Origin of the sequence: Paenibacillus sp. SSG-1 (assembly GCF_002224835.1) — a bacterium.
Lineage (GTDB): Bacteria > Bacillota > Bacilli > Paenibacillales > Paenibacillaceae > Paenibacillus_AQ > Paenibacillus_AQ favisporus.
In genome coordinates this window covers 5,055,676-5,113,346 of the sequence record NZ_MBRK01000001.1, presented here as the reverse complement: position 1 = coordinate 5,113,346, position 57,671 = coordinate 5,055,676, and the positions used below count along the sequence as shown (strand labels likewise).

The window sequence follows — 57,671 nt, the reverse complement described above, 5'->3', positions numbered from 1 at the left end:
GCATAGGCGTTGTTGTGAATCGCGTCGAGGAAACCTCCCTGCGCTTTGCTCAGGCCCTCGCTGCTGTCATAGTTCACGCCTTTCAGCTTAGCGTAAGCGTCGGTGCGGGTCGGGTCGCCGGTAGTGAATTTAAACCAGTTCAGGTTGAACAGGTATTGGTCTTTCGTTTTGGTGAAAACGAGATAGACGTCATGCGTGCCGGTAATGGTAACCGGATTGCCCTGGTCATCCTTCAGCACGGTGACGGCATCGATGTAGTTGTTCCACCCGCCGGTGCCTTCGACGTTCAGCGTTCCGACTTTCGGCCCGTCAAGCGAATCCAGGTGGACTTCGATGTTGCCGCCGCCGGTTCCGCTGGCCGCTCTCGCGATCAATCCTTTGGCGCCGGATGTGCCGAAGTTGACGTTTTTATAGGCCGCAAAGTCACCGGCCTCGATGCCGCCCAGCTGCAGCGTTCCTTCCAGCGCACCCTCGAGGATAAAGCCTTGACCGATGTTGTAACGCTCGGCTTCGATTTTGCTGTACGGGTCCTTTTCCGGATAATGAATCTCGGCATCCTGAGGCTTCAGCGCATTCAGCGCTTCCACGGCTGCGGCGGACGACCAGGACTCGTACGTGCCGGAGAGCAGCTGTCCCGCCCAGTTGCCGTCGACGATATTGTCGGCGTTCCGGTGCGTCCAGGCGAGCTCGGCATTGAAGGAGACCCAGGCGTCAAACTGCGCGCCGAAGTCCTTGTATTTGCTTTCGGTCCGCTCGTCCAGCGCCTTCTGCAGGAAGGACAGGTTGCGGAGCAGGATCGTTTTGCCGCCCTTCAGGTCACCGTTCGGTCCTTCGAAGTTCAGCACGCCGCCGTTATCGACCAAATGGTCTTTGGTAAAAGCCGCCGCCTTGACCGCTTCGTCCAGATAGGAGGTGTCCCCGGTAATACGGTACAAGCCTACGGCCGCCCCGATGTATGTACCCTGATTGTAGTGCGTGGCGTCCGGGATCGGCCCTTTTTCCGTTTCGATCCGGTCAAACACTTTGCCGTTGCCGTCGGTCAGCATCGTTTTGCCCCATTTGAAAATTTGCTTCGCGGCGTCCAGATAATGCTGATCCTTGGTGACGTTGTACATATAGACCGCCGCCTCAGCCGCCGGGAAGTTGATGCAGGCATTTTTGGTGTTATGCTCGCTGTTCAGCCACCAGATGCCGCCGCCGGCGAAGTCTTCGTCCCACTGCGTATTGAATACCCAGTCAAAATGGTACTTTGCCGCGTCCAAATACTTCTGGTCACCCGTAATTTGGTACGCCCGCGCACTGCCCATCGCCCACCACATAATGTCGTCGTTGAAGGGGTTGTTCGTCCAGTTGCTGCCGTATTTGGCTACCGTGCCGGTATACACGTCGTCGATCTGCTTGCGCAGCTGCGCCTTCAGCTCGGGATCCGACGTATGGAGATACGAGTCCATCACCAATTCCCACAGCTCGGCTTCCACCCAGAACCCCTGGTGATCCTTGTGATCGGTGCTGCTCCAGAACATATTGGCCGCCGGATCCCAGAACTTGGCGTTAAACGCTTCGATGGCCGTGTCGCCGTCCTCGGCGCTGAACGCATAGGTTGTGCCCGGCCCCCAGACGGTGACGGAGCCGAGGGTGAGGGCGGCCGCCAGCGGCACGCTCAACAGCCGGTTCATGCGGCGATTGCTCTTAGTCATTAAAGTCTCCTCCTTTATGGTGGTTGTGGAACGCTGTAACGATGGATTATATGAACGGTCCCCGCCTGCATCCGGCGTCCGGATTCATAAAAGGCAGGAGTTTTGCAGGAGTATACACGCCTGAAGGGCAGAGGGGACCGTTAATCCCGCGACTTGTTACTTGGCTTCCGAAATGACCTTGTTGATCTTATCCGCCATCGTGTTCAGCTCGCTGATCGGCGCTTTGCCCATCAGGACGTTCTTCCAGGAAGCTTCGATGAACGGATTCGCTTTGCCTGCCCAGGACGAGAGGAAGCGGACTGGCTGCGTATCAGGCGATTTCAAAATGTGGTCGATACCTTCCCCGACATCGGCATGGCCAGCCGTCTTCAGCGCTTCAAAGTAAGCGGAAGAGGATGCCTGGTACGCTGCAGGAGCGACCGGCGTTTGCGGAAGCACTTCTTCGTACATTTTGGAGTCCAGGAATTTCAGCACTTTCCAGACGGCTTCCGGATTTTTGACCGTTGTCGGGCTGCACCAGCCCACCGCGTCGTAAATCTCGGATTGGGTGTTCACGACCGGCATCGGCACGAAGCCCCACTGCAGATCTTTCGGCGCCGTACGGATCAAATCGTCCGCAACCCACTGGCCTTGAAGCGTCATCGGCACCTTGCCCTGCTTAAAGGAGCTCATGACGTTGGTCAAATCAAAGGTCGGCGGATTCATGTAACCGTTTGCAATAGCGGTTTTGTATTTCTCCACGCCTTCCACGAACTTGTCGCTGATCTCCACTTTGGTCGGATTGAGGATGGAGTCGGCGAACGGAGCGGCGCCCGAGGAGACCGAATAGAGCGACAGATAGAACGGATCAAGCGGAGCGTAATAGCCGAACTGCTGCACACCGCCCTGCTTGCTGGACAGCTTCTCCATAGCTGTGAACAGATCGCTATAAGTCCAGCCGATTTTCGGCTCGGTCAGACCAGCGTCCTGGAACGCTTTTTTATTATAGAAAATGCCATACGTATTCAGCAGGCCGGGCAGACCGACGAGCTTGCCGTCATAATGCCAGCTGTCCACGACGCCTTTGTAGAAGCCGTCCATGAATTCCTTATCCTGCTCCGCCTGGGACGTCCAGTCATACAGCAGTCCCTTGGATGCGTTGTCCAGCAGCATGTCGTTGCCTGTCATAAAAATGTCCGGGGCCTTCTTGGCGGTCAGCATCCCGTTGACCTTGACGCCGTAATTGTCGAGTGGGGTAGGGATGAGTTTCACCGTAATGTCGGGGTTTTCCTGCTCAAACTGCTTCATGGCCGCCATGATTTTATCGTTCATTTCTTTCGATTCCCAGGTGATCATCGTCACTTCGACTTTCTTGCCGGACGATTTCGAACCGGAAGTACCGCCCGAATCGGACGTGCCTGCCGAACCGGCGGAATCGGATGACCCGCCACCGCCGCACGCGGCGAGCAGGCTGGAGAACAGGAGTAACGTGAGCATGCCGCTAAACCACTTTTTTGCACCCTTTGTCATAGAAAGACCTCCCTGATATCTCATTTCGAATACATTTGTCACCTGTACCTGATATATCATTTCCTAGATCCCACCGCCGGCAGGCACCACCTCCTATCCGCCCGGGGCGGCCGATTTATTTTAATGAAGCGGAATTGACGGAGCCAAGCCCCTGCATGAAGAACTTCTGGCCGAAGAAAAAGATGAGCAGCATCGGCAGAATGTAGATGAGATCCGCGGCCATGAACAGGTTCCAGGCGGTCGCATAGGTGCCTTTGTAGGAAGCCATCGCCAGGGACAGCGTCCATTTGCTCGGGTCGATAATATAAATCAGCGGCTCGAGATACTGGTTCCATGCTCCCTGGAAGGAGAAGATGACCATCGTCATGATGACCGGCGTTGTCATGGGTACGAGCACTTTCATCAGAATGTAGAAGTCGGATGCACCGTCGATTTTGGCCGCCTCGTCAAAGGAAACGGAAATTGTCTTCAAATACTGGACGTACAGGAATGAAAATGTGGCGTTCCCGAAAAAAGCAGGCACGATGATCGGCAGCCAGGAGTCGTACCAGCCCAGGCTCGTGTAGAGGTTAAAGAGCGGGATCATGCCGACAAAGCCCGGCAGCATCAGACTGCCCACGAACAACGAGAACCACAGCTTCCGGCCGGGAAAGCTTAATCGGGCAAGCCCGTAGCCGACCAGCACGGAGCTGGCGACCTGGCCGATCGTGCACACCACCGCGATGAACATCGAGTTGCCGAATGTCTGCCAGAAGTTGATCTCCCGCGTTCCGGTTACGAAGTTGGACCAGTGCAGCTCCCGGGGAAACCACTCGGGCGGGATTTTAAACACGTCGTTGTTGCCCTTCAGGGCAATGGTCACCATCCACAGCAGCGGAAACAGCATGGCGATGGCACCGATGGTCAGGATAATAAACCGGATGGTGTCCAGGATGCTGAATTTCCGTCTGGGTTTGCGTGTTGTTGTCCGTACTTCCGTTTGCATCACCATCAGCAGGGAACCTCCTTATTTCGAATTGTCGCTTTCGTAATACACGAACCGGTTCGAGTACCGGTAAGTCAGCGCGGTGAAGATCATGATGATGACGAACAGCACCCAGACCTCCGCGATCGAATAGCCGAACATGCGGCCGTTAAAGGCGTCGTTGTAAATTTTGAAGTTGAGCAGGGATGTGGAGAAGTTCGGGCCGCCGCCGGTCAGAACCTGTACCTGGTTGAAGGCCTGGAAGGCGCCGATGATGCCGAGTATAAGCTGAAGGAACAGGATAGGAGTAATCATGGGAATCGTAATGTGTAGGGCCATCCGCCAGCGGACGGCTCCGTCGACTTCGGCCGCCTCGTACAGCTCCTGGGGAACAGACTGCAGACCGCTCAGGAAAATAATGACGCCGGATCCGACCTGCCACAGGCCGATCAGCACGATGGAGGGAAGCGCGGTCGTTTCGCTCGTCAGCCAGGTGCCTTCGGGCAGTCCGAGCAGCCTGAGCAGCGAGTTGGCGAGCCCGTATTGGGGCTGATAGATAAACAGCCACAGCGTGAGTGTCGCGATGGACGGCACGACGGTCGGCAGGTAATAAATCGTGCGGAACCATTTGATGCCGGGCAGGCTTTTGTTCAGCAGCATGGCCAGCAAAAGGCCCAGAATCAGCGATAAAGGAACGCTCATGATGACAAAATACAGCGTCGCCCGGACCGAAGGCCAGAAGGCCGGGTCCTCCGTGAACATGTATTTAAAGTTGTCGAATCCGACAAAACGGGGCTTATCGTAGCCGCTCCATTCCGTTAAGGCGTAATAAATGGACGACAACAGCGGATAGGCGACAAACACGCTGAAGCCAATAATGGAAGGCAGAATAAACAGATAGCCTTTGGCCCAGCCGCGAAGCTTCTTTTTGCTTACCGTCATTTTTCATATACCTCCCTCATTCAGCATCCGGACAGGAACGGTGCGTGTACCCGCCGTTATGTCCCGGCCCCGTGCGTAAAAGTAAAGTACGGTGTAAACTGCATTCGGACTGCAGGCGGTCCGTGGATCGGTTCGTGGATTAGTCCGTTGATTGGTCCGTCCTGACTGCACTACGGCCCCCTGTTTTTTTCTCCTTTCATCAATTTCATCTGCTTCTTTAGAGCAAGATCACGCAAATAAACCGCTTACATTTCTCAATATAATGACATAACAGTATAGTGTCAATATACTAAATTAAGTTTTTTATAATTGTTGTTATATTATTTGTAGATTGAATGTGCATATCATATGAGGCGAATGGGGAGGAGGCTGCGTGGATACCGGATCTGTTTTTATAATCTAGTCCGGAGAGGAGGAAGCTGCGGTAGAAAAGATATGATATATCATGCTATGTAAAAGACAATGCTGCTCTTGCGCTTATGCGTAAGGGCTTTCGTTTTGTTCGCGGGGCGCCGCGCCTGCCGGATTCATGTTCACTGTCGAAATTTGCTGCTAAAACAGGGCTTCAAACCTCTGGTTTTGTCTCGATCTTAGTTACAAAGCTCCTATCCAATCGTGAAATATAATTTTATATTGTTAGTGAATATTTAATTTTATTTTACATTAATCTGACAAAATTTTACGAAGAGAGGGGAGATGGCTTTACACGCTACCGCTATACTTTGCTGTCGAGGCGTTCTATGAAGGACCCGAATTCTGTCAGATCGAATGGGAGGCAAGGATGGAATGATAAGAAAACGGACGAGGAGCCTATGGGCGTCGCTGCTGGCCGGCACGCTGGTTCTGACCCTGGCTCTGCCCGGCGGGCGGCCCGTACTGGCGGCGGAAGCCGGCGCACAGGCTGCGGCAGCCGGAAGCATCGTCGACGAGCGGCAGGTCCAGATCGGACCGGGCGCGGTCTATACCTGGAAGGACATGAAGCTGGACCGAGGGTTGGAGAAGCTGCACATGGTGGAGTTCGATCCGTCCAATCCGGCTCTGGTGCTTGAGCCCGGCATGACGGACGGCAAAGTATACGGCATGCAGCCGGTCAGCAAAATGGCTGCGGATATCGACAGAGCGGGGAATCGGGTGATCGCCGGGATCAACGGAGACTTTTATGATATGTCCTCCGGCGTCCCGCTCGGTTACTTCATGGGCAGCGGAAAAATACTGACGAGTCCGCCAAATGACTGGTACGCGTTTGGCATCAAGGAGGATGGCACGACGATGTACGGGCCGAGCCCGAAGCTTGCGCGGACGCTGGAGATCGGCGGACAGAAGACCGAGCTGACGTCCATCAACCGGACGCGTGGCAATAACGATCTCGTTTTGTACACGAACGACTTCTACGGCTCGACCATGACCAATGATTTAGGAGACGAAGTCGTTCTTGACGTCGTGAAGGGAGAGGTCAAAAGCGGGGAGACACTGGAGCTGAAGGTAGCCGACGTCCATAAAGACAAAGGCAGCACGCCGCTAGCCCCGGGGCAGGTCATCCTGTCGGCTTCCGGCAGCCAGCGCGCGGTGCTCGCCGGCCTTAAGGCAGGCGATACGGCATCGGTCACCTTCGGCCTTGAGCCGGCCTGGAGCGGCGTGACGATGGCCATCGGCGGCTCCGCGCTGCTCGTCAAGGACGGGGCGGCGCAGCCGAACAGCGACCCGGCGGCCCATCCGCGCACGGCGATCGGGACGAAAGCGGACGGCTCCGTCGTCATGCTGGAAATCGACGGGCGCCAGCCGGGCTTCAGCGAAGGCGTGACGCTGGCCGAGCTGGGGCAGATCATGGCGGAGATCGGCGTCGTGAACGCCATCAACCTGGACGGCGGCGGCTCGTCGACATTTATCGCCCGCATGCCGGGCGAAACCAGCCGAACGCTGCTGAACTCTCCCTCTGACGGCGGGGAGCGCAAGACGGCCAACGGGCTGCTGCTTGTGAACAAGGCGGCGGAAGGGCCGGTGGACAAGCTGGTCGTCCAGCCGCAGCTGGCGAGGGTGCTGGCCGGCTCCACGGCGGCCTTTAAGGCGGCCGGCGTGGATGCCAACCTGCATCCGGCCGCGATGGACGGCACGCCGGAGTGGAACGTCAACCCGGCGATCGGAACGATCGACGGCAGCGGCGTCTTTACGGCCGGTTCCACGCCAGGACAGGCGGATATCGCCGTCACGTCCGGCGGCGCAAGCGGAGCCGGCAAAGTCGAGGTCGTCGATACGCTGACCGAGCTGAAATTTGGCGATCAGCTGCGCAGCTTCCCGCCGGGCCAGTCGGAGACGCTGAAGGTGACGGCGCTCCGCGACGGCCAGGTGGTGCAGGCCGACAACCGCCTGCTGACATGGCGCGTCGAGGGGCCGATCGGCTCGATCGACGCAGCCGGCGTCTTTACTGCGGCGGAAGGCAATGAGCTGAGCGGCAAAATTGTGGTGAGCTACAAGGGGGTGGAAGCTTAGATGGATGTGACCATCGGCCAGCCTCCGGTGGTGCTGGAGGATTTCGAAAACGGCCTGGACAAGTATCTGCCGTCGGCCGGCGCGCAGTTTAAGACGTCCAAGGTGAGCATCGAGACGAATGAAGATTTGGTCCGTTTCGGCAGCGGTTCGCTGAAGCTGGAGTATGATTTTACCGGCACACCGGGAACTTCGGGCGCCTATCTGCAGAGCAAGACGCAGGCGGAGGCCATTCAAATTCCGGGTTATCCGGAGAAGATCAGCATGTGGGTGTACGGGGACGGAAAAACCCACTGGCTGCGTGCGCAGCTGCGCGACAGCAAGGGAACGATACCACTCGATTTGACCGACCAGAATATCGGCATTGACTGGACCGGGTGGAAGTACCTGGAGGCGGAAGTGCCCAAAGGCCGGACGCTTCCGCTAATCATGGATATGCCGGTGCGCTATATGGAGACTTCATCCGCCAAGAAGGATGCCGGGGCGATCTACGTCGATCAGATCCGGGCCCTGTACGGTCCGAATCAGGACGACATGGAGCCGCCGGTCCTGAAGGACTTCTCGCCGGCGGACGGGGAGACGATCCGCAGCAACCAGCCGGTGATCAAGGTGTACGGCGAAGACGCGGGATATGATCCGGCGCAGCATCCGGGCACGACGCTGATTGATCCGGACTCGATCCGGTTCGACCTGGACGGCCAGCGTGTGCAGCACACGCTGTATCCTCCGGAAGGCCGGATTTATTACACCCCGGCGACGCCGCTGGCGGACGGGCTGCATCAGGCCAAGGTGTCGGTGACGGACCTGGCCGGCAACCGGACGACCGAGGCGTGGACCTTCAACGTGGACACGGGCGGCTCGAAGCTGACGTATGACACGCCGAAGGAATTGTACGGGGGCCGTACCTACACGGTCGACATCAAAGGGGTGAAGGCCGCCGGCTTGCAGGGAGGACAGCTTCGGCTTGCTTTTGACCTGAGCAAGGTGGAGAATCTCAAGTTTATTCCGGGCGGCAAGCTGGATGCGACCCAGGCAAGCGCAGTTATCGGCGAGGACGGCACGGCCGCGCTGACCTTCAGCCAATTGGACCAAGCGGGGCTGACCGACAGCGATTTGATCGGACAAATCAGCTTTGACGTGAAAAAGGACGCCGCCGGAACGAATGAAATCCGGTTTGAGTCCGGTAACGTTACTTTTGCCGGCACAGGCAGCGTGGTGTACCCCTTCTTCGGGCTGCCGCTGAAGTCCGATATCAAGAGCGCCCTGTCGCTGTCCTGGAACGAGAACGGCAACATCCAGGGCTACGAAACGGTCTTTTCGGTCAAAGACGAGTCGGGGGAGCCGGTAGAAGGCGCGCAGATTACCGCGGACGGCAGCCTGGTCGGAACGACCGATGCACAGGGCGAGCTGAGCACCAAGCAGCTGACGGCTGAGGTTAAGACGTATCAGATGCAGGCGGTGAAGGGAGACCAGTACAGTCCGGTGGCGGAGTTTAAGGTGTCGCCGCTGTCCGGTACCGAAACGCCGTACAACATCAACGTCGGCATGGGCGAGGATCCGGCTGCATCCCGCGGTTTCATCTGGCATACGAGCCCGGCTGTGGAGCAGACCGTGGTAGAAGTGGTGAAAAAAGCGGATTTTACCGGGTTTGACGAGCCGAATGCGTTGAAAACGGAAGGAACAAGCTATCTGTACCAGACGTTCGATCTGGGTGCGGTCCGGGTGCACAAGGCGACGGTGAACGGCTTGGAGCCGGGCACCGAATACGTGTACCGCGTCGGTGACGGAAGCGGCCATTACAGCCCGCAGGGCACGTTCAGGACCGCTGAGGCTGACGGCGATCATACCAAGTTCCTGTATTTCGCCGACTCCCAGGCGGGAGACTTGGCAGGGTTCAAGCTGTGGGGCAGCACGGTGAAGAAGGCGGTGGAAGATTCACCGGACGCCGAGTTTATGGTCCACGTCGGCGACATGGTCGACAAAGGCTTCAACGAGCAGGAATGGAAGTGGTGGTTCAGCGAAGCGCAGGAGGCGTTCCTGAACACGACGCTGGTCGGCGCGATCGGCAACCATGAGGTGATGGGAACGAAGGAAAGCAACGATTTCCTGGCCCATTTCAACCAGCCGGGCAACGGTGTGCCAAGCCTGGCGGGAAGCAATTTTTCCTTTGATTACAAGGACATTCATTTTGTCGTTTTGAACAGCGAATACCAGTACGAGGAGCAGAAGGAGTGGCTCGACCAGGACCTGTCCAGGACGGATAAAAAATGGAAGATCGCCATCTTCCACCGCGGCCCGTACGGCAGCATTTACGATACGGCCGACATCCGGCGGCTGTGGGCGCCGGTGCTCGAGCGGCATCGGGTCGATCTCGTCCTGAACGGGCATGATCATATTTACCTGCGGACCTTCCCGATGATGAACAACGAGATCGTTCCGGACGGGCAGGGGACGACTTATGTCGTGGCCGGCTCGACAGGACCGAAGTTTTACTCACTGACCAAACGGGACTGGCAGCGGATTACCGATGATGAAGCGACGCAAATGTACGCTTCGGTCGAGGTGGACGGCGACAGCCTGCACTTTGTGACCAAGACGGTCGGCGGACGAACCGTCGACGAGTTTACGCTGTCGAAGCAGACCGAGGCTCCGGCTCCGGAGTCAGTCGAGATCGAGCAGCAGGACGTGAAGCTGGCCGTCGGCGAAACCAGGCAGCTGACCGCCAAGGTGAAGCCGGATGGAGCGGACCCCGGCGTCACGTGGTCCGTCTACAGCGCCGAGCCGACCGGGGAGGGCGGCGAAGTGGTGACGGTATCGCCGGAAGGCCGGTTGACGGCGGCCGGCACGGGAACGGCCGTCATCCGGGCGGCATGCACGGTGAACCCGGATCTGTTCGCGGAGACGATCGTCACCGTGAATCCGGCGCCGGAAGACCAGCCCGAATCGTTGGAGCTGAAGGGCAAAGAAGTGCTGAAGGAAGGGGAGACCGATCAGACGGTAACGGAAGCGGTCTACGCGGACGGCACGCGCATTCAGGTGCTGGAAGGTGTAACCTTCAGCAGCAGTCATGAGGACGTCGCTTCGGTGAGCGAACAGGGCGTAGTGACTGCGCTGGCCGAAGGGAAAACGGTGATATCGGCCGCTTACGGATCGTTGTCGGCCGAATATGAACTTACCGTTCAAGCGCCGGAGCAGCCGGGAGGGGGAGATGGTGACAACCCTGGCGGAGGCGACCCGGGTAACGGCGGGGGAGATCACCCTGGCGGAGGTGACCCGGGTAATGGCGGAGGAAATAATGGTGGGAATTCAGGCAACAGTGGAGGGAACTCTTCTGCACCGGTGCAGCCGCCGGTGACTCCACCCGCCCAGCCGGATCCGAAGCCGGGCCAAGGCGGCAAGTGGAAGCTGAACGCCGCGCAGCTGACGGCGATTCTGGCGAAAGGCGGAGCCGTATTGGACACAGATCAGCCGTTCGATGAGCTGATTCTGCCGGGCAGCGCCGCCTCGCTGCTCCAGGGACAGCCGCTGACGGTGAACGCGGCTGACCTGAAGCTGACGCTGCCCGCAGGCATCCTGCAGGCGGTCAGCGGCAAGGTGCCCGCCGATCAGCTCGAAGGAAGCACGATTCGGCTGGCGGCATCCCGCGCCTCGGAGACAGAGGCCGCAGAGCGGGTGGCGAAGGCCGGGCAGGCGGAAGGCGCGGTGCTCCGCGCAGGAAGCAGCCTCTTTACCCTCAACCTGAGCCTCATATCGAAGGATGGCCAGGTTCACCCGATCACGGCGCTGCAGCAGCCGATAACGCTGGAGCTCCCCGTCGCCTCGGGGCTGGATGCCAAGCTGACCGGGCTGTATGGCCTGAGTAGCCAAGGCGAGCTCACGTATATCGGCGGAACGGCCGCAGGCGGCAAGCTGAAAGCCGAAGTGAGCTCGCTGGATGCCGCTTACGCCGTTCTGGAGTACACCAAAAGCTTCGCCGATACGAGCGGGCACTGGGCTTCCGGCGTGATCCGGGAGCTGGCGGCGAAGCATCTCATCGACGGCGTCGGTGGCGGCATCTTCGCGCCGGATCAGCCGGTGACCCGCGCCGAAATGGCGGCGATGCTGGTCCGCCTGCTGCACCTGAAGGGCGACGGCAGCGCGCCCTTCAGCGACGTGCCTTCCGCGGCATGGTACGCGGAAGCCGTATCCGCCGCCGCCAAGGCGGGCATCGTCCAAGGCGTCAGCGGCGCAAGCTTTGCGCCGGACGCCTTGATCAAGCGCCAGGAAGCGGCGGCCATGATCGTCCGCGCCTACCGGGCCGCGGGCGGAACCGCCGCAGCCGGCGGGGAAACGGCGCCGTTCACGGACGTCGCCGGTTCGCCGGCCTGGGCGCAGGAAGCCGTCCGGTCTGCGTACGCCGCCGGACTGATTCAAGGGCAGGGGCCTAGCCGGTTTCATCCGGACGGCCAGGCCACCCGGGCCGAAACGGCCCAGATCTTGTACAACGTTCTGACCAAGCTGGGGCAAGCGGGGAAATAAACGAAGGTAACGATCTGGTAATTTACGATCCACCCAGTTAGAAGACCAATAACAAGAAGACCGGCGGGGAACAGCTTGGTGAGCTGACCCTTCCGGTCTCTTTTGCCATCATCCGTATGATATGCTGAAGGAACACTTTCATTGCGAATTCATTCCCTTGATCCGTGCTCAGTTCCGTGGAGCTTATTGCCATTTTAGTCCATATACATCATTTTTTAAGGAAGCGGAGAAAGATTCCGCTTCTTTTTTGGTGTCCAGATGTGGTATCGTTATGTATTACGACGTAAAAGAACGGCTTGTGGTGACTTGGATGAAAAGTACACAGGTTTCGTGATTAAAGAATACAGGTTTAAAGTAAAAGGAGCATATATGAACTTTAAAGATTTGAAGCTTGACCCGAATATTTTAAAAGCGCTGGCCAAACAGAACTATACCGAGCCGACGCCGATTCAGGCACAATCCATTCCGGCCGTGCTGGCCGGACGGGATCTCTTGGGCTGCGCCCAGACGGGAACCGGCAAGACCGCCGCATTTTCCCTGCCCATCATACAGTTATTGAGCCGGGAGCCCCGCAAACCGGGGACGGGCCGCAGGGTCCGCGCGCTTATTTTGACGCCGACGAGAGAGCTGGCCATTCAAATTATGGATAACGTGAAGGCGTACAGCCAGTATACCGATTTGCGTGCGGTGGTCATTGTCGGCGGCGTTCCGCAAAAGCCGCAGGAACGGGCGCTGCAGCAGGGCGCGGATATCGTGATCGCCACGCCAGGCCGGCTCATCGACCTGATCCATCAGAAGCACATCGATCTGCAGCATATTCAAATGCTCGTGCTGGATGAAGCCGACCGGATGCTGGACATGGGCTTTATCCATGATGTGAAGCGGATTATCGCCGTCATGCCGAAGCGGAAGCAGACGCTGTTCTTTTCGGCGACGATGCCTCCAGAAATTAGCGGCTTGATCCAAACGCTGCTCGTCAACCCGGTAAAAGTGGAAGTGACGCCGGTCTCCTCAACCGCCGAACGGATCGAGCAGTCGGTTTATTTGCTGGCGGCAGGAAGCAAGCTGCAGATGCTCAACCAGCTGCTGCAGGACCCGTCGATCGAGTCGGCCCTGGTGTTTACCCGTACCAAACGGGGAGCCGACCGGGTGGCGCGTGCGCTGAAGAAGGCGAACATTACGGCGGAGGCGATCCATGGCGACAAATCGCAAAACAGCCGGCAGAACGCCCTGAACCATTTCAAAAACGGGACGACGCGCATTTTGGTGGCGACCGACATTGCCGCCAGGGGGATCGATATTGACGAGCTTCCGTATGTCATTAACTTTAATCTGCCGAATATCCCGGAGACGTACGTTCACCGTATCGGCCGCACGGGCAGGGCGGGGATGAGCGGGTCTGCAATCTCTTTCTGCGAAGCGGACGAGCTGCCGTACCTGAAGGACATCGAAAAGCTGATCGGCAAGGCCATTCCCGAAGTGAAGGGGCATGACTATCCGATGGAGCCCCAAGCGGCAGCGGCAAACCGCCCATTAGGGAATTCCACGGCAAACCGGCCGGGTAAGACGCAAGCTGGCCATTCCCGCAAGCCGCAGGCTGGAGATGCCCGTAAAGGGCGGACGGACGATGGGCAGCAGCGGGGCAAACCGAAGCAGGATCGTGCCCCAAAGGCGGCGGTGAGCGGTGCCCGCAAACCTGATCGGAACGCGAACAGCAGCTTGAAGCGTGATGCGGGAGGCCATTCGAAGGGAAATGCGAACGACAAGTCCAAGGGGCATGGAAATGGAAATTCCAACGGACGCACGAACCGCAGACCGAAACCAAGCGGGGCGGACCCTAGAAATAAGGTAAGTTCGTCTCATTAATATGGAGTTTAGACGTTTTACGTGTTGACCACAGATGATCTGTGATCTGTGACCCACAGGAAGGACACTTTGCCCGTGACCCTCCTGTGGGTCATTTTGTATTTTCCATAAAAGAAGGAGTCTGGGGGAGGGGGCAGCGGACGGGGCGCTACAGCTGCTCTTAATGGTGGATGATTGGAGGATAACAGCAGTGTGGCTTTAAGTTTGATCTATCATGGCTGCTCCTGTAAATGAGCGTAATACTGCTGCTCGGTGCCGACATAAAACGCATTGATCGTTTTTTCTTCTTTCGTACCGTCCGGACGCGGGATCGTATCCGTGCCCATGTGCTGGCCTTGAATCATTCCCATCCCCACTTCAGTCCGTTGACCTTGATCATCTGCATAAAAAAATGTCATCCCGCCGGCTGTCGGTGCGCTCGACGTCTTCAAAACTCCGTTTTTCGGAATCCGGTTTACAATGGCGTCTCCCTCTTTCGGGAGCTCGGGATAACCCTTTTGATTGTAAATGACCGCTACCCATCCTGTGTACCCGGCCGGTAGCACATAAATATGATTTTCCTGCCCACTCAGCCCCCTTGTCCCAATCACAACGGCAGCAACCACAATGACGGCAAACACGGCAATGAATACCTTATATGCTCTGATTAGACCTTTCAAAATCTTCACCGCCTTTGATTCGTTCATTAAGGTACTTACATTATATTACAACAGCTTTCCATAATGATCGACGGAAAAATCGGATATTACTTTCATCAAAAAGAGAATGCCAAGGATCAACCTCCCACATTTTGTGCTGACCAAATCATGCAGTTTATCTATCGATTTCCTCTAAAAATTCCTCTAAAAACATTATAATGATGCTAAGAGAACATTTTGGAGGATACCCGGCTATCTTTTCCTGAGAGGACGAAGAACATGATGCTGCTGGAAGCGGCGAATTTGACAGCCGGAGGAAATAAGACCAGATTAGCGGATATCGAAAGGGTGAAGGGACGATGATGAACCAAGAGGATTTGCTTGCCCGCCAAAAGCAGCTGCAGGTTGAAGCGGGTTCGGTTGCTGAAGAAATGAACCTGATGCCATTGCTGGCAGCAGCCGGTAAGCCCGTAATCGTAGGGAGCGCTGCGCTAGGTTTAATGGCTTGGAGGGACCTGGATGTGACGGTGGTCTGCTCCAAACTGGATATGGCTGCGGTCTCTGGAATTGCTTTGCAGCTGATGTCCAATCCGGGAGTGCGGGAGATGAAATTTATTAACGATACGGGCCAATGGAACACCGATCCGGCTTACCCAGACGGTTATTTTCTTGGATTGACCTACGGGTCCGCAAACGGCCACCGGTGGGAGCTGGATATCTGGTTTGTAGACGAGCCTGACAAACAGCCCGATTTGCTGCATATTCAAACGATGCCCGCACGCCTTACTCCTGCCAAGACCGCTGCTATTTTAAGCATCAAAACCGAATGGGCAAAGCGGGCCGAATATGGAAATCAAGTGAAAAGCTTTGATATTTATTCGGCCGTATTGGATGATGATGTGAGTACACCCGCTGAATTCCAGCAATGGCTGCAGAGCCGCAGCGATGATCTTCATTAGAAAACTGAGAGCTCATGCACACATTGGATCCGTTGGGAATCGGCAGTTAGCGTGCATCAGCCCGGTGTGTTCCACAGGTCAGCCTGCAAGGACGGCTTTCAAGCGGGCGGCATGGATCCGTCGTTTGGGCCGACTTAGCGGCAAAGTTGTAGGAGCGCTGTATATCGGACTAGGTTTCAAGGTCGCATTCCGAAGGCGGTAACGAACCTATCGCCCTATAACTGCATACACTATAGATGGGGGATATGGCGGCAGGTGGCTTCTCATCCATGTAATCGGTCGTTTGCGAAATGGTCGTTGGCGGATTTGACATTCCCAACTGTGTTTAGTATCATTACAGTATATTCATTTTGTGATTTTTCTGGTTACAGTTTGTATATACTTAAAGATGGGCGGTGGAATGATGAGATTCGAAGTTAGCGATTGGGTCCAAGGGAAGACGGTAGACGGTGAGTTTATTCACGGATACATTGAGACGGTGGACGCTCAGAAAGGCATCGCGAGAGTACGCGTCGTTCAGTCCGACAACGAGGAAGCGGTTGGACGCGTGATCGGTGTACGTGAATCCTGGCTGAGATCGCTGCCGGTCAACCCGCTTGCCGATAAGAACAACGTCGAAAGCCTGATTGACATAGCACTGGCCACCTATGACGAAGCCTGGTTTAACGAATTGACAGACCGCCTGAACGGTACCAAGCGCAAGAACAGTAAGAATGGCGATGGGATCCGGTTGAACGGCCGTCCCAACAACCGTCTCGGTCTGTTCGAGAAAAAGTAAACGGCAGGCCTCGGCAGAGGCACCTCATACCATACAGCAGCATGATAAATGCGCCCCTCCGCTTTTCCGTCACAAGGAGTGTAAGCGCAAAAAACGGCAGGGATTCAGCTTACAGCTGACCTGCCGTTTTTCATATCATTTGCCATTACCCCATTTCTGCTTGGCCAAAAAATGGGAGATTCCCTCTGAGATATCGCCGGGTGCTTCTAAGGGAGAAAGGTGGCCGGTCTGGGGAATGACGCGCAGCTCTGCATGAGGTATGCGCGGCAGCAGCTCGCTTTTTAGTGTTTCCAACCGGTCTACCGGATCAGATTCCCCGGCGAGCACAAGGGTGGGAACATGGATGTTGTTCGCTTCTGCGGATATATCCTCTAGCATTGCGGCTTCAGGCCATGCCGCACGGGCTAAAGGTGCGCTCCGTTGCATATCCTCAAGCACTATTTCGCGGATATGCTCTTCAAGAGGAAGTAGGGCGATATTGCCCAAAGCGATTTCTGCTCCTTCACGCGAATCATAAAAATGAACCATGGCATTTCTCATGTCTTGCGGCATATCTTGAGGTGTCGGGGGAGATGGTGCAACTAAGACCAAAGCTTCTAAACCGGCCGGATGACGTGAAGCCAACAATTGCGCCGTTTTAGCGCCCATGGAATGACCAACGAGCACATAACGGTTCAAACCAAGCTCTTGAATAAGCGTATGTGCATCATCGGCAAGATCCTGAATGGTATAAGATACAGCTGACTTATCTGAGTCTCCCCAACCGCGGTGGTCATAGGTTATACAAAGGTAATCCTCCTTGAGAGCGTCAACCACTTTCGTCCACGTTCGTGCTGACCCGCCGTAAAAGTGCAAAAACACAAGAGCCGTGTCTCCTTGGCCCTGCTCTTCCACATGAAGTTCGACGCCGTTAACATGATAATGCATATGATCCACTCCCAATAATAGTATCAGTAACAGTTACTGTTACATATTATAAAATAACGATTCATCCTTAAGAAGTCAAGTTGATGCTTTGATACATCATTTTAAGTTTGATTTGCTTTTCAAAAATCAATACACTAAACATAAGCTTTAACCGGAAAGAAGGACCTTGCAAAAATGGGAAATCGAAGCCAACAGTTCTCTGTAGCGGTTCATATTTTATGCTTTCTTGAATTTAATAAAAAAGACCGGACCACGTCCGAATTGCTTGCGATGAGCGTGAACGCCAATCCGGCGGTGATTAGAAGAATCATGAGGAAACTTACGAAAGCCGGTCTTATTACATCGACTCTTGGAACGAATGCCGCGATAAGCCTGGCCAAAAAGGCGGATCAAATCACGCTGCTGGATGTATACCGTGCTACGATGGAAGATAACCAGGAGATTTTTATGATTCATCGGGATACTAACCCGACTTGTCCGGTAGGAAGTAAAATGCCGTATTTATTAGACGGAGTTTACACGAAGGTCCAAACGACGATGGAGAACGAATTGTCAGGCGTTACGATTGATTCGATGGTGAAGAGTGGAATCGTAGAAATTGAAAGTTAACATGAAAAAAACCGGATTTCCCTTACTTAAGGAATCCGGTCTTTGTTTTATATTGAGCACCGTGAACGGCATGCTTATGAAAACATTATTGTTATCCTTTCAAACCGGTGGTGCTGATGCCTTCGACGATGTATTTTTGGAAGATGAAAAATACGATCACGACCGGCAGAAGCGACAGTGTGGCCATAGCGAACATGCCGCCCCAGTTGTTCAGCGATTCGCCGTCGAGGAACAGCTTCAGCGCAAGGGAGACCGGGAATTTATCCGGGCTGTTCAAATAGATGAGCGGGTTGATGAAGTCGTCCCATCTCCAGTAAAAAGAGAAGATCGCGCTGGTGATCAAGGCCGGTCCGATGAGCGGCAGCACCACCCGGTAGAACACGCCGTATTTGCTGCAGCCGTCGATTTTCGCGGCTTCGTCCAGTTCGCCTGGAATGGTGCGGATAAACTGCATGATCAGAAAGATGAAAAACGGCGTGCCGAAGAAGTGCGGGACGATCAGCGGCTTGAAGGACGAGAGCCAGCCGAACTTGGCGAACATGACGTATTGCGGCACAAGGACGACGTCCTGCGGCAGCATCATCGTGGTCATCATGGCGGCGAACCAGAACTTCTGGCCGAAAAATTTCGTGCGCGCCAGGCCGAAGGCTACGAGGGCCGAAGAGGCGACGGCGCCGACTGTCGACAGAATGACGATGATGAACGAATTTTTGAAGAAGGTCGCAAACGTCGTCCCACCGAATCCCTTGAAGCCCGAGACGTAGTTGGCGAATTCCAGCCGGCTTGGAATGAGGCTGTAGGCGGTCGAGAAAATTTGGTCGTTCGGCTTCAGGGAACTGGCTGCCAGCCATAGAATCGGATAGATCATGAACAGGGCGAAGATGCCGACCAGCACATGGTACATAACGCGCTTGGGTGTGGACATGGTCATGGCCGTTAGTCTCCCTTCGTCTCGTAGTGAACCCAGCGGGTCGAGGATTTGAAGATGAGCAGGGTCAGGAACCCGACGATGAGCAGCATTACCCAGGCGAGTGCCGAAGCGTAGCCCATCTCAAAATGCGAGAACGCCTTGCGGTACAGGTACAGCGAATAGAGCAGCGTCTGGTCGAGCGGACCGCCTTCTCCGCGGGAAATAATGTAGGCCGGCGTAAACGTCATAAATGCCGAGATCGTCTGCAGCGTCAGGTTGAACAGGATGATCGGGCTCAGCATCGGCAGCGTGATGTTGAAGAACCGCCGGATGGCATTGGCGCCGTCCACGCCCGCTGCCTCATAGTAGTCTTTCGGTATATTTTTCAGCCCCGCCAGGAAAATGATCATCGACGAGCCGAACTGCCACGTGGACAGGGCGATCAAGGTCCACAGCGCGGTGCTCGGATTGCCGATCCACGAGGTCGAGGTGTGGATGCCGATCAGGTTCAGGAAGGAATTCACCAGCCCCTGATCCCCGAAGATCTGCTGCCACATGATCGACACCGCGACGCTGCCGCCGATCAGGGACGGCAGGTAGAAGGCCGAACGGTACAGGCCCACGGCTTTTGTCGCTACGTTCAGGATCATGGCGACGAACAGGGCGAAGATCAGACGGAGCGGCACGCTGGCCAGCACATACGTAAAGGTGACCTGAAACGATTTGCCGATTTTGTCGTCTTCCATGAACATCCGCTTGTAGTTGTCCAGGCCGAGCCAGTTCGGCGCCTCCATCAGGTTGTAGTCGGTGAAGGAATAATACAGTGAAGACAGCACCGGATACAGGGTAAAGATCAGAAAGCCCAGCACGAACGGAGACGTGAATACGTAACCGGTGAGGTGCTCGTTATCCCGCAGCCTTTTCATTATCGTCAACCCCTAAGCTTACAAAATTGGATACGTACAGCATTGTGAGCGAAAGCAGTACAACGCCGGTGAAGTGTAACCCGGCTGTCCCTCTGGAAATAGAGGGGCTATAGAGGCACCTTTTCTCACCTAAGCCAAAAGGAAGGAGCCGAACCCGACCGGGGCCCGGCTCCTTCAGGCAGTATGAGGATTCCCTCCCGGTTACTTCTGGCTGCGGGCCAGGATGGCATTGGCCTCTTTGCGGAACTCCGCCGCCGCCTGGTCGATCGGAATTTTCTTGAACAGAATCTTTTCGCTCAAATCACGCAGAAGCTTCTCGACTTCCACCGATCCGATCGGGTTCGGGGGGTCAGCGGGGCTGCTGTTCGACTCGGCCCAGGTGACATAATCAAAGATTTTCGCTTCGTTCTCGGACAGGATCGGCTTTAGCGCATCCTTCACTTTGGAGGATACCGGCACCCCGCGTTCGCCCTTGATCAGCTTGTTCGCTTCGATATCGTTGATGAAGAAGCTGATGAACTTGGCCGCTTCCTCCTTTTGCTTGGACGATTCCGCGATGGAGAAGTACATGGAAGGCTTCAGGAACAGCCCTTCCTTTGTGCCCGGACCCGGCATTGGATTCAGCTCGAGCGGACGGTCCTTGACCAGATTCGCCACCGCAAGGAACTGGTTGGACCAGCCGATGCCGGAGATGGAGTGGCCGAGAACGATTTCGTCCTCTTCGGCCACGCCCTTCTTCTGCGCTTCTTTGTCGAGGGAGAGGATGTAGCCCTTGTCATACCATTGCTGATATCGCGTGAAATAATCGATAAAAGCCTGGTCGTCGGCATAGCCGATCGTTTTGCCGTCGTCGCTGTACATTTTCTGGCCGATCGTTCTTAGGTAATACGGGAAGAACACCTCATGATGATAGGCGAATCCGCCGATCTGGAAGCCTTTGGCCTTGGCTTGCTCCCCAAGCTTGCCCATATCGTCCCAGGTCCAGTCTTTGGACGGGATGTCGATGCCGTTCTTCTTCATCGTCTCGACATCAAAGGTCGTCTGCAGAGCGTTGACTCCGAGGTTCATGGCGATAAGCTTGCCGTCGACCTCGCCGCCCTTCAGGGCGTTCTCGCTGACGTCGGCGACATTCAGCGTACCATTGTCGGTAAACGGCTTCAGGTCGGCCAGCTGGTTGCGACTGGCGTACTGGCTCAAATACGAAATGTCCATCTGGATGATGTCCGGCAGCCCGCCAGCGACCGCCTGCGGCGCGAGCTTCTTCCAATAGTCGTCGAACGGGGCGTATTCGGGCTCGATCGTAACGTTTGGATGCTGCTTCTCGTACATTTCGATCACTTTCAGGGTGTAATCATGTCTGGATTGTCCGCCCCACCAGGCGATGCGAAGCTTGACCGGATCTTTGCTCTCGCCGGCCGATGTAGTCGTTGCAGGCGCGGCGTCGCCTCCGCTGGCCGATTTGTCGCTGCTGCCCCCGGCGGAACAGCCGATCAGGCCGGTGATTAAGGAAAAAAGAAGAACGGCGCTTAACGCTTTTCTCATGTCATTTCCTCCCCCATAGGATTTAACGGTAGATTGGTGTGCTTTATCTGATACTGCTTACATTTCCAATTATCAACGCTTGCGGCGATCCGGGTAAGGAAAAAAACCGACCTGTTTGTTTAAAAAGCAGAGATGCCGCCCGTCAGCTTCCGGATATACTCCGACGGCGTGCAGCCCATCTGTTTTTTGAACACCTGGCTGAAATACTGCGGGTTGTCGCCGAAGCCGAGCTGCTCGGCCATCTCGAAAATTTTGGCATCGGGGTTTTCGGCCATCAGCTCGGTCGCCCGCTGGATGCGGATGCGCATGACGTAGTTGGAGAACTTCTCGCCGGTCTCCTTTTTGAACAGCTTGCCTAGATAGTCGGCGTTCATGTACAGCATTTCGTGCGCGACGAGGTTCAGCGACAGGGAGGCGTTGCCGATCTGCTCTTCCACGATGTCGATCACCTTCCGCACGATGGCGTTGTATTTAAATGCATTCCGTTCGTAGTTGCGCCCGGCCATGTCCCGGACCGTCTCTTCGAGGAACGACTGAATCGCCTGCAGCGAGCCCATGTCGGCGATCTCGGATATCCGCTTGTAGGCCTCCGCCATCCGTTCCGGTCCGTCCAGGCGCACCAGCGCGGCATACATCGAAATGGCGTACGACTTCGTCATTTCGATGCCGAGCTGGGCCCGTTTGAGCTCGGCGATGAACTCGGAAAGGGCGAGCGAGGCCTCTTCGCGGTCACCCGAGCGAACGGGCAGCATCAGGCGCTCTTCGTCAAAAGCGAACTCGCTGACGCCGCCGTCGGGCACAAACGTGTCCTTCCGTGTAATGATCCCGCTCTCGTCCAGATAGAAGCGGTAGTTCAGACACTGCAGCGTTTCGCGGTACAGCTTCCGCGCGGACGTGATCGGACCGGGATCGCTGACGGCGACGGTCACGTTCATTTTGTAATACAGCCGGAAAGTGCGGCGGATATCCTGCAGCCGGCTGTGAAGCAGCTCCAGATCCTCCGGGTCGGAGATAAGGATCAGCGCGTGGTCGCCCAGCGTCGTGCTCATCAGCGCCGTATGCAGCAGGTCCTCGGCGATATTTTTCACGGCAAATTGGTGCTCGTAATCGGCTTCGCCCTCAATATGGCAGAGCAGCAGCCGGACGGGGCGCCCGAAGTCGCAGGGAAGCAGGCTGCGGTATTCTTCGAGATCCCGCCGTCCGTAGGTTTTATTGGTGACGAACTCGCGGAGGACCTGTTCCTTGACGTGAGGGATGACTTTCTCAAAGCGCCGTTTCATATCCAGGGTAAATGCTTCCCGCCGGCGCTCCTGATCCAGCTCTGCCGTCACTTCCTTCAGCGCCTCGGCGATTTTGGTCTCGTCGGTCGGCTTGAGGAGGTAATGCTTGACCCCGTACTGCATGGCACGATTGGCGTATTCGAATTCCCCGAATCCGGACAGCAGCACAAATTTGACATTCGGGTGGGTGGCATAGGTTTGGGCGACCAGCCCGAGCCCGTCGAGTCCGGGCATCCGGATGTCGCTGATGACGATGTCCGGCGGATCAGCTGCGATCAGGTCGTAAGCCTGCAATCCGTTCTGGGCCGTTCCCGTCAGCACTGTCCCGAAGGCCTGCCAGTCGACCATTTGCGAAATGCCGTCCAATATGATGCGTTCATCATCCACCAATAGCACTTTATACATGCTCGGATCCCTCCATTTCTTTCGGTAACCTGATATGAATGCGGGTCCCCAGACCCGGGGCACTGTCGATGAAGAGCCCGTAACTCTCGCCGAACGCAAAGCGGATCCGCTCGTCGATGTTAAGCAGCCCGATGCCGTTCCCCGCCGTGGTCAGCCTGCCTTCCCGCAGCAGCTCAAGCGTATTTGACGCCATGCCCGGGCCGTCGTCTTCGACGATGAGGACAAACGCGTCCGCTTCCTCCCGGCTGGTCAAGGAAATGGTGCACGTGCCGACGGAAGGCTCCAGCGCATAATGAATCGCGTTTTCGAGCAGGGGCTGGAGCGTCAGCTTCGGAATTTTCCGGAAGTGCTCCCGTTCGGGAACGTCCATGTGGAAGGACAGACGCTCTTCAAACCGGAATTTCTGGATCGTGATGTAATGCTGCACCATTTCCAGCTCCTCCTTCAGCGTCAGGATCGGCTCCTTCAGACTGACCGAATTGCGGAGCAGAAACGCCAGCGCCTGCACCATTTGCGAAATTTGCGTCTGTTTGTTGATTTTGGCCATCCAGTTGATGGACTCCAGCGTGTTGTACAGAAAATGCGGGTTGATCTGCGCCTGCAGCGCCTTGAACTCGGTCTCCTTGATCAGGAGGCGGCTGGCGTAATTTTCAGTGATCAGGTCGTTGATCCTCTCCACCATAAGGCGGAACGTCCGGTGCAGCAGGCCGAGTTCGTCCATCGCGGGCGGCTCCTGGTCGCCGGCAAGAATGTTCGCTTCGGCGAAGTTCCCCTTCTCTGCGAGCTTCATGCGGGCGATCAGATTCTCGATCGGGCGGGTCAGCCCCCGGGAGAAGCGGATGCCCCACAGAATGGCGAAGGCAAATATCAGAATGAAGACACCGATAACGATTTCCTTGATCAGGACGATCTGCCGGAAAATTTGGTTGAACGGGGTCACGTTCAGGTAGGTCCACCCGGTGGCGGAAGAACGGTTATAGGCGACAAAATACGTTTTCCCCTGAATTTCCTTGATAAAATATCCGGTCTCGGAAGTGATGGAGCTCTGGATGAGGGCGGGATCGAAATGCGGCTGCGAGGGATAAATGACGTCTGGCCCGGAGGTCACGATGAGGTCGCCTTCCCCGGCGCCCAGCTCGTGCACGATCCGCTCCATGTTGATCCGCATGAAAATGGTGCCGATATCCTGCAGGTCGAACATGGTGCCCGAGTAGGAACGGATCTGACGGGCCAGGATCAGGGCCGGATCGGATGCGTCGGGGAAGGTCCAGCGCGCCTGGCCTTCGGCGTTGTCCGCCAGCCTGAGAATCACGTCCCGCTTTCCGGCCTGGATGGGAACCAGGCTGCCGACATCCTGCTGTGCTCCGGCCGCATCGACCATGTGAATCGAGTAGAGGGAGGGCTCGGACCCGACATAGGTGAGGAGCCTGTCAACCATGTGCTTGCGCAGGGTCAGGCGATCGTAATCGGAGTCGCTTTGGGCGATGGATTTGAGCTGGGACTGGATCTGCGTGTCGGTGATGATGTTGAAGGACAGCTGCTCGAGGCGTTCGAGCTCTTTTTCGATCGCAGAAGACGACAGATACAGCACGCGGGAGGACTTCACATACAGCTGCTCGTCGTACACCGAGAAGGCGTACTGCTGCACAATCAGGGCAAAGGCAAAGGTCATGGCTACGATAAATGCGATTAGGATGGACAGCTTGTTCTTGATTTTCATATGCCTGAAACGGCTCTTCCAAGTCTGCACGGCTACTCCCTCCGCCCGCCTAGGCGGGATTTTTGTACAACATTATGTCATCGCTTTGGAAACGCTGTCAACAGGCAGGAGAGGCCTAGGACCGGGACCTAGGGACGATTCGGGAACCTTTGGGATATCGGTATTGGGATGGTCTGATGTCGTGATTTTGCATGTTTATTAGACCGAAGCCTAATATGGGATTCTCTGCTGAAAACGTCTTTTTCTATGTAAAAAAGGTGGGGAAATTTTCAAAAAAGGGGGCTTGCAAATATGTCGATCCGACATATAATATATATCGAAACGACATATTTAACGGAGGTGAGAGAGGTGTACGAATTGTTCGTTCTGGGCGAGCTGATGACAGGTGAGAAGCACGGATATATGCTCCAGGACGTCTTGAATAACGCGGTGGGGCTTGGCCGTAAGATTAGCTCCGGCACGCTTTACCCGCTTCTCTCGCGGATGACGGAGGCCGGGTGGATTCATTTGCGGATCGAAGAAGAGACGAAGGGCGGGCGAACCCGGAAGATATACGCGATTACCGATGCCGGCCGGCAGCGTTTTGAAGAGCTGATGAAGGAGACGCTTGAGCCGAACCCGGAAGCGGAGGCCGCGCTGATTTTCCGGTTTAAAATGGTGTATTTCGGCTACGTGACCAAGGAGGTCCGCCTGGCCTGTCTGGAGGATTACCTGCAGATCATCCGAAGAAGCCGGGAGTATGTGTCCCGGTTTGAGGCGTACCTGCAATCGCAGCAGCCGGAACCCGCCAAGCAGCGGAACCAGCTGCTCCGGATGTTTGATTACCGCAAACGGCTGGGAGAGGCGGATGAAGCCTGGATCACGGCAGAGATCGAGCGAATCCAGGCCGAGGAAGATTGATGGAAATGTCGTGAAAGATGACGATCAGGAATATCGCCACAGGGATTGAACCAGCACGATGATTCCAGAAGATTTGGAGCACATGAAACCACTTTAATTTATGGTTAGGGAGGAATTCATCTATGGAAAGGCTCTGGACGAGGTCTTTTATTCAAATCACGGCCGCTATGCTGGTGCTGTTCACTGGGTTTTATCTGCTGCTGCCGACGATGCCGCTCTTTATCAAGGAGATGGGCGGGGACGAATCCCAAGTCGGGCTCGTAACCGGCGTGTTCACGCTGAGCGCCGTTCTGTTTCGTCCCATTGTCGGCGGGCTGCTCGACCGTTACGGCCGAAGGCCCTTTATGATTTGGGGATTGCTCTTCTTCGTATTGTCCATGTATCTGTATGACTGGGTTGGCGGGATCGCCGTTCTTCTCGGACTGCGGATTCTTCATGGGGCCAGCTGGGCGCTCTCTACCACGGCAGTTAGCACATCGGTCACCGACATCATTCCCGTCCAGCGGCGCGGTGAAGGCATGGGCTGGTTTGGCCTGGCGATGACGATCGCCATGGCAGTCGGACCGATGCTCGGGACCTGGGTGCACCAGAGCGGCTCATTTCACGATTTGTTTCTGCTGGCGACCGGCTTGTCGGCCGCGGCCTTCATTCTGGTCTTTCTGACCCGGATTCCGTTTCAGGTCAAGGCGGAGCGGCGGAAAATCGTCTTTTTCGAAAAATCGGTGCTTCCCGTCACCTCGTCGCTGTTTTTCCTGTCGGCGGCTTACGGCGGGATCACGACGTTTCTGCCGCTCTTTGCCGAATCGGTCCGGGTGAACGCCGGCACCTTCTTTCTCGTCTACGCCCTGGCGCTGACGCTGGCGCGGCCGGTGGCCGGCAAGCTGGCCGACCGGCTCGGCGAAGCTTACGTGATCGTGCCGGCGCTGGCCGTTACGGCGGCGGGGCTGCTCGTCCTTGCCTTCGCCGGCGGGCTTGCGGGCGTCATCACCGCCGCCGTGCTGTACGGCATCGGCTTCGGCTCGGCTCAGCCGGCCATGCAGGCGGTGAACCTGCGGCTTGCGGATCCGGAGCGGCGGGGCGCGGCCAGCGCTTCGTACATGACCGCCTTTGATCTCGGCATCGGCCTGGGCTCCATCCTGCTGGGCTGGGTGTCGCAGTATACGGGGTACAATACGCTGTTCGGCGTCTGCGCCGCATCCGTTGCCGTATCCGCGCTGATCTTTCTGGCATTCGTCCGCAAACCGCTGGCGAAGCGGCAGGTGGAGCAGGCGGCCGTAGAGTAATAATTTACGGCTTAGCAGGGCGCCCTGTTTTTTAACCAAAAAGAAAGGAATATTGGATGTAATCGCTTCCCTGAGAGGTTTATAATGGAAAAAAGCCGCGTCTCCGTCTTATGGGCCTAGCTAAGGAGGCACGGCAAAACTTTTTTCGAAAAGAGGGATTCGAATGTCCAAAGGTCAGTTACAGTGGATTATTCCCGACGGGTACATTCCACCGACGAGCAGCGGCCAGCTGGAAAGCCACGAATCGATTTGCGTGCTGAACTTAAGCGGAGAAGAAGTGACGGTGACGGTCAACGCTTTTTTCGAAGACCGGGAACCGATCCTGGGCATGACGGCGACTGTGGGGGGGCAGCGGACGCATCATATCCGCACGGCCCATCTGAACGTGGAAGGGAAGTACATACCGAAAGGGGTTCCTTATGCCATGGAGGTCACCGGCAGCGCACCGATTTTTGTGCAGTACAGCCGGCTGGATTCTACGCAGGCAGAGAACGCGCTGATGAGCGTCATGGCCTTTCCGGTGAAGGAATAGAGATTCAGGTTTTTTGACCCCTCAGGCCCTTTAGGGTACTTCAATCCCTTTAGGGCCGGGCTTTTCGGACAGCATTAAAGCCTGCCGCACAGACGAATTGCGGATCATCCGCAGCTTTCCGCGGTATGGCTCAACGATCTGCATGATTTCCGGCTTTTCCTTTTTCGCGTGCCGGTAGTTCCATTGGTACATTTTGCGGAGCATGCTGAACGTCTGCTTGTAGTTCCCCTGCGCAAGCCCCAGCTTTTGCACGGTAAAACGCTTCAGTATGCGGTAATTGCGGACCCAGATCGGCGTATCGACGTAAACGATCAGGTCCGCGTCCGCGAAGCTCCGCTGCACCCACTGATAATGGACACCCTCGATAATCCAGCGGTCCTGCTCGAGAATGCCGTTCAGGATACGGTCTCTTTCCTCGAAGCTGTTCTTTACGTCTCCGTGGCCCGTGCGCCTCCACACCATATTATCCAATTCATAATAAGGGATGCCCAATTGGTCGGACAACGCTCTTGCCAAGGTCGATTTGCCGCTGCCGACCGAGCCGATAATGCGAATTTTGTCCGGTATCTTTGCACTGTCCGGTCTATAAACTGCCATGATCCTCGCCTCCCGTTAACGATAAATTCGATTCTCTGGAAGGGAGATCCTGCCTGATCAATCCAACATTTCGATCCACCGGGTAACTAGGCCAGTTTCTATTCTTCTTCAGGAATCTGAACAATAATATAGTTTGGTTTTGCGTTATTTTGATCCACTTCCGTTTCCTTGAACACAACATCGTTCCAATTGTCCTTATGAATCAAGCTATAGCCGGTCGATCCGATATGCGGCATCCAATGGAAGGCGGCGAATGTGGAGTCTTTAATTGATGGCCGTGTTCCAATTTCGTTGGTTATCGTTCCGTAAATAAAATACAGCTGCTTTTGAGTACTTGCTTTTTTGGTGATTAAGCCTTGCCATTTCAAATAAGCGATATCATCAGAAATTTCAAAATAACTGATGGCATTGTTGTTTTTTTCAAAAAATTGATCGTGCACATTTTTTGGAAAATAATACTGGATACTTGAAGTCTCGTAAGTGGGAGTATTTATTTTAGGCAGCAGTGACACTCTTGGAAGATTGATCGCCGCATTCCTTGCAACGCTTAACTCATCACTCAGGAGATCGCTGGTCAAATATGAGCTTGCCTTTGCGATGTATGCTGTCTGAGTGGATGGATTCCAGGTAACAGAGCCGCCCATGGTTTCCGTGACAAATCGCAGGGGGATCATCGTTTTTCCATCATAGATAAACGGAGCTGTGTTCAACTTCACAGCTTTTCCGTTTTTCAGGGCGGTTGTTTGGTTGATGGTAAGCAATAGACTGGTATCCTTGCCTTTTGCGGTCACTTGTTTTGCAGCGTGATTCCATTGGAAAGTTAGATTATCTAGCGCTTTAGCTTCAGTGAAGCTAATAAATATTTGGTTGTTTTTTATAAGGACATCTTCGGGTGCCAGATCTTGTTTATTGATGATGACATGAGTTCCGCTATTGGTTCTGGCTGCTGCTGTACCGATGCTGTGGTCCGGCAGCATGAGAGCTGCTGCACAGAGAAATGGAATCGAGGCCATGGTGATTTTCTTCATCATTCGTCCCTCCTGTTTAGATATTCCTATATATAAACGTCCTATAAACGAGAAAGTATGACTTCATTACATCTTAACCACCCCCCATAAGACCGAGGTCATGGCCTCAACCAGCCCCGTTTTCCAATGCACTTACCAGAAAAATTAACGGACAGCCCATCGAATCAGGGTGAATAATAAATCCGCCCGCAAAACATCGCTTGACCTTCACATGATGTGAGGGTTTACACTTGCTTTAACAGATGGCTGCAAGGCCGATGAAAGGAGTGACGATGATGCATATCAGCGAGCTGTCCCGCGCGACGGGCGTCAGCCTGCGCTCACTGCGGTATTACGAGGAGAAGGAGCTGCTTCATCCCGTCCGGCTGGATAACGGGTACCGGGAGTACAGCTTGTCCGATGTCGAGCGCGTTCGGATCATCCAGCTGTACTTCAGCCTTGGGCTAAGCGCCAAAGAAATCAGCGATGCCTATCCGTGCGCCGGATCGGAGGAGGTTCGGCGGGAATGCTTGCCCGGAGCGATCCGGGTGGGGGAAGCCAAGCTGGCGGAGATTGGGGAGCGGATCGACACGCTTCGAAAAGCGGAAGACCATTTGCGGGCATGCCTGACCGCTTGGAGACGTGAGCTAGAGAAAGGAGACGATTGGGAGTGAATAGCAAGCGGGTTGCACTGATCACCGGCGGGAATCGCGGGATCGGAAAGGAAATCGCCAGACAGTTGGCGCAAAAAGGGCTGCATGTCATCATTGGCTGCAGGAGCAAAGAGAAGGGGCGGCAAGCCGTATTCGAGCTGCGTTTGGAGGGGCTTGAGCTGGAGGTCCAGGTGGTGGATCTGCAGGACCCGGGAAGCATCGATGCGATAGTGGATCGAATCCGGCAGGAACATGGCAGGCTGGACGTTCTCATTAACAACGCGGGCATCATTCTGGATCGAGGCGTATCTGTCCTGGACGTGGAAGAGGATGTGATGAAAGAAACGCTGGAGACCAACTTCTTCGGCGCGCTGCGCATGATCCAGGCGGTGGTGCCGTTGATGAAGGAGCGAGGGTACGGGCGGATCGTCAACATGTCGTCCGGTCTCGGTTCTTTTGAGGTGATGCAGGGTCTCCTCGGGCTTAAGGGCTCATCCTCTGCTTACCGGATTTCCAAAACGATGCTGAATGCGCTGACGGTGTTGGTGGACCAGGAAGCCGCGGCATATGGCATTCAAACGAATGCGGTCTGCCCCGGCAGAGTGCGGACCGATATGGGCGGGTCGGATGCTCCGCACTCGGTGGCGGAGGGGGCCGATACGGCCGTGTGGCTGGCCACTGCGGGAGAGGACGGCCCCAGCGGTGGATATTTCCGGGAACGCCGGGCTATTGCCTGGTAGCCCTTTGTTGAAACGGAATGGTCATGATGGTTTTCCAATGGCTTATCAAATGCATCATATGAATGTCATATCATTTTTAATATGATTTTTATATAACAATTTTGATATGGTTGTGATGATTAATATGCATTTTACTTATGTTAGTGCGTGTTTTATGATCAGAAGGCGACCACCTGGTCATGCTATGGTTACGAAAGGCTAGTCGAGCAACGGAAATCATCCTGATTCGAAAAATATGCATTTTCATGGAGGGATATGAAGTGGTCAACGTCAACTTCGATTTGAACGGAAAGGTGGCTATCGTTACAGGTGCCAGCCGCGGGATCGGAAGAACGATTGCTGAGGGGCTTGCCCAGGCGGGGGCGGATGTCGCATTGACTGCCCGGACCGAGGCCGAGGTACTTGCAGCGGCTCATGAGATTAGCCTTGCTACCGGGCGGCGTGCGCTCGGCATCGCTTGCGATGTTACCGATAAGCGTTCCGTAGACTCGGCCGTTCAACAAGTGGTGGAAAGATTCGGGAAAATCGACATATTGGTCAACAATGCCGGGACAAACATTCGCCATTCCGCTTTTGAGCTCAGTGAGGAAGAATGGGACTTTGTGGTCGATACCAACTTAAAATCTGTTTTTTTGATGTCTCAGGCGGCAGGAAGCCATATGATCGAACGCCAAAGCGGCCGTATCGTAAATATCGCTTCCGTGGCATCGGAACTAACGCTGTCATTCTCAACGGCATATGGGCCCAGCAAAGCGGCCGTCGTGCAATTGACAAAACAGCTTGCCAGCGAGTGGGCCCGATATGGCGTTACCGTCAATGCGGTTAGTCCTTGGTTTATCCGGACTTCTCTTAACGCAGAAGCCCTCGACGATCCGGATAACCAAAAAATGATTGAACAGCGGACGCCAATGGGGAGGTATGGCCGTTTGGAGGAAGTGGTCGCTCCCGTTCTGTTTTTTTGTTCCGAAGGAGCGGGATACGTTACGGGGCAAAATTTATTTGTTGATGGAGGCGTTACGCATTACGGGGTGTAGGAGTACAAAGGGACTGGCCGGATAGCACAAATATCCTTCAATCCCAAATTCGCATCTAGTTTGGCATGTGATTTTAATAAATATAAATGGCGCCATAGGGACAGATCCCTGTGGCGCCATTTTGGATTGCGGTTCTTTCAAGCATCCAGCATCCCTATGCAAGTGTTATGTGCGCTCTGATCGAGGGCCACAGACCCGGCAAACGTTTGGCTTATCTTTCCGTGTCCTTTCGCCCCAACGGTTATTCCCTGGCCTGCTGCTTTGTAAGAAAGTACAAAAACCAAACGGCATGGTTCTGCTCATCGGCGGCAGCCCGGAGAAAGGCTTGCTTCACGGCCGGATCGGATGCCCGGTCGGCGGCTTCATGGTAGAAGTCCACTGTGTTCTGTTCGTCCTTGAAGGCAAAGTGGAGGCCATCGCGGTAGACGGAGGGGCAGGGCTCATTGATGACAGGGGCCGGCTGTCTTCCGGTCAGGGACGTGTACAGCCCGGCAAACGTTTGGTAGTGTCTGATTTCGTCTTTGCGGATCTCCATGATCTGCGTGCGTTCCTCTTCGTTCGGCGCCGCACCCGCCAGCCGTTCGTAACAGGCGACGGCGGAGTACTCGCCGTTGATGGCTTTCTCGAGATCGCCGATGGATGAGGCCGGAGCCCGATAGTCCCACGTATAGTAATACATCCTTGGGGTATCTCCCTTCGCAAATATAGGCTTTTCTTCACCCTATTCAGCATCATGGGCAAATGTCATTCACCCAAGGAAAAAAAGTTAAAAGGGGAGCACGGAAGCCGATGCCCATAAAATGGATATTTTTTATTTTTGAAATATCCGTTGACACCCCATTCTGGAAGCGCTATTATAGACCCATCTTAATCAAGTAGCTGCATCAAAACGGGAACGTTCCCAAAATCTTCATCGGTTTTGATCTGGCCATTCCACTTTCCTGCCCGGTTCCTTTCCCGTTCACATGAACTCTGATGGAGCAAAGCTGGGAGAGGCATTTCCTTCATTTTGGGAACGTTCCCAAAATGAAGCTGGCGGCGGATGATTGGAGGATCGAGACGGAAACCTGTCAAGACGGGAACCTCATAGAGGCTGTATGGATAGCTCTACGACGGGGGACAGACAACCAACTGCTAGTGCCGTGAATCTTTCCGGTAAAGAAATGGCAGCTCCTGCCAAACAAGTCCTTTTCTTGGACCCAGGCTGTCTGGTAAAATGGGAACGTTCCCAAAAATGGTATTCGTGCTGTATCTTGCCATCGATTCCGCATCAGCGGGATAGGCAAGTGAAAGGGCCGAAACATGGGAAACGATACATGGAGAGAGTGATAACAGTGGGTCCAACCATTCACGATGTCGCCAGATTGGCAGGAACAAGCAAAAGCACTGTGTCCCGTTATCTGAACGGGCAGCAGGTTAAAAAAGCAACGCAGGAAGCGCTGGATAAAGCCATCAAGGAGCTGAATTTCCACCGCAACGCCAATGCCCGCAGGCTGGTGCTTGACCGGACGAACAGCATCGCCGTCGTCGTCGACAACATTTCGAATATTTTCTATTCCGGCATCATCCGGGGCATTGAGGGAGTAGCCAATCTGAAGGGATACAATTGCACCTTCCTGAGCTGGACTTCCAACTATGCCGAAGAAATATCCTTCCTCAACCTTCTGTATGAAGGGCAGGTCGACGGAGTGATCCTGGTGAGCTTCCAAAAGCGCAAAGACGAAGACCTGGAGAGAATCAGGGACTCGCAGTATCCGATCGCGCTGATCGGGGATCACGGCGGCAAGGACGGCATCTTCGCGGTCGACGTGGACAATGCGGCGGGGGTCTACGATATCGTCGGATACTTGCACAGCCTGGGACACCGGGAGATCGCATACATTTCCGGACCGCAGCATGCCGCAGCGAACCAGCACCGTTTTAACGGATATTTGCAGGCGATGGAAACGCTTGGGTTAACCTACCGTCCGGAATGGGTGGTGGAGTCGGACTGGAGCAGCCAGGGCGGATATCAGGCGATGAAGCAGCTGCTGGAGCGCAAAGGCTTCTCGGCGGTCATCGGCTCCAACGACGAAGCGGCAACCGGGGCGCTGCGGGCCATCCAGGAGCACGGGCTGAACGTGCCCAAGCAGATGTCGGTCGTCGGGTATGACGACATTTCGATCTCGGAATGGGTGTACCCGTCGCTGACGACGGTGCGCCAGCCCTTTGAAGCCATCGGCCGAAAAGCAGCGGAAGGATTGTTTCAGCAAATTGAAGGCGTCCAGGACAAGAGTGAAGAAGCGATCCATCTGCTGAAGCCGAAGCTCATCGTCCGGGACTCATGCGGAACCAAGTAAAGTGTAAAAAGGGGTGAATACGATGGGCTCCAAGGTCAACAGGTCATTTTACGGTTACATCTTTGTGGCGCCTTTCTTCATCGGCTTTGCCGTATTCGGGCTGATGCCGATTCTGTACACGCTCTACCTCAGCTTCATGAAATGGGACGGATTTTCGGATCCGGTCTATGTGGGGCTGGCGAATTATTCACGCCTGCTGCACGACAGCTTCTTTTATCAGACGATAGGCAACACGCTTATTATCTGGATTCTATCCAACGTTCCCCAGCTCATCTTATCGGTGCTGCTCGCGCTGGTGCTGAACGAGCGCTTTATCCGGGGCAAGCATTTCTTCCGGGCGGTCTATTTCTTTCCTCACATCATTACGCCGGTCACGCTGGGGGTCATCTTCTCCCTCATGTTCGACTGGCAGACCGGGACGATCAACAAGCTGCTCATGAGTCTGGGGATCATTCACGATCCGGTCAACTGGTTTAACAGCCCATGGTGGTCCAGAATTATCGCATCGGGGGTCATCTGCTGGCAGTACTTCGGGTTTAACATGATCGTCTTTATCGCGGGACTTCAGGGCATTCCGAGAGAAGTATATGAAGCCGCAGAAGTGGATGGGGCGACCAAAAAGCAGACGGCGATGCACATTACGCTGCCGCTGCTGCGTCCGGTATTTCTGTTCGTGTTTATCACGTCGGTCATCGGCGGCCTGCAGCTGTTCGATGCGCCGCTCATGCTCGGAGACGGGCCGGGCAACTCTTCCAGAACGATGGTCATGTACTTATATGAAACGGCTTTCAAAAACTTTGATTACAGCTACGGGGCGGCGGTCGCCTACGGAATATTCTTTGTGGTCATGTTCTTTACGGCCATTACGGCCAAAGCGTCGAAGCTGAAGGATTAAGGAGGTCCACCTTCATGGCTAAAATACTTACCCGAGGCATTCTGTACCTCTTTCTCATCGCCGTGGCGGCGACATGCCTGCTGCCCTTCTACAGCATGATCATAACGTCGACCCATGCCAACTCGGATATCGCGCGGAAGCTGCTGCTCATTCCGGGAGACCAGTTTCTCGACAACTATGCGAGGCTGAAGGACACCGTCAACATTTGGCGGGGCTTCGGGAACACCGTCCTGATCACCGTCACGTCGACGATCATTAACGTGTACTTTGCGGCACTGGCCGGATACGGCTTCTCGAAATACAACTTCAAGTACAAAAACGTACTGTTCATGTTTGTGCTCGGCACGATGATGATTCCGGGCCAGCTCGGCATCATTGGCTTCTTCAAGCTGATGGATTCGCTGAACATGCTGAACACGTACTGGCCGCTCATTTTGCCGTCGATCCACAACGCCTTCGGGATTTTCCTGATGCGGCAGTTCGCGGATTCCTCGGTGCCGACGGAAATCATTGAATCGGGCCGGATGGACGGGTACGGCGAATGGCAGATCTTCAACCGGATCGTGCTGCCGATCATGAGTCCGGGGCTTGCGACGCTGGGAATCTTCGCTTTTATCGGCAAATGGAACGATTTTCTCACGCCGATGATCGTCCTCTTCGACAACAACCTGCAGACGCTGCCGGTCATGATCGCGAGCCTGAAATCCCAGTTTACATCAGACTTTGGCGCACAGTATGTGGGCATCGTGATTGCGGTCGTACCGATCCTCGTCTTCTTCTCGTTCATGTCCAAACGGATTATCGACGGGGTGGCGGCGGGAGCGGTCAAAGGCTGACCGATTGAAGCAGACATCAAGACGGCTTGACTTTCAGACTCCAGGGAAAGAGGTGATGACCGGGAAACGGCGCAGTGGACCGCTACGAAAACAAAGTCAATTGAAAGCGTTCTACAAATTGCGGACATCTGTTACGCATGCACTTCAATCACAATAAGAAAACGTCTTCAAAAAGGGGAGATCGGTTTTGAAAACGAAGAAATGGCTGATGATGGTGCTGTCCGTCCTGCTGGTCGGCAGCATGCTGGCCGGATGCGGAAGCAAGGCTTCGAACAGCAGCAGTACGGCAAGCGGAGACGACTCGGGCAAAGCCGCCGAATCCGGCGAGCTCAAGGGCCACTTGGTCATCTGGACGTTCTTTGACCAGGTGAAGGACATGGCCGACCAGTTTCAGGCGAAAAATCCCGGCGTCACGGTAGACGTCAAAATGTTCCCGGGCGACCAATACCAAACGAAGCTGCTGACCGCGCTGCAGTCCGGCCGCGACGTTCCCGATATTTTCGACCTGGAGCGCGGGTATATCGGCAAATTCATCGATTCGAAGTTTTTGACGGACCTGTCGGCGATGGGCGCCGAGGATCTGGTGAAGGATTACGTCCCTTACGTTCAGGAACTGGGACGATCCCAGGACGGCAAGCTGCGGGCGATTTCCGACCACTCTTCTCCGGGCGGCTTCTGGTATCTGCGCGATACGGCCAAGAAGTACCTCGGCACAGATGATCCCGACAAAGTCAGCGATATGGTCGGCTCGTGGGACAAAATCATTGAGCTCGGCAAAAAGGTGGCAGCGGACAGCGGCGGCAAAGTGCATCTGATCCAAAACGCCGGCGACCTGTTCGACATTGAAGCCTACAACACCCAGCCGTGGGTGAAGGACGGCAAGCTGAACATCGATCCGAAATGGCAGACGGTCTATCAAACCCAGCTGGATATCCGCAAAAACAACGTGGATGCCAAGCTTCCGTTCATGTCGGCGGGCTGGGGCAACGCACTGAACGACGGCAGCGTCGTGCTGACTTCCATGCCGGCATGGGCCGGGTTTATGGTCGACAACAAGGACGACAAAGCCAAAGGCAAGTACGGCGTAGCCAAAACGCCGGAAGGCTTCTACTCGGGTGGAACGTACCGCGGCATCTACGAAAAGTCCAAAAACAAAGACCTGGCGTATGAGTTCATCAAATATATCGCCGGCGAGGAATGGCAGCAGCACAACCTGGAGAAAACGGGCAACATGCCGGGCAACAGCAAAGTGTACGAGGCCAACCTGGATACGTACAAATCCCCGCTGTTCGGCGACGAAAACGTCTTGAAGCCTTATTACGAAACCGTCGTGAAAATTCCGGCAACGAAACCGGATAAATACGGCGAAGACATCATGAGCAAGTGGAGAAAGGTCGCAGGCGACGGTGTCACCAACAACCGCAGCTATGACGACGTCGTGTCAGACTTCAAAAAAGAAGTGAAGAACGCTTTCCCTGAGCTGAATGTGGACTGATCGCCCGGTCAAGAGCAGAAACGACAGATAAATAGACGCGGCTGCCGTTCGGATGAGAAGAGGAGCAGCCGCTCCATTTTTGGAAGGAGAAAGGCCCGATGAGCAGCATACATGATTATATCAGCGAACTACGGATCATCGACGGACACGAGCATTTGGCGACTCCGCAGATCAGACAAAGAGAGCAGCAGGATTTTTTCTCCCTGATGCATTACCTTGATTCCGACTTCATTACGGCGGGGATGCAGCGCGGGGCTTTAAGCGGCCGGGTGCGCAGTGACGAAGAGAAAGCGGCCACCTTCCTGCAGTACTGGCAGCGCGCGAACAACACCACGTACGCGAACATGTTCCGGACGGCCATGAAGGACCTGTACGGCTTTGAAGATTGGACGGTCCAAGGCATTCTGGAGGTTAATGATAAAGTGAAGGCGGCGACGAATAACCCGGACTGGTACCGGGAGGTGCTGTACGAACGCTCCAAAATTGACCTGGCGTTCACGCTGATCCAAACCACGCAATTGGATTACGAATTGTTCCGGCCGATCATGTTTTTGGATTTTACCTTTAAACTTCGAACACTCAAGGATATTCACGACGTGGAGAACGCCGCAGGGGTGCATGTACATTCGTTCCCGGGCTATCTCGAAGCAGTGGATGCCTTATTGCATAGATACAAACAGGAAGGAATGGTCGCAACGAAGCTGGGCCATGCATATTGGCGGAGCCTCGCCAGCACCAACCCGACGTTCCACGAAGCGGAGATCGTCTTCAACCGGCTGCTGGGCTATACGCTGCAGGACGGGCTGTCGAAGGAAGAGACGCTGGCGCTGCAGGACTACCTCATTCATTTCATCATCCAGCGTTCCATCGCTTATGATCTGCCGATCCAGATTCACACCGGCCATCATGAATCTAGCGTGTCCGGCAACGGCAACATCCTGACCAACTCGAACGCAGAGCTGCTGCTGCCGCTGCTGGCGCAGTACCGGGACGCCAAATTCGTCCTGCTGCACTGCGGTTTTCCTTACCATCAATCGTATTTAAGCATCGCGAAAAATTATCCGAACGTGTACACCGACTTTACCTGGGTGCATATCATTTCACCGACGATCGGCAAGCAGATTCTGCATCAAATGATCGAGATGGTGCCGCAGTCGAAGATCCAGGGATTCGGTGGCGACTACAACCATATCGAAGGAACCTACGCGCATCTGAAGCTGGTACGGAACCTAGTGGGCGACGTGTTAACCGAGAAAGTTCAGGAGGACAGCATGACGGAACAGGCAGCAATGGAATTCGCCAAGCGCATTTTCCGGGACAACCTGATCGAGATATACCAGCTGGATATGTAATGTAGAAAAATTTCCGGAAAAAGAAGGCTATTGGAAGAAAGGCGGGAGTCAATCGTGGGATGGAAGGCAGAGGCAGACGGTGGTGAGCGTTACGTACTGAACGTGTATCGGCCCGGTGAGGAACAGGGGGAGGCTGCGCTGCGGTTCAATCATTTGATCGAAGCGTGGAGCCCGCTGGACGGGTCCATCCTGGAAATTCCGATCGAAAGGGTGGATGCCCTGGCGGATGGAGGACTGACGATGTCCGGGTCTTCGGGGGAGATTGCTGCCGAAGCGAAATGGGAAACGGTGAAGGACAGCTGCGGCGGCTACGACGTCACCCTTCATTTAACGTATAACGGGAACGTTCCCAAAAATATGGGGCTGACTTTGCGGGCGGAGGTGCTCGGTCCAGGGAAACCGGACTGGATGATCCCCGGCGCTTTCTATAAGGAAAACCGTTTTGAGAAAAATTTACGGCGCTATCCCCGCTACGACTACCGGGGCGGAGACCCGGAGCAGATGGTATCGGATTATTGGTCCTTCCGCTCGGACCGGGCGGCGCTGCCGGTAGTGTTTGCCTGGAATGATGCGCTGTGCGGCGCGCTCTGCACGGAAGAAATGTCGGAGCTGGGCTTGACTGGCCTCGGTTTCCGGGGCAACGCGGACGGAACGGCGGTCTGGCTGAACTTCCCGTACCGGGAAGAGCCGGTGACGTTCGTCGGCGAGCCGGTTCCGGCCCCTGCGGATCTGGCGTCCGCACGGTTTGAGCCAGGGCAGCAGGTGACGCTGCGCTACCGGGTATATACGGCGGTCGGCGATCCTCATGCGTACGATCCGTTTGTGCGTCGGATGTACCGGCTCCATGCCGAGACCTACCCGCTCCGGCCATGGATGGATCTGGACGAGGCGGCGCAGCTGACCGCCCACGGACTGTTTACGTGGCATTATCGTCCGGAGCACCGCATATTGTACGAAACGGCGGCGTTTGACCGCGAGTTGAACAACAACGTTAAAGGGCAGGGGGACCGCCCCCATATGCACGTGGGCTGGGTCAGCGGAGCGCCTTACGCGCATGCGCTGCTCCAATATGGACGCAGACAGGGCATTGCCGAATACACATCGGCCGGAATGGATGTGCTGAGCAAAATCGCCGAAGGCTTGTCGCCGAGCGGCATTTTCTGGGCGTCCTGGATCGAAGGCCGGGGCTGGAACGCCGGCTGGAATCCGAAGCCCGATTGGCTGCAGGCGAGAACGGCGGCCGAAGCGACGCTGTTCATGGTCCGGGCGCTGGATTTTGAGCGCGGGCAGGGAGCATCCCATCCGGACTGGGAAGCGGCGGCCCTGTCGAACTTGAACTTTGCGGCTTCCTGCCAGCGAAGCGACGGCAATTTCGGCTCCTATTACCATGCGGAGACCGGTGAGGTCGAAGAATGGGACGGCGCCGGCGGCATGCTGTGGATCGGGGCGCTGCTTGAAGGCGCGGCCTTGTTCGGGGAACCGCGGTTTGCGGAAGCCGCCGAGTGTGCCGGCAGCTATTACGAGAAGTTTATCAGGGATGAATATATTTACGGCGCTCCGGAGGATGTGCATCTGACGCCGACCTCGGAAGACGCCTATAACGCCGTCGCCGCCTATGTGCTGCTGTACGAGTATGACCGGCAGCCGAAGTGGCTGGAGCTCGCATCCAGCGCGGCGGACTGGATGATGACGTTCCGCTGGACGTATAATCTGTGCTTCCCGCGCCACACCCTGCTGGCGCAGTATGATTTCCGTTCGCGCGGCGCGGATCAGGCGTCCACGTCGAACCAGCATCTGCACAATTACGGCCTGTTCTGCGTGCCGGAAATGCTGCGGTTGTGGAAGCATTCCGGCGACCGGTATTACCTGGAACGCACCCGCGACCATATCGCCTGCTTCCTGCAGTTTATCGCGCGGGAGGACGGGGACTTCAATGCCTATAAAGGCATGGTCACCGAGCGTTATTACAACACGAACTGCTTCCAGCCCAAAGGAATGATGCTGACCCTGTCACACTCCTGGTGCATCGGCTTGATTCTGTACGCGTCCCAGGAGGCGGCGGAATACGCAGCGGAGTTGGGGCTGAGCGAGCTGCTTGAAGGCTGAAGGATCGGAAACCGAGGGACTGAAAACTGAAGGATCAAAACAGATCTAAAGACTGATGGATCGAGAACAGATTCGAATACCAAGAGGTCGAAAACCGTAAGCTGCTTGCTGGAGACAAAAAAACGCTGTCTGTTCTTTATGAAAATACGCCGGTAGACGTTCTTCATCCTATCGAAACCGCCTTCCAGCGAGACAAGGATTTCATAACCCAAAAGCGGATGGCTTGAAGGTGCCTAGCTTTATGCCCGCGAAAAAGAATAAGGAAATCCATGAAATCGCTTAGGCGAGATGAGATGCAGGACGAATACGGGAGGGGACAACGTATGTTATTTGCAGGAATTGATATCGGAACGACATCGATCAGCGCCGTGCTGATTTCGGCTGCGTCAGGCCGGGCGGTCCGCGTGGCAACTTGTGCGAACGATGCATCGGTTCGGGGGGAGCACAGCTGGGAACGGCTGCAGGATCCGCAGCGGATTATGGAGCAAGTTCGAGGGCTGCTTGCGGAATGCCAAGAGGAATGGCCGGACGTTGCTGCGGTCGGAATTTCCTGCCAGATGCACGGCATTCTTTATGTCAACGGAGATGGCCAAAGCGTCAGTCCGCTCTATACCTGGCAGGACGGGCGGGGAGACGAGCGGATGGAGGACCGGGATGCTTCTTACGCACGATATCTTCGGGAAATCACGGGTTATCCGGCAGCCAGCGGCTACGGACTGGTGACGCACTTTCATCATGTGAAAAACGGGAACGTTCCCAAAGATGCGGTCTACTTATGCACGATCGGCGATTACGTGGCTATGCAGCTGACGGGCGCCACCAAACCGCTCATGGATCCTTCTAACGCGGCCGGGATCGGATTGTTTTCGGCAAGCAAGCGCTGCTTTGATGAAGAAGCGCTGCGGCGGGCCGGGATGGATGCATCCATCCTGCCGCCCGTATGCCAGGGCACGGAGCCGGCCGGTAGAACGCCGGACGGCAAGCCCGTAGCATGCGCGATCGGCGACAACCAGGCGAGCTTCCTCGGTTCGGTATCGCAGCTGGAGCGGACGCTGCTCGTCAACGTCGGGACCGGCTCGCAAATTTCCATTTACACGGACAACGACGTGTCTCCGGAGGAGTTGGATGCTGCGGCCGGCCTTGAAATTCGGCCGTTTCCGGGAGGCGGCTCGCTGCTGGTAGGTGCCCCCCTTAGCGGGGGCAAGTCCTACGCCATGCTGCTGGCGTTCTTTCAAGAGGTGGGCAGAGCCTTCGGCACGTCTCCGGATGAAGGCGAGATCTACGAGCGGATGAATGAATGGGCCCGGGAGGCAATTCGGCGCGGGGATGAGCCGCTTCAGGTTCAGACCCAGTTTTACGGAACACGGCAGGATCCGGGCCTTCGAGGGGCCATCCGCGGCATCGGGCCGGACAATTTCACGCCCGGCCATCTGGCCGCAGGCTTCCTGCAGGGCATGGCCGACGAGCTGATGCAGTACGTCGGCGCGCTGCCGGCGGGGCTGCGCGGCAGCATCTCGGCTGCAGCAGGTTCGGGCAACGGCATCCGCCGGAACCCTCTCCTCCGAGAGATGCTGGAAGCGAAGCTCGGGCTGACGCTTGAGCTTCCGCCCGGGGAGGAAGAGGCGGCCTATGGAGCGGCCGTGTACGGCGCAGCGGCGGCCGGATATTATCCCGATGTCCGGTCCGCGCTTAGCGAAATGAGGAAAGGGTGAACTTGCGATGGACATGGATACAGTCGAGACAAGTACAACGCGCCAGCCGCAGGAATGGGGACGCTTCAAACTGTCGGTCATTCATACGACCCCGGTTACGGTCGGTCCCTTAAGGGACCTGGCGCAGCAGTTGATGCCCGGCCTCCGCGTCATCAATCTGGTGGACGACTCGATCCTGCCGGAGCTGGCGGAGAACGGCGGGGACGTCGGAGCCATCGCCGGGCGGTGGAGGCAGTATGCGCACATTGCGGAGCGGCAGGGCGCGGACTGTATTCTGAACGCCTGCTCCTCCATCGGGGAGCTGTGCGCTGCCGTACAGCCGGAGATTGCGGTGCCGATCGTGCGCATCGACGAAGCGATGGCGGAGCATGCGGTGCGCTCCGCCGGCACCATCGGCGTAGCGGCCACGCTGGCCACGACGCTCGGGCCGACGCAGCGGCTGCTGCAGCAGCAGGCGGAGCGGCTCGGAAGAGAAGTCCGGCTGGTGCCGGAGGTGATCTCTTCCGCGTACGAGCGCCTGCTGGCCGGCGACCGGCAGGGCCATGACGAAGTGCTGGCCGAGACGCTGGCCCGGATGGCCGGTACGGCAGACATCGTCGTATTGGCCCAGGCGTCGATGGCGCGGGCGGTGGAAGGTCTGCCCCCGGAGGAACGCAGCCGCTTTCTGACCAGCCCCGCCTTCGGAATGGGGCGCGTGCGTGAGCAATTGTCGGCGAACAGAATGAACTGAGCAGACTTCACTGAACAGATTTAACTATAGAACGGATTTAACTGAACAACAGACTTAACTGAAGAACAGACTTAACTGAAGAACAGACTTAACTGAAGAACAGACTTAACTGAAGAACAGACTTAACTGAACAACAGACTTTATGGACGGAAGCAAGGTCCGTTTTTCAGATTTACAAGAGAGTAGCGAGAGGAGTTTTTACCCTATGACGACCCAAGCAGGAGCTGCGGGACGTTCCAACGTCCTGACGCTGAAGCAGGCCCTTGAAGCCGCCGAAGCCGGAAAGTACGCGATCGGTTCGTTTTCACCGCGCTATACGTCCATGATCGCCGCCGTTCTGGCGGCAGGGCAGGAGGCAGATTCGCCGCTGATCGTCCAGATTTCGCAGAAGGAGCTGATCCGGTACGGCATTACGCCGAAGGCATTTGCGGAGGAATTTTACCGCCAGCTGGAGGAGCAGCAGATCACCGTTCCGGTGGTGCTTCACCTGGACCACACGAAGGACATGGCGGTCATCGCCGAGGCCATCGAAGCGGGCTTTACCTCCGTCATGATCGACGCGTCGGAAAAGCCGTTCGAGGACAACGTCCGCGAGTCCAAAGAAGCGGCCGACTATGCCCATGCCAGAGGCGTCTCGGTTGAAGCCGAGCTCGGCATGATCGGCACGACCGATTTCGTCGAGACGGAAACCGACGAAGAGCTGTACACCGATCCCGATGAGGCGGCGGAGTTCGTTCGGCTGACCGGAGTGGACGCGCTGGCGGTATCGTGCGGCACCGCGCATGGCGTCTACAACGTGAAGCAGCCGAAGGTCGACTATGCGCGCCTAGAGGCGATCCGGGCACTGACCCCGGTGCATCTGGTGCTGCACGGCGGTTCGGGCGTTCCGGCCGGTATGATGCAGCAGGCGTTCACCCTGAACGGGGGCGGCGTCAGCAAAGTGAATATCGCGACAGACCTGGAACTGTCACTGCTCGCGGCACTGGGCCGGGAGGAGCGCATGACGGACGCGGAGTGCCGGGCACTGGCGCCGGATCAGCTGGCTGCAGGCCGCGAAGCCGTCAAGCAGACGGTCATGAACAAGATGAAGGATTTCGTGCTGAGCGCCGGAAAGGCCGGACGCTTTTTCCAATAAACCGGATTCATCCTTACACCCAAGTAACCATGGATTGGAGCTGAACCACGTATGAAGGACAAAAAGCTGTACATGATCGGCAATGCGCATCTCGACCCGGTGTGGCTGTGGCAGTGGCAGGAGGGCTTTCAGGAAGCAAAAGCGACCTTCCGCTCGGCCCTCGACCGGATGAAGGAATCGGAGGATTTTATTTTTACGTCCAGCTCGGCGGCCATGTACGAGTGGATCGAAAACAACGAGCCCGCGATGTTCGAGGAAATCCGCGCACGCATCAAGGAAGGCCGGTGGAACATCGTCGGCGGCTGGTGGATCCAGCCCGACTGCAACATTCCGGGGGGCGAATCCTTCGTTCGCCAGGGCTTGTACGGCCAGCGTTATTTTAAAGAAAAGTTCGGGGTGACTGCCAAAGTCGGCTACAACGTCGACAGCTTTGGCCACAACGCCATGCTCCCGCAAATTTTAAAAAAGAGCGGGATGGACTACTACGTGATGATGCGCCCGATGCCTAACGAAAAAGGCCTGCCCAGCCGGCTCTTCTGGTGGCAGTCCGACGACGGGTCCAAGGTGCTGACGTTCCGCATTATGTTCGAGTATCTGTCCTGGGGCAAAGATCTGGAGAATCACGTACGCCGCTGCCTCGGCGAGTTCAAGGAACCGCTGAACGACTTGATGCTGTTCTATGGCGTGGGTAACCACGGGGGAGGGCCGACCAAGGAAAATATCGAGAGCATTCGGCGCCTGAATGATGCGCCCGATCTGCCGAAGCTCGAGTTCGCTACGCCTGACCGGTACTTCAAGGACATGGAAGCTTCCGGACTTGATTTTCCGGTTGTGCACGACGACCTCCAGCATCACGCCAGCGGCTGCTATGCCGCGCATTCCGGCATCAAGCAGTGGAACCGCCAGGCGGAGAACCGGCTGATTGCGGCGGAGAAGTTCTCCGCGCTCGCTTCATGGATCACGGGGCAGCCGTATCCTGAGGAATTCACGCGTGCTTGGAAAAACGTGCTGTTCAACCAGTTCCATGACATCCTGGCCGGAACGAGCCTGGAGCCGGCGTATGAGGACGCGAGATATTTGTTTGGGGAAGCGATGGCGATCGCAGACCGCTCGCTGAACTATGCGTTGCAGTCGCTGTCCTGGAACATCGGTATCGAGCAGGATGAATCGATGCGCCCGATCGTCGTGTTCAACCCGCATGCCTGGTCCAGCAAAGTGAACGTCGAGCTGGAGGTTGGCGGAATCAAGGACAACAGCGTGCTGGTCGACGATACCGGCAAGCCGGTGCCGTTCCAGACCGTCAAGTCGCAGGCCGCAGCCAGAGGCCGCTACCGTCTGAGCTTTATGGCCGAACTGCCGCCGCTCGGATACCGGGTCTACAAGCTGTTCCTGGAATCGGCTTCGCTGAAGCCGGTCGGGGAGCCGATCACGGCCAGCGATCTCGTCTTGGAAAACAGCCGGCTGCGGCTGGAGTTCGACAAGGACACGGGCTTTATCAAAAGCCTGCGGGACAAGAAGCTGGATCATGAGGTGCTGCGGGGCGAAGGGGCACGGCCGGTCGTCATCGACGACACCTCGGATACGTGGAGCCACGACGTGCTGCATTTTAACCGGACGGCAGGGCAGTTCAAGGCGGTGAGAGTGCAGCGCATCGAGCACGGGCCGGTCAAATCGGTCATCCGCGTAGTAAGCGAATACGGCAGCTCGCGGCTGGTGCAGGATTTTGCGATGTATCCGGACCGGGACCAAATCGACGTTCGCGTGACCGTGGACTGGCGGGAAAAGTTCAAAATGCTGAAGCTCGTCTTCCCGGTCAACTGCGTCTTCAGCCGGCATACGTACGAAATTCCTTACGGAACGATCGAGCGCGAGCATAACGGCGAGGAAGAGCCGGGTCAGAGCTGGGTTGACTATACGGGGATCGTTCCGGGATCGAACCGCGTGTATGGGCTGAGCCTGATGAATGACGCCAAGTACAGCTACAGCATCCACAACAAGGAGCTTGCACTGACCGTGCTGCGCAGCCCGATTTATGCCCATCACGATCCATACGTGCCGGAGGCGGACGGTGAGTATGCCTTTACCGACCAGGGCATTCAACAGTTCAACTATTCGCTTCTTCCTCATGAAGAGGGCTGGGAGCAGGCCGGCACCGTGCGCCGGGCCGCGGAGCTGAACTGCAAGCCGGTAGCCATCATCGAAACGTATCACGAAGGAAAGCTGCCGCAGACGGATTCGTATCTGTCGGTGGACCGGAACAACATTATCGTCAGCGCGGTGAAAAAAGCGGAGGATAACGACGATCTGATCCTGCGCGTGTATGAGACGGACAAAAAGGCGACGACGGCCGAAATCAGTCTCCCGAAATGGGAGCGCAGCATTCGTGCCGATTTCAAGCCGTCGGAAATCAAAACGTTCCGCGTGCCGGCGGACAAAAGCCTACCCGTGACGGAAACCAGCCTTCTGGAGTGGGACCTGTAATATGGGCCGCCGCGAAGAGACGGCTGCCGAGCTGCGGGCGGCCGGGAAATTCATGATGGTCACGGGGCTCGCCTGGGGCAATGCGGGCAACATCAGCGCCAGGCTGGATGATTCAAGCTTCCTGATCACGGCCACGGGGACGTTTCTGGGAGAACTGGGCGAAGGAGATTTCGCCGAGTGCGTTCTGGACGGCAGAGAGGCGCCGGCAGCCGCCGGGCCCAAGCCGTCCAAGGAAGTGCCGATGCACCAGGCCGTATATGACCTGCGGCCTGACGTGGGGGCCGTGCTGCATGCGTCGCCTTTTTACAGCACGCTGTTCGCCTGTGCCGATATTCCGCTTCCTTCCGGCTTGTTCGTGGAGACGATGTACTACCTGGAGCGTGTGGAACGCGTCCGGTACGCTCATCCCGGCTCGCTCGATCTTGGGGAAGCGGTCAGGGAGAAGGCGAAGCAGGCCAACGTACTGCTGCTGGAACACCACGGGGTGCTGGTCTATGACACCAGCATCAAGGAAGCGCGAATGGCGCTGCAGACACTCGAAATGGCCTGCCGGATGGTGATTGAATCCGGGAGCGCGGGCGTACGTCTGCAGGAGCTGCCGGATCCGGTCCGGCAGGACTTCCTGGAGCGCTCCGGCTACCGTCCGCGGAGGAGGTGGGACGGATGATCGGCGTCATTGCCGACGACATTACCGGCGCGAACGACATCGGCATCATGTTCGCCAAGGCGGGCGTGACGACGCATGTGTATCCGGCGGATGAGCTCCGGCACGGTCTGCCGGATCCGCAGCCGGACGTGCTCGTAGTGGACACAAACTCGCGGCTAGATGCCGCGGATCAAGCTTACGCCAAGGTGTATGCAGCGACGGTCGCCCTGCGCGCCGCCGGATGCACGCGGCTGATCAACAAAACGTGCTCAGTCTTCCGCGGCAACATCGGAGCGGAATTCGACGCCATGCTGGATGCGATGCATGCTTCGTTCGCGGTTGTCGTGCTCGGTTTTCCGAAGAACGGCCGCGTCACGCTGGACGGCATCCATTACGTGCACGGCAAGCCGCTGGCCGAGTCCGAATTCCGGCATGATCCGGTGCATCCGATGCAGGAGTCGGAGCTGACGGCGATCCTGCAGGCGCAGACAGAGCGGAAGGTGGCGATGCTCCCGATCGGCGTGGTGGAGCAGGGCGCCGAGGTTCTACGCGGGGAAATCAACCGGATGCGGGGCGAATGTACCTACCTGATTCTCGACGTCCGCGATCAGCAGTCGCTGCGGATCATCGCCGAGGCGGTACTGGATGAGCCGCTGCTGTGCGGCAGCTCCGGCCTCTATGAGGAGCTCGCGCCGCTGCTGAAGCGTGCGGATGCGGACCCGGAAAGCTCAGATCGATCCACTACCGGGCATGTGGAAAATGAGGCGCTGTACAAAAGGGCTGACCTGGGAGCAGATGAAGGAGAACGAACAGGGAAAAACTTGGCCTCTGCCGGGACCGGGCCGCATGGCGGGCAAGTTGATAGGGCGGCTGCTGACCTTATTGAAAATAGCGGGTTACTGAGCAAAGATGCAGACGCCCCGCAGGACAACGCAGGCTTAGCCGGTCATGCCACCAGGGGCGAAGGGGTGCTGCTCGCGGCAGGCAGCCTGATGCCGCAAACCGCAGCGCAGATTGCTTGCGCCCGGGAGGCGGGCGTTACGATCATCGAGCTCGATTCCTTGCTGCTGCTGGAACCAGCACTCAAAGGGGGGCACATCGCCGATGTCGTACGGCGGGCCGGCGCGGAGCTGGCATCCGGACGCGATGTGCTGATCCATGCATCGAACGATGCCGGCAAGCGGGCAGCGACCCGCAAGCGGGCGGAGGAGCTCGGCCTGTCGGGGACGGTGCTCTCGCGCATCGTCTCGGATGAGCTGGCCGGCGCTGTAGCCGATGTCGCGGAGCGTGCCAGGCAGCGCCGGATCGTCATCGCCGGCGGCGAAACCTCTGCTGCCGTTTGCGGCCGGCTGGGCATCACCGGGCTGCGGGTGCTGGAAGAGATTGAGCCGGGGCTGCCCTCCTGTATGTCGCTGGACGGCAAGGCGCGTCTGCTGGTGTTGAAATCGGGCAGCTTTGGCAGCCCGGAGTTTATCGTCAAAGCCATCGAACATTTGAAGGGAATGAACATCCATGGGGAGAGTGACTGCGATGAGCGCGATCTTTGAGCAGCTGTTTGCGAAATATCCGGATCTTCAGCCGTGCCGGGACGCGGTTTGGCAGGCGTATGAGGCGATGGAGGCTTCTTTTCGCCGGGGAGGCAAAATGCTCCTCGCCGGCAACGGCGGCAGCGCCGCCGACTGCGAGCATGTCGTGGGCGAGCTGATGAAGGGCTTTATGCTGAAGCGGACTTTGCCGCCGGCCGAACGCGATAAGATGCTCATTCACGGCGAGGAAGGCGCTTATATCGCCGACCGGCTGCAGGGTGCGCTGCCGGCCATCTCCCTCGTCAGCCAGAGCGGCCTGTCGACCGCGTTCATCAACGACGTTGCCGCCGATATGGCGGTGGCCCAGCAGGTGTACGGCTATGGCCGGTCGGAGGATACGCTGGTCGTGTTCAGCACGTCCGGCAACTCGGCGAATGTGGTTCGTGCCGTTCAGGTGGCCAAATCCCTCGGGATGACCACGATCGGCCTGACCGGCCGCACCGGCGGACGCCTGAAGGAGCTGTGCGACATTGCCGTCTGCGTTCCTTACGACGGCACGCCGGATATCCAGGAAAGGCATCTGCCGATTTACCATACGCTGTGCATGATGCTGGAGGAGGCATTTTTCGCATGAGCACACTGCTGGGAGGCCTCGATATCGGCGGAACGAAATGCGCGGCCGTGCTTGGCAGGGCGGAAGGAGACCGGATCGAAATCGTGGGCAAGCGCAGCTTCCCGACGCCGGACACGCCGGAGGAAGCGATGGCGTCGCTGTGCGGTGAGCTGGCCGGCCTGGCCGCTTCGGCCGGCGGGGGGGAGCCGCTTGCGGCCGTCGGCGTCAGCTGCGGCGGCCCGCTTGACAGCCGGCGGGGACGGATTCTCTCCCCGCCGAACCTGCCCGGCTGGGGCGACATCGACGTCCTCACGCCGCTCCGGGAGCGCTTCGGCGTACCCGCCGCGCTCCAGAATGACGCCAACGCCTGCGCCCTCGCCGAATGGCGGTGGGGGGCCGGGCGCGGGGCGTCCAGCATGATCTTCCTGACCTTCGGGACAGGAATGGGCGCGGGTCTGATCCTGAACGGAGCTCTGTATGCCGGCGCAAGTGACATGGCCGGTGAGGTCGGCCATATCCGCCTGGCGGAGGAGGGGCCGGTCGGCTACGGCAAGGCCGGCTCTTTTGAGGGCTTTTGCAGCGGCGGGGGCATCGCCCGCCTGTTTGCCGGTTTGAAGGAAGCGGCGGCAGAGACTGCCGCGCGATTCTCCGCCGGCGCCGGAGGGATGGCCCCGCAATCCGGAGGGAGCGGGGAGGCTGCATGGACGGCGAAGGACGTGTTTGAGGCGGCTGCCGCCGGGGACGCGCTGGCGCGCGAAGCGGTGGGCATCATCGGCCGCAAGCTCGGCCGGGGCTTGGCCGTCCTCGTCGATACGCTCAATCCGGAGCGGATCGTAATCGGCAGCATTTATGCGCGCCAGGAACAGGTGCTCCGGCCGATCGTGCTGGAGGAGCTGCGGCGTGAAGCGCTGCCGGGGACGCTTGCGGCCTGCCGGATTCTGCCGTCGGAGCTCGGCGAGCATGTCGGGGATGCGGCCAGCTTGTCCGTTGCGCTTCACGCGCTGGGGGAGCATCAACGAGGGAATAATTGATCCGGGAAACCGAAGGTGGATCGGCGAACTTTTAACAGATGATAACAGGTTCATTATAACGTTTGTGATACAAGATTCGCGGCCTGAAGGCATGGAAGTGCAGAGCCCTCAGGCCTTTGACGTATAGATAGTTGGAAATTGACATGTTCGTCATTTTGGGAGCAGCAGGGGGAATCGTTGATGAGTATCGAAGGGCAAGGTGCGTTTCATTCCAGTGAAAACCTTGGGGCGGACGGCGTGGAGAAAGCTCTGCTCCGGCCGTTTGGCCTTTCCGTTCGGCTTCAGTCGGGGACGGAAGCGGTTCGGCTGCAGCTGACAGGGTCGGAAACAGAGAAAGGTTCGACGGAACAGGGTTTTTTTGAAGAAACCCGGTTCCACTACCGAAGCGAAGATGAGTCCATTCAGGCCCGGATTTTTGTGCGCGAGAAGGCAGGCGGCACGATGCTGGTCTCCGTGGAAGCCGGCATCGCCAATGAAAATGATTTCGGCAAGCAGCGCTCATTCGCAGGGGAGCATGCGGTCATGCTGACACTGCGGCCCGCTGGGCAGATCGAGGGGCTGATGGCCAACTACCAGCATAAGGACTGGTGGACCCGCCCACATTTTGGCACCGATCTGGCCGGTTTGCCGGAGAAAATACAGTCGTTGCTGTGGAAGACAGCAGGCGAATATTGCCACCTGCTTCCGGTGACGGGGCCGATGTGGCGTGCGGATGCCGCCGGAGCCGAGGAAGGGATTACGCTTCGATTATCCGCTTATGAGGAAGGCCATACCCGCTGTGAAGCGCTGGTGTTTGCCTTTGCGGCCGGGAGCGATCCGTACGATCTCGTCAAGCGCAATGTAGCTTCCGCGCTGAAAGAGCTGGATTATCCGACGCTGCCGAGGGAACAGAAGCCGTTTCCCGCGATGCTGGACAAGCTCGGCTGGTGCAGCTGGGACGCTTTTTACCACCAGGTCAGCGAAGAAGGGCTGCTTGCCAAAGCCGCCGAGCTGCAGCAGCTTGGGCTGCCGGTCGGCTGGGTGATGATCGACGACGGCTGGTCCGATATTTCTGCAGGCAAGCTGTCTTCCTTTGAAGCGGATCCCGTCAAATTTCCCGGCGGTTTGAAGCGTGCCGTGCATGCACTGAAGGAGCGGTACGGCATCCGCCATGTTGGGGTATGGCACACCATCGCCGGTTACTGGGGCGGCATTCTGGAGGACAGCCCGATCGCCAGAACGTATGCGGACCATCTGTACCGGGTGCCCCGGGGCAATCTCATCCCTTATCCGGAAGCCGGCAAAGGCTTTGCCTTCTGGCATGCCTGGCACGGATTTTTGCGCCGCCAGGGCGTCGATTTCGTCAAGGTGGACAGCCAAAGCGCGGTTCTGAACTACCTGCAGGGGCGCATGCCCATAGGCCAGGCAGCCGCGGCTGCGCACGAGGCGCTGGAGGCTTCGGTTGCGCTGCATTTTGACGGGACGATCATCAACTGCATGGGCATGGCGTCCGAAAATATATGGCACCGGCCGAAGTCGGCCGTTTCGCGCAACAGCGACGATTTTGTGCCGCAGGAGAAGCGCGGCTTTCCGGAACATGCGCTGCAGAACGGCTACAATTCCTTTTACCATGGGGCTTTTTACTGGGGAGACTGGGATATGTACTGGTCCAAAAACCACGACGACGTGCAGAGTGCGGTGCTGCGTGCGGTGAGCGGAGGTCCGGTCTATATCAGCGACGCTCCGGGAAATACCGATCCGTCGCGCATCTGGCCTTTGATCTATGCAGACGGCACCGTCATCCGCTGCGACGAAACAGCCAATCCGACCCCGGACTGCCTGCTGCTGAATCCGGCCGATGAGCATGTTCCTCTTAAACTGTGGAACTGGGCGGGCAGCGCAGGGGTTGTGGCGGCTTTTCATATCAGCGGGGATTCTGCTCAGGTTATGGGTTCGATCGGACCGGCCGATGTGCCGGGACTCGGCGGCGGGGAATTCGCCGTGTACGACCATTTTGCCGGCAAGGGCTGGCTGATGCGCGCCGACGAGCAGACCCCGATCCGTCTGGAGGAAGGAGGCTGCGCCCTCTATGCGGTCGTCCCGGTTACGGGCAGCGTTACCCCGGTTGGGTTGGCCGACAAATACATTTCGCCGGCGGCGGTTGCCGGGTGTACTGAGGTAGGCGAGGTGACAAACGTCCGCTTGCGGGAAGGCGGCCGGTTCGTGTTTGCTTCCAGAACGGCGCCTTTAAGCGTTACCGCAAACGGCCTGACGGTAGAGGCATCTCCGATCGGGGGCGGCACCGGCGATTTTTATGAGGTTCTCTGCGGGGAGCCCGGCCAACCGGTGCAGATCGAAATCGTCTCGGCGTAAAAGCCGCATGAAGGCTTTGATGAAAAAAATAGCAAAAGCAGCTCGTTCATCTGATGACAAACGAGCTGCTTTAACTATTTTCGCTGCAATATCAAGATCTTGTTGTGATGGCCAACCCGCTGAACGACACGGGGCCTACGACATCCGTTTTTGGATTTGCCGTGGTGTTCTCGGCGGAGAACGATTGGACGATGAATATGGCGATTTTAAGTTGATGCCAATATATAGGTATATTCCTTGCCTCCTTATCTTCCGGATTTATGGATCACCCTCCGTTGGACTCGTTGACTGCCGCATAGGTACATATTCATATAAATAGGAGGAGCTGCGGTAATTTGCAGTGTATTGGTAACTTTTAGAAAAATATTACCAGCAAGACCTATTTTGAAAACCGCTGTCGGCACATCGGATTTAAAATTTTATAGACGAAAAGAATCATTTTTCCGGGAAATTTGATGAAATGGATGTACGCAGTGTGCGGTCTAGTATACGATCAAACGGAGCTTTTGGCTGATTCCATAAATAAAGTCGAATGAAATGATAACGGAGGGATAGCAATGAAAATATCGAAGTCGATGATCGCAAAGATAATACTTGGGGGCGTCTGCTTGGTAGGCATCGGATGCACCGACCGAACATTGAGCTCGGCAGATGGCGTGTTGGATCAAACGAAACAGAACGGCAGCGAAATCGTCGTTCCGCATAATGAGCGCTTGTTTTTGTCCACCGACAAGAAGTGGATTAATGAGGAAGGGCATCAGTCCGACCTGATCCGGCTGCAGTGGACGGCCGATCGCGCCAAACCCGCGATTGCCTGGGCCGACGAAAACGGGAAGGATAAGACCGCCATCATCTCCCACGACAAAGCGAATAATCCCGAGCAGCACGACCATAAACACCTCTCGTTTGAGACGACGATGTCGCCGGACGGTCAATATGCGGACCAGCTGTTCACGCGGCTGGAAATTCCCTACGACATGGACGTCAGCGAAATCCGTACCCAATCATCCAATTTTAATGTGATGAACGGCATCCTGCGGGTTGCGGGCGAAACCGGGTCGAACCGGGACCTCCAGTTCAGCGTTGCCGGCGAAGACAACAAAACGACGCCGAGATGGGCCGTTCGGGCGGACAGCACGAAAGAGAAGGGCGGCAACACAGGGTCCGACCTCCAATTCGTCCGCTATGGCGACGACGGCGAAGTGGTCGATTCCCCGCTGACGATGCAGCGGAGCGACGGCAATGTCGGAATCGGCACCGATGAACCGGACACCAAGCTGGATGTAAACGGAGACAAGCTCCGCATCCGTGAGAAGCATACGCCGAAATCATCCACCGAGCCCTGCAGTCAGGGACAAATGGCCTGGGACGACCAGTACGTATATGTGTGCGTTGCCCAAGACAACTGGAAGCGGACGGAACTCTCGTCCTGGTAAGGACTGCTCTCCCCGGCGGATGCTGGATACCCCGGCAGCGTATGCTGTTGGGGGCAGTGGGGCTGCGTGATGCACGTTCCGGGCTGGGAGGGTGTTATCTTCAAGTCCTACATGCTACGATTGGGATATAAAAAAATATACATAAGGCTCCCGTAGAGGAGCCCTTTTTGGAGAGGAGGAATCGGGATGCTGCTTTCTTTGGATATCGGCACGACTCATATCAAAGCAGGGGTGTTCGGGAACGACGGCTCGGAAATGGCTGTCGTCTCGGCACCGAACCCGAAGGCGCAAGGCCCCTCCGGTACCACTGTCTATGACCCGGATGTGCTGTGGGAGACCGCGGCCGGTTTGATCCAGCAGACGGTAGAGCGTCTTGGAGAGCGGGACGAAGCGATCGATGCCGTCGGGATTACGAGCATGGCGGAGAGCGGCCTGCTGCTGAATCCAGCGGATGGGAGAGCGCGCACTCCGATGCTGCCCTGGTTCGAAACCTGCTCGGCACCGCAGGCGGAGCGGATCAGGCAGGAGGTGGATGAACGGGAGCTCTTCCGCATGACCGGACTGCGCACGTCGTTCAAACACGGCCTGCCGAAGCTGCTGTGGCTGCGGGAAGCGTACCCGGACGCCTTTGACGGCAGCGTATGGTTGTCCGCCGCGTCATACATCGCTTACCGGCTGACCGGCAGGATCGCCGAGGATGAGACGCTGGCGGCTAGAACTTACGCATACCGGATTGACAGCCGCGCCTGGAATGAGCCGCTGATCCGCAGCTTCGGGCTGGATCCGCAGCTGTTTCCGCCCATTCAGCCGGCGGGAACGCCAGTGGGCACGGTACTGCCGGCCATGGACGGCCTCGGCCTCGGCAAAGCGCCGGTCATCCTGGCCGGACATGACCATGTGTGCGCCTCGCTGGCCTGCCCGGACGGCCCGGACAGCACGTACAACTCGATGGGGACCGCCGAAACGCTGGTCGGGACGTTCCCCCTGCGTCCCCTGGGGGATGCCGACGATGCATCGGGCTTGTCTTTCGGCATTCATCCGGTGCCGGGCCGCATGTACTGGATGGGAGGACATTCTTCGTCCGGCGGTTCGGTAGAGTGGGCCCGCGAAGCCTTATCGGATGCCGGCATGTCCTACCCGGATATGATGCGGCTGCTGGATGAGGCGGGCGGGCAGCCCACCGGCATTTTGTATTATCCGTATTTGACCGGAAGCGGCGCCCCTCATCCCGAGCCCGGTGCCCGGGCCGCATTTATCGGCTTGGACGCCAAGCATAAGAAGGGGCACCTGATCCGGGCGGTGCTGGAAGGAAACGCCTATCAGCTGGAGCTGCTGCGGGAGCGCGCCGAACGGGTCGGCGGCAGTCCGATCCGGCGGATGCACGTGGTCGGCGGCGGAGCCCGGAACAGCCACTGGCTGCAGATCAAGGCCGATGTATCGGGCGTCCGTCTGACCATGACCGGCGCAGCGGAGGCCTCGCTGCTCGGGGCTGCCCTGGCCGCCGCTGTCGGGGCCGGCCTGTACCCGTCCTTCCGCGAAGCGGCGGCTGCTGTAACCTACCCCGAGGCGAAGGTGTACGAACCTGATCCGGAACGCCATCTGATGTACCGGAAGCTGTACGAGCAAGGCTTTCTCGGCCTGCTCCAGCCCTTGCTGTCCTATTACAAAAGCAGCTCCTGACCGAAATCAGGAGCTGCTTTTTTATAAACTAACGTCTTATTCTTTTGTAAATTCAATCGTGCTGCGCACGGTGTCAATCGGACGCACCATCTTTTCGATCTGCTCGCGTTTCGGCTCCAGGAATGGAGGCAGGGACAGCTTTTCGCCCAGCGTTTCGTAAGGCTCGTCGCCCATAAAGCCAGGGCCGTCGGTCGCCAGCTCGAACAGAATTTGCGGCGCCACCCGCGCATACAGCGACTCAAAGAAGTGACGATTCACGTAACCCGAAGTCGAGAACCCGAATTCGTCCAGGCGGGTGATCCATTGTTCCAGCACGGCGCGGTCCTCAACACGGAATGCCGCGTGATGCACCGTACCGAAGCCTTGGCGGGCTGGCGGCAGCACGGCATTATATTCCACGACGACCTGAGCCCCGTTGCCGCCTTCGCCGACTTCAAAGAGGTGGTAGGAGCCTTCCTGGCCGATTTCCTTGAACTCGAATACTTTCTCCAGCATTTCTTTGAAGTAATCGAAATTGGCGATTCTCACAAAGACCGGGCCCAGGCCCGTGATGGCGTACTCCAGCGGAATTGGCCCTTTTTCCCATGGGGTTCCGGAAGGAACACCCTCGTTGTGCTCGTCGGAAATGAGCTGGTACTGCTGGTCGTCGAAGTCGACGAAAGAGAGCGTCTTTTTACCAAACTTCTCTTTAATGCCGTAATGCTGAACGTTCAGGCGGTCAAAGCGCTTCACCCAATAGCTCAGTGCCGCATCGCTCGGAACGCGGAACGACGTTTTGGCGATTTCGTTGGTGCCGTGAACGCCTTTCGGAATGCCGGGAAAATCAAAGAATGTCATGTCGGTTCCCGCGCTCCCTTTGTCATCGGCAAAGAACAAATGATAAGTCTGGATGTCGTCCTGGTTTACCGTTTTTTTGACCAGGCGCATGCCCAGCACATAGGTGAAAAACTGATAGTTTTTTTCCGCGCTGCTCGTAATCGCAGTCACGTGGTGAATTCCTTTTAATCCGTTCATCATAATTCCTCCTTATAATTAAGCTTCCCTTAAAACTGTTTTTCCATGAATGAAATGGCTTGCGCCAATTCCTTGTTATAAAGAATCTTTAATTTAAGATAAATATAGCACGTTGTTTCCGATGTGTCAAACGTTTGGCGATTCATCGGCAAAAACCTAGAGATCTATGGCAAATTATCGGGATAAAGTATGGGGCCTGAACTAATCGTCCACCGGAACCCAAAATAAAAACCCGGTATCGCTGGACACCGGGTTTCACAGGCAAAGATTCCTTTTGGTCATTTCTCAAGGGACATCAGGGGGCTAGTACAGCCGGCTTGAACACTTCTTCACACCATGTGCGGAAGCTGGTGTCAGAAGGCTGTGCCTTTTGTAAATCGTCGTCGTAGATGCCTTCATTTTGGGCAATGACCATATCCATGTAATCCTTGACCCAAGCCTCCGATCCAAAGCGAGATAGGGTAGCTTTATACTCAGCAATGGAAACCTGCTGAAAGCGAATCGGACGCTCGAGCACTTCAGACAAGACATGCGCCATTTCATTGGGTGTTAAAGAATCGGGGCTGACGACCGGGACACTGTCTTGACCGCTCCAGGATTCATCGAGCAAGAGTGCTGCTGCTGTCGAGGCGATATCCCGGGTTGCGCAGAGCGGGAGCACCTGATCTCCAGCCGTAGGCATATAGAACGTTCCGTGGCTTTTGATGGATTCCAGATCATGAAACATATTTTCCATAAAGTACGGCATACGCAGTGAACGATAGCTTACACCTGTGCTTTCGATGAGCGCGTCCATCTCAAACGCTGCGGTTAATATCCCGGCATTTCTGCCGAAGCCACGCCCCAAGCTGGACACGCCCACCACTCTTTTC

45 protein-coding genes (1 of these 45 running past the window's edge) are annotated in these 57,671 nt (G+C 56.6%); 29 read left to right on the top strand and 16 right to left on the bottom strand.

The genetic code is table 11. The features are described 5' to 3' along the window. From BCV73_RS23510 to BCV73_RS23495, 4 genes are all read right to left on the bottom strand, one after another. Positions 1-1,697 carry the 5' portion of a carbohydrate-binding protein gene (locus BCV73_RS23510; protein WP_089548729.1) on the bottom strand. Its footprint begins 1,561 nt before the window's first position, so 1,697 of the gene's 3,258 nt are visible here — the first part of the coding sequence; its start codon is at positions 1,695-1,697; its stop codon lies beyond the left edge, outside the window. A 156-nt stretch (positions 1,698-1,853) separates the two neighbouring features. Then, a complete protein-coding gene (locus BCV73_RS23505) occupies positions 1,854-3,206 on the bottom strand; it encodes an ABC transporter substrate-binding protein (protein ID WP_089548728.1) in 1,353 nt (450 codons plus the stop codon). A 115-nt stretch (positions 3,207-3,321) separates the two neighbouring features. Continuing rightward, positions 3,322-4,197 (bottom strand): carbohydrate ABC transporter permease, encoded by an 876-nt coding sequence (locus BCV73_RS23500; protein ID WP_089548727.1) that lies wholly within the window; start codon positions 4,195-4,197, stop codon positions 3,322-3,324. A 15-nt stretch (positions 4,198-4,212) separates the two neighbouring features. Beyond that, a complete protein-coding gene (locus BCV73_RS23495; protein ID WP_076173809.1) occupies positions 4,213-5,112 on the bottom strand; it encodes a carbohydrate ABC transporter permease in 900 nt (299 codons plus the stop codon). Positions 5,113-5,898: 786 nt separating this feature from the next. Here BCV73_RS23495 and BCV73_RS35920 point away from each other — a divergent pair. From BCV73_RS35920 to BCV73_RS23485, 3 genes are all read left to right on the top strand, one after another. Further along, entirely contained in the window at positions 5,899-7,599 is a 1,701-nt protein-coding gene (locus BCV73_RS35920; protein ID WP_256992962.1) for a phosphodiester glycosidase family protein, read from the top strand. Continuing rightward, positions 7,600-12,114, top strand: coding sequence for an S-layer homology domain-containing protein (locus BCV73_RS23490; RefSeq protein ID WP_256992961.1), 4,515 nt, complete (start codon positions 7,600-7,602; stop codon positions 12,112-12,114). A gap of 369 nt (positions 12,115-12,483) precedes the next feature. Then, complete coding sequence (locus tag BCV73_RS23485; protein WP_089548726.1) at positions 12,484-13,980, top strand: DEAD/DEAH box helicase; 1,497 nt, start codon at positions 12,484-12,486, stop codon at positions 13,978-13,980. A gap of 212 nt (positions 13,981-14,192) precedes the next feature. On the opposite strand, the gene BCV73_RS23480 is transcribed toward BCV73_RS23485, so the two are convergent. Next, the gene (locus tag BCV73_RS23480; RefSeq protein ID WP_089548725.1) at positions 14,193-14,666 is read right to left on the bottom strand and encodes a DUF6843 domain-containing protein; all 474 of its coding nucleotides are present in this window, start codon (positions 14,664-14,666) and stop codon (positions 14,193-14,195) included. 311 nt (positions 14,667-14,977) lie between these two features. Here BCV73_RS23480 and BCV73_RS23475 point away from each other — a divergent pair, with 311 nt between their 5' ends. Continuing rightward, complete coding sequence (locus BCV73_RS23475) at positions 14,978-15,577, top strand: hypothetical protein (protein ID WP_084204088.1); 600 nt, start codon at positions 14,978-14,980, stop codon at positions 15,575-15,577. Positions 15,578-15,980: 403 nt separating this feature from the next. Next, positions 15,981-16,355 (top strand): hypothetical protein, encoded by a 375-nt coding sequence (locus BCV73_RS23470; protein WP_105444256.1) that lies wholly within the window; start codon positions 15,981-15,983, stop codon positions 16,353-16,355. A gap of 135 nt (positions 16,356-16,490) precedes the next feature. On the opposite strand, the gene BCV73_RS23465 is transcribed toward BCV73_RS23470, so the two are convergent. Beyond that, the gene (locus BCV73_RS23465) at positions 16,491-17,282 is read right to left on the bottom strand and encodes an alpha/beta fold hydrolase (protein ID WP_089548724.1); all 792 of its coding nucleotides are present in this window, start codon (positions 17,280-17,282) and stop codon (positions 16,491-16,493) included. Positions 17,283-17,456: 174 nt separating this feature from the next. On the opposite strand from BCV73_RS23465, the gene BCV73_RS23460 reads away from it, so the two are divergent. Beyond that, positions 17,457-17,891 (top strand): Rrf2 family transcriptional regulator, encoded by a 435-nt coding sequence (locus BCV73_RS23460; protein ID WP_089548723.1) that lies wholly within the window; start codon positions 17,457-17,459, stop codon positions 17,889-17,891. A gap of 91 nt (positions 17,892-17,982) precedes the next feature. On the opposite strand, the gene BCV73_RS23455 is transcribed toward BCV73_RS23460, so the two are convergent. From BCV73_RS23455 to BCV73_RS23435, 5 genes are all read right to left on the bottom strand, one after another. Then, positions 17,983-18,822 (bottom strand): carbohydrate ABC transporter permease, encoded by an 840-nt coding sequence (locus BCV73_RS23455; protein WP_481855800.1) that lies wholly within the window; start codon positions 18,820-18,822, stop codon positions 17,983-17,985. 5 nt (positions 18,823-18,827) lie between these two features. Continuing rightward, positions 18,828-19,727: a carbohydrate ABC transporter permease gene (locus BCV73_RS23450; protein ID WP_089548722.1), complete on the bottom strand. Its 900-nt coding sequence runs from the start codon at positions 19,725-19,727 to the stop codon at positions 18,828-18,830. A gap of 201 nt (positions 19,728-19,928) precedes the next feature. Next, the gene (locus BCV73_RS23445) at positions 19,929-21,269 is read right to left on the bottom strand and encodes an ABC transporter substrate-binding protein (protein WP_089548721.1); all 1,341 of its coding nucleotides are present in this window, start codon (positions 21,267-21,269) and stop codon (positions 19,929-19,931) included. A gap of 119 nt (positions 21,270-21,388) precedes the next feature. Further along, positions 21,389-22,954 (bottom strand): response regulator, encoded by a 1,566-nt coding sequence (locus tag BCV73_RS23440; RefSeq protein ID WP_089548720.1) that lies wholly within the window; start codon positions 22,952-22,954, stop codon positions 21,389-21,391. Continuing rightward, positions 22,947-24,704 carry a cache domain-containing sensor histidine kinase gene (locus BCV73_RS23435; protein ID WP_089548719.1) on the bottom strand — a complete coding sequence of 586 codons (1,758 nt, stop codon included), beginning with the start codon at positions 24,702-24,704 and terminating at the stop codon, positions 22,947-22,949. Before BCV73_RS23435 ends, BCV73_RS23440 begins: the two co-directional genes overlap by 8 nt. A 261-nt stretch (positions 24,705-24,965) precedes the next feature. On the opposite strand from BCV73_RS23435, the gene BCV73_RS23430 reads away from it, so the two are divergent. The 3 genes from BCV73_RS23430 to BCV73_RS23420 all read left to right on the top strand — a co-directional run bounded on the left by BCV73_RS23430 (position 24,966) and on the right by BCV73_RS23420 (position 27,389). Next, positions 24,966-25,574, top strand: coding sequence for a PadR family transcriptional regulator (locus BCV73_RS23430; protein WP_343219945.1), 609 nt, complete (start codon positions 24,966-24,968; stop codon positions 25,572-25,574). 122 nt (positions 25,575-25,696) lie between these two features. Next, entirely contained in the window at positions 25,697-26,857 is a 1,161-nt protein-coding gene (locus BCV73_RS23425) for an MFS transporter (protein WP_089548718.1), read from the top strand. 163 nt (positions 26,858-27,020) lie between these two features. Continuing rightward, positions 27,021-27,389 carry a sensory rhodopsin transducer gene (locus BCV73_RS23420; protein ID WP_076173796.1) on the top strand — a complete coding sequence of 123 codons (369 nt, stop codon included), beginning with the start codon at positions 27,021-27,023 and terminating at the stop codon, positions 27,387-27,389. Positions 27,390-27,419: 30 nt separating this feature from the next. On the opposite strand, the gene BCV73_RS23415 is transcribed toward BCV73_RS23420, so the two are convergent. Next, complete coding sequence (locus tag BCV73_RS23415) at positions 27,420-27,986, bottom strand: AAA family ATPase (RefSeq protein ID WP_076173795.1); 567 nt, start codon at positions 27,984-27,986, stop codon at positions 27,420-27,422. Positions 27,987-28,084: 98 nt separating this feature from the next. Next, on the bottom strand, positions 28,085-29,014 hold the full coding sequence (locus BCV73_RS23410) for a copper amine oxidase N-terminal domain-containing protein (protein WP_076173794.1): 930 nt from the start codon (positions 29,012-29,014) through the stop codon (positions 28,085-28,087). A gap of 257 nt (positions 29,015-29,271) precedes the next feature. Here BCV73_RS23410 and BCV73_RS23405 point away from each other — a divergent pair, with 257 nt between their 5' ends. The 3 genes from BCV73_RS23405 to BCV73_RS23395 all read left to right on the top strand — a co-directional run bounded on the left by BCV73_RS23405 (position 29,272) and on the right by BCV73_RS23395 (position 31,420). Continuing rightward, entirely contained in the window at positions 29,272-29,667 is a 396-nt protein-coding gene (locus BCV73_RS23405; RefSeq protein WP_256992960.1) for a MerR family transcriptional regulator, read from the top strand. Beyond that, complete coding sequence (locus BCV73_RS23400) at positions 29,664-30,386, top strand: SDR family NAD(P)-dependent oxidoreductase (protein WP_076173792.1); 723 nt, start codon at positions 29,664-29,666, stop codon at positions 30,384-30,386. Before BCV73_RS23405 ends, BCV73_RS23400 begins: the two co-directional genes overlap by 4 nt. Positions 30,387-30,631: 245 nt before the next feature. Beyond that, on the top strand, positions 30,632-31,420 hold the full coding sequence (locus tag BCV73_RS23395; protein WP_076173987.1) for an SDR family NAD(P)-dependent oxidoreductase: 789 nt from the start codon (positions 30,632-30,634) through the stop codon (positions 31,418-31,420). A 241-nt stretch (positions 31,421-31,661) separates the two neighbouring features. Here BCV73_RS23395 and BCV73_RS23390 read toward each other — a convergent pair whose 3' ends face one another. Next, on the bottom strand, positions 31,662-32,099 hold the full coding sequence (locus BCV73_RS23390; RefSeq protein ID WP_076173791.1) for a ferritin family protein: 438 nt from the start codon (positions 32,097-32,099) through the stop codon (positions 31,662-31,664). 637 nt (positions 32,100-32,736) lie between these two features. On the opposite strand from BCV73_RS23390, the gene BCV73_RS23380 reads away from it, so the two are divergent. The 17 genes from BCV73_RS23380 to BCV73_RS23300 all read left to right on the top strand — a co-directional run bounded on the left by BCV73_RS23380 (position 32,737) and on the right by BCV73_RS23300 (position 55,785). Next, positions 32,737-33,759 (top strand): LacI family DNA-binding transcriptional regulator, encoded by a 1,023-nt coding sequence (locus tag BCV73_RS23380; protein ID WP_167372912.1) that lies wholly within the window; start codon positions 32,737-32,739, stop codon positions 33,757-33,759. A 22-nt stretch (positions 33,760-33,781) separates the two neighbouring features. Further along, a complete protein-coding gene (locus tag BCV73_RS23375; protein ID WP_076173788.1) occupies positions 33,782-34,654 on the top strand; it encodes a carbohydrate ABC transporter permease in 873 nt (290 codons plus the stop codon). A 14-nt stretch (positions 34,655-34,668) separates the two neighbouring features. Then, positions 34,669-35,490 carry a carbohydrate ABC transporter permease gene (locus tag BCV73_RS23370; RefSeq protein WP_076173787.1) on the top strand — a complete coding sequence of 274 codons (822 nt, stop codon included), beginning with the start codon at positions 34,669-34,671 and terminating at the stop codon, positions 35,488-35,490. 187 nt (positions 35,491-35,677) lie between these two features. Continuing rightward, positions 35,678-36,985, top strand: a complete 1,308-nt coding sequence (locus BCV73_RS23365; protein ID WP_089548714.1) for an ABC transporter substrate-binding protein — start codon at positions 35,678-35,680, stop codon at positions 36,983-36,985. A gap of 98 nt (positions 36,986-37,083) precedes the next feature. Further along, positions 37,084-38,337 carry an amidohydrolase family protein gene (locus tag BCV73_RS23360; protein WP_089548713.1) on the top strand — a complete coding sequence of 418 codons (1,254 nt, stop codon included), beginning with the start codon at positions 37,084-37,086 and terminating at the stop codon, positions 38,335-38,337. Between the two features lie 54 nt (positions 38,338-38,391). Further along, positions 38,392-40,443 (top strand): YyaL domain-containing protein, encoded by a 2,052-nt coding sequence (locus tag BCV73_RS23355; protein WP_089548712.1) that lies wholly within the window; start codon positions 38,392-38,394, stop codon positions 40,441-40,443. Between the two features lie 323 nt (positions 40,444-40,766). Further along, positions 40,767-42,155: a sedoheptulokinase gene (locus tag BCV73_RS23350; RefSeq protein WP_179232050.1), complete on the top strand. Its 1,389-nt coding sequence runs from the start codon at positions 40,767-40,769 to the stop codon at positions 42,153-42,155. A gap of 7 nt (positions 42,156-42,162) precedes the next feature. After that, positions 42,163-42,885, top strand: a complete 723-nt coding sequence (locus BCV73_RS23345; protein WP_089548710.1) for an aspartate/glutamate racemase family protein — start codon at positions 42,163-42,165, stop codon at positions 42,883-42,885. Positions 42,886-43,090: 205 nt separating this feature from the next. Next, positions 43,091-44,020, top strand: a complete 930-nt coding sequence (locus BCV73_RS23340; protein ID WP_089548709.1) for a class II fructose-bisphosphate aldolase — start codon at positions 43,091-43,093, stop codon at positions 44,018-44,020. Between the two features lie 51 nt (positions 44,021-44,071). Beyond that, entirely contained in the window at positions 44,072-46,501 is a 2,430-nt protein-coding gene (locus tag BCV73_RS23335) for an alpha-mannosidase (protein ID WP_089548708.1), read from the top strand. 1 nt (position 46,502) lies between these two features. Beyond that, entirely contained in the window at positions 46,503-47,168 is a 666-nt protein-coding gene (locus BCV73_RS23330) for a class II aldolase/adducin family protein (protein ID WP_089548707.1), read from the top strand. After that, positions 47,165-48,694 (top strand): four-carbon acid sugar kinase family protein, encoded by a 1,530-nt coding sequence (locus BCV73_RS23325; RefSeq protein ID WP_089548706.1) that lies wholly within the window; start codon positions 47,165-47,167, stop codon positions 48,692-48,694. The genes BCV73_RS23330 and BCV73_RS23325 overlap by 4 nt, the downstream gene beginning before the upstream one ends. Further along, positions 48,678-49,307, top strand: coding sequence for a D-sedoheptulose-7-phosphate isomerase (locus tag BCV73_RS23320; RefSeq protein ID WP_089548705.1), 630 nt, complete (start codon positions 48,678-48,680; stop codon positions 49,305-49,307). Before BCV73_RS23325 ends, BCV73_RS23320 begins: the two co-directional genes overlap by 17 nt. After that, complete coding sequence (locus BCV73_RS23315; RefSeq protein ID WP_089548704.1) at positions 49,304-50,317, top strand: ROK family protein; 1,014 nt, start codon at positions 49,304-49,306, stop codon at positions 50,315-50,317. Before BCV73_RS23320 ends, BCV73_RS23315 begins: the two co-directional genes overlap by 4 nt. Positions 50,318-50,497: 180 nt before the next feature. Beyond that, positions 50,498-52,669 carry a Sip1-related alpha-galactosidase gene (locus BCV73_RS23310; RefSeq protein WP_089548703.1) on the top strand — a complete coding sequence of 724 codons (2,172 nt, stop codon included), beginning with the start codon at positions 50,498-50,500 and terminating at the stop codon, positions 52,667-52,669. Positions 52,670-53,226: 557 nt separating this feature from the next. After that, positions 53,227-54,105: a hypothetical protein gene (locus BCV73_RS23305; RefSeq protein ID WP_076173776.1), complete on the top strand. Its 879-nt coding sequence runs from the start codon at positions 53,227-53,229 to the stop codon at positions 54,103-54,105. A 186-nt stretch (positions 54,106-54,291) separates the two neighbouring features. Continuing rightward, positions 54,292-55,785 (top strand): FGGY-family carbohydrate kinase, encoded by a 1,494-nt coding sequence (locus BCV73_RS23300; protein ID WP_089548702.1) that lies wholly within the window; start codon positions 54,292-54,294, stop codon positions 55,783-55,785. Between the two features lie 36 nt (positions 55,786-55,821). On the opposite strand, the gene BCV73_RS23295 is transcribed toward BCV73_RS23300, so the two are convergent. Both BCV73_RS23295 and BCV73_RS23290 read right to left on the bottom strand, forming a co-directional pair. Next, a complete protein-coding gene (locus BCV73_RS23295) occupies positions 55,822-56,799 on the bottom strand; it encodes a ring-cleaving dioxygenase (protein ID WP_089548701.1) in 978 nt (325 codons plus the stop codon). Positions 56,800-57,094: 295 nt separating this feature from the next. Then, the coding region (locus tag BCV73_RS23290) for an NmrA family NAD(P)-binding protein (protein WP_218828176.1) at positions 57,095-57,671 on the bottom strand (577 nt) is incomplete at its 5' end.

Excerpts from the sequence above, each read along its gene's own strand:
- BCV73_RS23505 (WP_089548728.1), bottom strand. The coding sequence starts at position 3,206 with ATGACAAAGGGTGCAAAAAAGTGGTTTAGCGGCATGCTCACGTTACTC.
- BCV73_RS23500 (WP_089548727.1), bottom strand. The coding sequence starts at position 4,197 with ATGGTGATGCAAACGGAAGTACGGACAACAACACGCAAACCCAGACGG.
- BCV73_RS23495 (WP_076173809.1), bottom strand. The coding sequence starts at position 5,112 with ATGACGGTAAGCAAAAAGAAGCTTCGCGGCTGGGCCAAAGGCTATCTG.
- BCV73_RS35920 (WP_256992962.1), top strand. The coding sequence starts at position 5,899 with ATGATAAGAAAACGGACGAGGAGCCTATGGGCGTCGCTGCTGGCCGGC.
- BCV73_RS23490 (WP_256992961.1), top strand. The coding sequence starts at position 7,600 with ATGGATGTGACCATCGGCCAGCCTCCGGTGGTGCTGGAGGATTTCGAA.
- BCV73_RS23485 (WP_089548726.1), top strand. The coding sequence starts at position 12,484 with ATGAACTTTAAAGATTTGAAGCTTGACCCGAATATTTTAAAAGCGCTG.
- BCV73_RS23480 (WP_089548725.1), bottom strand. The coding sequence starts at position 14,666 with ATGAACGAATCAAAGGCGGTGAAGATTTTGAAAGGTCTAATCAGAGCA.
- BCV73_RS23475 (WP_084204088.1), top strand. The coding sequence starts at position 14,978 with ATGATGAACCAAGAGGATTTGCTTGCCCGCCAAAAGCAGCTGCAGGTT.
- BCV73_RS23470 (WP_105444256.1), top strand. The coding sequence starts at position 15,981 with ATGAGATTCGAAGTTAGCGATTGGGTCCAAGGGAAGACGGTAGACGGT.
- BCV73_RS23465 (WP_089548724.1), bottom strand. The coding sequence starts at position 17,282 with ATGCATTATCATGTTAACGGCGTCGAACTTCATGTGGAAGAGCAGGGC.
- BCV73_RS23460 (WP_089548723.1), top strand. The coding sequence starts at position 17,457 with ATGGGAAATCGAAGCCAACAGTTCTCTGTAGCGGTTCATATTTTATGC.
- BCV73_RS23455 (WP_481855800.1), bottom strand. The coding sequence starts at position 18,822 with ATGACCATGTCCACACCCAAGCGCGTTATGTACCATGTGCTGGTCGGC.
- BCV73_RS23450 (WP_089548722.1), bottom strand. The coding sequence starts at position 19,727 with ATGAAAAGGCTGCGGGATAACGAGCACCTCACCGGTTACGTATTCACG.
- BCV73_RS23445 (WP_089548721.1), bottom strand. The coding sequence starts at position 21,269 with ATGAGAAAAGCGTTAAGCGCCGTTCTTCTTTTTTCCTTAATCACCGGC.
- BCV73_RS23440 (WP_089548720.1), bottom strand. The coding sequence starts at position 22,954 with ATGTATAAAGTGCTATTGGTGGATGATGAACGCATCATATTGGACGGC.
- BCV73_RS23430 (WP_343219945.1), top strand. The coding sequence starts at position 24,966 with ATGTCGATCCGACATATAATATATATCGAAACGACATATTTAACGGAG.
- BCV73_RS23425 (WP_089548718.1), top strand. The coding sequence starts at position 25,697 with ATGGAAAGGCTCTGGACGAGGTCTTTTATTCAAATCACGGCCGCTATG.
- BCV73_RS23420 (WP_076173796.1), top strand. The coding sequence starts at position 27,021 with ATGTCCAAAGGTCAGTTACAGTGGATTATTCCCGACGGGTACATTCCA.
- BCV73_RS23415 (WP_076173795.1), bottom strand. The coding sequence starts at position 27,986 with ATGGCAGTTTATAGACCGGACAGTGCAAAGATACCGGACAAAATTCGC.
- BCV73_RS23410 (WP_076173794.1), bottom strand. The coding sequence starts at position 29,014 with ATGAAGAAAATCACCATGGCCTCGATTCCATTTCTCTGTGCAGCAGCT.
- BCV73_RS23405 (WP_256992960.1), top strand. The coding sequence starts at position 29,272 with ATGAAAGGAGTGACGATGATGCATATCAGCGAGCTGTCCCGCGCGACG.
- BCV73_RS23395 (WP_076173987.1), top strand. The coding sequence starts at position 30,632 with ATGGAGGGATATGAAGTGGTCAACGTCAACTTCGATTTGAACGGAAAG.
- BCV73_RS23390 (WP_076173791.1), bottom strand. The coding sequence starts at position 32,099 with ATGTATTACTATACGTGGGACTATCGGGCTCCGGCCTCATCCATCGGC.
- BCV73_RS23380 (WP_167372912.1), top strand. The coding sequence starts at position 32,737 with ATGGAGAGAGTGATAACAGTGGGTCCAACCATTCACGATGTCGCCAGA.
- BCV73_RS23375 (WP_076173788.1), top strand. The coding sequence starts at position 33,782 with ATGGGCTCCAAGGTCAACAGGTCATTTTACGGTTACATCTTTGTGGCG.
- BCV73_RS23370 (WP_076173787.1), top strand. The coding sequence starts at position 34,669 with ATGGCTAAAATACTTACCCGAGGCATTCTGTACCTCTTTCTCATCGCC.
- BCV73_RS23360 (WP_089548713.1), top strand. The coding sequence starts at position 37,084 with ATGAGCAGCATACATGATTATATCAGCGAACTACGGATCATCGACGGA.
- BCV73_RS23350 (WP_179232050.1), top strand. The coding sequence starts at position 40,767 with ATGTTATTTGCAGGAATTGATATCGGAACGACATCGATCAGCGCCGTG.
- BCV73_RS23345 (WP_089548710.1), top strand. The coding sequence starts at position 42,163 with ATGGACATGGATACAGTCGAGACAAGTACAACGCGCCAGCCGCAGGAA.
- BCV73_RS23340 (WP_089548709.1), top strand. The coding sequence starts at position 43,091 with ATGACGACCCAAGCAGGAGCTGCGGGACGTTCCAACGTCCTGACGCTG.
- BCV73_RS23335 (WP_089548708.1), top strand. The coding sequence starts at position 44,072 with ATGAAGGACAAAAAGCTGTACATGATCGGCAATGCGCATCTCGACCCG.
- BCV73_RS23330 (WP_089548707.1), top strand. The coding sequence starts at position 46,503 with ATGGGCCGCCGCGAAGAGACGGCTGCCGAGCTGCGGGCGGCCGGGAAA.
- BCV73_RS23325 (WP_089548706.1), top strand. The coding sequence starts at position 47,165 with ATGATCGGCGTCATTGCCGACGACATTACCGGCGCGAACGACATCGGC.
- BCV73_RS23320 (WP_089548705.1), top strand. The coding sequence starts at position 48,678 with ATGAGCGCGATCTTTGAGCAGCTGTTTGCGAAATATCCGGATCTTCAG.
- BCV73_RS23315 (WP_089548704.1), top strand. The coding sequence starts at position 49,304 with ATGAGCACACTGCTGGGAGGCCTCGATATCGGCGGAACGAAATGCGCG.
- BCV73_RS23310 (WP_089548703.1), top strand. The coding sequence starts at position 50,498 with ATGAGTATCGAAGGGCAAGGTGCGTTTCATTCCAGTGAAAACCTTGGG.
- BCV73_RS23305 (WP_076173776.1), top strand. The coding sequence starts at position 53,227 with ATGAAAATATCGAAGTCGATGATCGCAAAGATAATACTTGGGGGCGTC.
- BCV73_RS23300 (WP_089548702.1), top strand. The coding sequence starts at position 54,292 with ATGCTGCTTTCTTTGGATATCGGCACGACTCATATCAAAGCAGGGGTG.
- BCV73_RS23295 (WP_089548701.1), bottom strand. The coding sequence starts at position 56,799 with ATGAACGGATTAAAAGGAATTCACCACGTGACTGCGATTACGAGCAGC.